Origin of the sequence: Lysobacter helvus (genome assembly GCF_018406645.1) — a bacterium.
In the GTDB taxonomy this organism is placed as follows: Bacteria; Pseudomonadota; Gammaproteobacteria; order Xanthomonadales; family Xanthomonadaceae; genus Noviluteimonas; species Noviluteimonas caseinilytica.
The window spans coordinates 57,672-112,157 of sequence record NZ_AP024546.1 but is presented as its reverse complement, the minus strand read 5'-3'; the positions used below and the strand labels follow the sequence as shown (position 1 = coordinate 112,157).

56 protein-coding genes and 1 tRNA gene (2 of these 57 running past the window's edge) are annotated in these 54,486 nt (G+C 68.6%); 32 read left to right on the top strand and 25 right to left on the bottom strand.

Annotated elements, in window-relative coordinates; translation table 11 throughout:
* On the top strand, positions 1–819 hold the 3' portion of the coding sequence (locus tag LYSHEL_RS00590; RefSeq protein WP_213435124.1) for a tetratricopeptide repeat protein. 513 nt of this gene lie to the left of the window's left edge; only the last 819 of its 1,332 coding nucleotides appear in the window; its start codon lies off the left edge, out of view; its stop codon occupies positions 817–819.
* 13 nt (positions 820–832) lie between these two features.
* Here the strand turns inward: LYSHEL_RS00590 and LYSHEL_RS00585 are convergent, their stop codons facing one another.
* Positions 833–1,699 (bottom strand): DUF5694 domain-containing protein, encoded by an 867-nt coding sequence (locus tag LYSHEL_RS00585; protein ID WP_213435123.1) that lies wholly within the window; start codon positions 1,697–1,699, stop codon positions 833–835.
* Between the two features lie 130 nt (positions 1,700–1,829).
* On the opposite strand from LYSHEL_RS00585, the gene LYSHEL_RS00580 reads away from it, so the two are divergent.
* Positions 1,830–3,191, top strand: a complete 1,362-nt coding sequence (locus LYSHEL_RS00580) for a tetratricopeptide repeat protein (RefSeq protein WP_213435122.1) — start codon at positions 1,830–1,832, stop codon at positions 3,189–3,191.
* 9 nt (positions 3,192–3,200) lie between these two features.
* On the opposite strand, the gene LYSHEL_RS00575 is transcribed toward LYSHEL_RS00580, so the two are convergent.
* Both LYSHEL_RS00575 and LYSHEL_RS00570 read right to left on the bottom strand, forming a co-directional pair.
* Positions 3,201–3,725, bottom strand: coding sequence for a hypothetical protein (locus tag LYSHEL_RS00575; protein WP_213435121.1), 525 nt, complete (start codon positions 3,723–3,725; stop codon positions 3,201–3,203).
* A gap of 154 nt (positions 3,726–3,879) precedes the next feature.
* Positions 3,880–3,956 (bottom strand) — tRNA-Pro (locus LYSHEL_RS00570).
* A gap of 175 nt (positions 3,957–4,131) precedes the next feature.
* Between LYSHEL_RS00570 and hisS the strand changes: the two genes are divergently transcribed.
* The 12 genes from hisS (at position 4,132) to LYSHEL_RS00510 (ending at position 16,446) form a co-directional block, all read left to right on the top strand.
* On the top strand, positions 4,132–5,499 hold the full coding sequence (hisS, locus tag LYSHEL_RS00565; RefSeq protein ID WP_213437457.1) for a histidine--tRNA ligase: 1,368 nt from the start codon (positions 4,132–4,134) through the stop codon (positions 5,497–5,499).
* Entirely contained in the window at positions 5,496–7,382 is a 1,887-nt protein-coding gene (locus tag LYSHEL_RS00560) for an HAL/PAL/TAL family ammonia-lyase (protein WP_213435120.1), read from the top strand. Before hisS ends, LYSHEL_RS00560 begins: the two co-directional genes overlap by 4 nt.
* A 74-nt stretch (positions 7,383–7,456) precedes the next feature.
* Positions 7,457–7,780, top strand: coding sequence for a YerC/YecD family TrpR-related protein (locus LYSHEL_RS00555; RefSeq protein WP_213435119.1), 324 nt, complete (start codon positions 7,457–7,459; stop codon positions 7,778–7,780).
* 10 nt (positions 7,781–7,790) lie between these two features.
* Positions 7,791–8,705 carry an ATP phosphoribosyltransferase gene (gene hisG, locus LYSHEL_RS00550; RefSeq protein WP_213435118.1) on the top strand — a complete coding sequence of 305 codons (915 nt, stop codon included), beginning with the start codon at positions 7,791–7,793 and terminating at the stop codon, positions 8,703–8,705.
* Positions 8,702–10,015 (top strand): histidinol dehydrogenase, encoded by a 1,314-nt coding sequence (gene hisD / locus LYSHEL_RS00545; protein ID WP_244858612.1) that lies wholly within the window; start codon positions 8,702–8,704, stop codon positions 10,013–10,015. Before hisG ends, hisD begins: the two co-directional genes overlap by 4 nt.
* A complete protein-coding gene (gene hisC, locus LYSHEL_RS00540) occupies positions 10,012–11,112 on the top strand; it encodes a histidinol-phosphate transaminase (protein ID WP_244858609.1) in 1,101 nt (366 codons plus the stop codon). The genes hisD and hisC overlap by 4 nt, the downstream gene beginning before the upstream one ends.
* Positions 11,109–12,185: a bifunctional histidinol-phosphatase/imidazoleglycerol-phosphate dehydratase HisB gene (gene hisB, locus LYSHEL_RS00535; RefSeq protein WP_213435115.1), complete on the top strand. Its 1,077-nt coding sequence runs from the start codon at positions 11,109–11,111 to the stop codon at positions 12,183–12,185. Before hisC ends, hisB begins: the two co-directional genes overlap by 4 nt.
* Positions 12,182–12,811, top strand: a complete 630-nt coding sequence (gene hisH / locus LYSHEL_RS00530; protein WP_213435114.1) for an imidazole glycerol phosphate synthase subunit HisH — start codon at positions 12,182–12,184, stop codon at positions 12,809–12,811. Before hisB ends, hisH begins: the two co-directional genes overlap by 4 nt.
* On the top strand, positions 12,808–13,542 hold the full coding sequence (locus tag LYSHEL_RS00525) for a 1-(5-phosphoribosyl)-5-[(5-phosphoribosylamino)methylideneamino]imidazole-4-carboxamide isomerase (RefSeq protein WP_213435113.1): 735 nt from the start codon (positions 12,808–12,810) through the stop codon (positions 13,540–13,542). The genes hisH and LYSHEL_RS00525 overlap by 4 nt, the downstream gene beginning before the upstream one ends.
* Positions 13,536–14,309: an imidazole glycerol phosphate synthase subunit HisF gene (hisF, locus tag LYSHEL_RS00520; RefSeq protein WP_213435112.1), complete on the top strand. Its 774-nt coding sequence runs from the start codon at positions 13,536–13,538 to the stop codon at positions 14,307–14,309. The genes LYSHEL_RS00525 and hisF overlap by 7 nt, the downstream gene beginning before the upstream one ends.
* Positions 14,306–14,908 carry a bifunctional phosphoribosyl-AMP cyclohydrolase/phosphoribosyl-ATP diphosphatase HisIE gene (gene hisIE / locus LYSHEL_RS00515; RefSeq protein WP_213435111.1) on the top strand — a complete coding sequence of 201 codons (603 nt, stop codon included), beginning with the start codon at positions 14,306–14,308 and terminating at the stop codon, positions 14,906–14,908. The genes hisF and hisIE overlap by 4 nt, the downstream gene beginning before the upstream one ends.
* Before the next feature lie 23 nt (positions 14,909–14,931).
* Positions 14,932–16,446, top strand: a complete 1,515-nt coding sequence (locus tag LYSHEL_RS00510) for a calcineurin-like phosphoesterase C-terminal domain-containing protein (protein ID WP_213435110.1) — start codon at positions 14,932–14,934, stop codon at positions 16,444–16,446.
* Here the strand turns inward: LYSHEL_RS00510 and mtnC are convergent.
* From mtnC to LYSHEL_RS00490, 4 genes are all read right to left on the bottom strand, one after another.
* Entirely contained in the window at positions 16,443–17,135 is a 693-nt protein-coding gene (gene mtnC / locus LYSHEL_RS00505; RefSeq protein WP_213435109.1) for an acireductone synthase, read from the bottom strand. The genes LYSHEL_RS00510 and mtnC overlap by 4 nt on opposite strands.
* A gap of 8 nt (positions 17,136–17,143) precedes the next feature.
* Entirely contained in the window at positions 17,144–17,704 is a 561-nt protein-coding gene (locus LYSHEL_RS00500; protein WP_213435108.1) for a 1,2-dihydroxy-3-keto-5-methylthiopentene dioxygenase, read from the bottom strand.
* Complete coding sequence (locus tag LYSHEL_RS00495; RefSeq protein ID WP_213435107.1) at positions 17,701–18,336, bottom strand: methylthioribulose 1-phosphate dehydratase; 636 nt, start codon at positions 18,334–18,336, stop codon at positions 17,701–17,703. Before LYSHEL_RS00495 ends, LYSHEL_RS00500 begins: the two co-directional genes overlap by 4 nt.
* A 102-nt stretch (positions 18,337–18,438) precedes the next feature.
* Complete coding sequence (locus LYSHEL_RS00490; RefSeq protein WP_213435106.1) at positions 18,439–19,956, bottom strand: amino acid permease; 1,518 nt, start codon at positions 19,954–19,956, stop codon at positions 18,439–18,441.
* Between the two features lie 152 nt (positions 19,957–20,108).
* On the opposite strand from LYSHEL_RS00490, the gene LYSHEL_RS00485 reads away from it, so the two are divergent.
* Positions 20,109–20,699, top strand: coding sequence for an NUDIX hydrolase (locus tag LYSHEL_RS00485; protein WP_213435105.1), 591 nt, complete (start codon positions 20,109–20,111; stop codon positions 20,697–20,699).
* Here the strand turns inward: LYSHEL_RS00485 and yeiP are convergent.
* The 8 genes from yeiP to LYSHEL_RS00445 are packed head-to-tail and all read right to left on the bottom strand — an operon-like array spanning position 20,696 to position 30,054.
* Positions 20,696–21,262: an elongation factor P-like protein YeiP gene (yeiP, locus tag LYSHEL_RS00480; RefSeq protein ID WP_213435104.1), complete on the bottom strand. Its 567-nt coding sequence runs from the start codon at positions 21,260–21,262 to the stop codon at positions 20,696–20,698. The two genes, LYSHEL_RS00485 and yeiP, sit on opposite strands and share 4 nt — an antisense overlap.
* A 4-nt stretch (positions 21,263–21,266) precedes the next feature.
* Positions 21,267–22,037 (bottom strand): SDR family NAD(P)-dependent oxidoreductase, encoded by a 771-nt coding sequence (locus LYSHEL_RS00475; RefSeq protein WP_213435103.1) that lies wholly within the window; start codon positions 22,035–22,037, stop codon positions 21,267–21,269.
* A gap of 40 nt (positions 22,038–22,077) precedes the next feature.
* A complete protein-coding gene (locus LYSHEL_RS00470; protein WP_213435102.1) occupies positions 22,078–23,376 on the bottom strand; it encodes a metal-dependent hydrolase family protein in 1,299 nt (432 codons plus the stop codon).
* Positions 23,377–23,378: 2 nt separating this feature from the next.
* A complete protein-coding gene (locus LYSHEL_RS00465; RefSeq protein WP_213435101.1) occupies positions 23,379–23,888 on the bottom strand; it encodes a GNAT family N-acetyltransferase in 510 nt (169 codons plus the stop codon).
* Positions 23,881–26,343, bottom strand: a complete 2,463-nt coding sequence (locus LYSHEL_RS00460; protein ID WP_244858607.1) for a sensor domain-containing protein — start codon at positions 26,341–26,343, stop codon at positions 23,881–23,883. Before LYSHEL_RS00460 ends, LYSHEL_RS00465 begins: the two co-directional genes overlap by 8 nt.
* Positions 26,340–27,239 (bottom strand): hydroxymethylglutaryl-CoA lyase, encoded by a 900-nt coding sequence (locus tag LYSHEL_RS00455; protein ID WP_213435100.1) that lies wholly within the window; start codon positions 27,237–27,239, stop codon positions 26,340–26,342. Before LYSHEL_RS00455 ends, LYSHEL_RS00460 begins: the two co-directional genes overlap by 4 nt.
* Before the next feature lie 2 nt (positions 27,240–27,241).
* Positions 27,242–29,251, bottom strand: coding sequence for an acetyl/propionyl/methylcrotonyl-CoA carboxylase subunit alpha (locus tag LYSHEL_RS00450; protein WP_213437453.1), 2,010 nt, complete (start codon positions 29,249–29,251; stop codon positions 27,242–27,244).
* An 11-nt stretch (positions 29,252–29,262) separates the two neighbouring features.
* Entirely contained in the window at positions 29,263–30,054 is a 792-nt protein-coding gene (locus LYSHEL_RS00445; protein WP_213435099.1) for an enoyl-CoA hydratase-related protein, read from the bottom strand.
* Positions 30,055–30,157: 103 nt separating this feature from the next.
* Here LYSHEL_RS00445 and LYSHEL_RS00440 point away from each other — a divergent pair, with 103 nt between their 5' ends.
* From LYSHEL_RS00440 to LYSHEL_RS00430, 3 genes are read left to right on the top strand one after another with little or no spacing between them, the layout of a single operon-like run.
* On the top strand, positions 30,158–30,403 hold the full coding sequence (locus LYSHEL_RS00440) for a FeoA family protein (RefSeq protein ID WP_213435098.1): 246 nt from the start codon (positions 30,158–30,160) through the stop codon (positions 30,401–30,403).
* Positions 30,400–32,241: a ferrous iron transport protein B gene (gene feoB / locus LYSHEL_RS00435; protein WP_213435097.1), complete on the top strand. Its 1,842-nt coding sequence runs from the start codon at positions 30,400–30,402 to the stop codon at positions 32,239–32,241. Before LYSHEL_RS00440 ends, feoB begins: the two co-directional genes overlap by 4 nt.
* Positions 32,241–32,477, top strand: a complete 237-nt coding sequence (locus tag LYSHEL_RS00430; protein WP_213435096.1) for a DUF6587 family protein — start codon at positions 32,241–32,243, stop codon at positions 32,475–32,477. The genes feoB and LYSHEL_RS00430 overlap by 1 nt, the downstream gene beginning before the upstream one ends.
* Before the next feature lie 4 nt (positions 32,478–32,481).
* Here the strand turns inward: LYSHEL_RS00430 and LYSHEL_RS00425 are convergent, their stop codons facing one another.
* The 8 genes from LYSHEL_RS00425 to LYSHEL_RS00390 form a co-directional block, all read right to left on the bottom strand.
* Entirely contained in the window at positions 32,482–32,841 is a 360-nt protein-coding gene (locus LYSHEL_RS00425) for a hypothetical protein (RefSeq protein WP_213435095.1), read from the bottom strand.
* 2 nt (positions 32,842–32,843) lie between these two features.
* On the bottom strand, positions 32,844–33,389 hold the full coding sequence (locus LYSHEL_RS00420) for a bactofilin family protein (protein WP_213435094.1): 546 nt from the start codon (positions 33,387–33,389) through the stop codon (positions 32,844–32,846).
* 178 nt (positions 33,390–33,567) lie between these two features.
* The gene (locus LYSHEL_RS00415) at positions 33,568–35,175 is read right to left on the bottom strand and encodes a carboxyl transferase domain-containing protein (protein WP_213435093.1); all 1,608 of its coding nucleotides are present in this window, start codon (positions 35,173–35,175) and stop codon (positions 33,568–33,570) included.
* Positions 35,176–35,310: 135 nt separating this feature from the next.
* Complete coding sequence (locus tag LYSHEL_RS00410) at positions 35,311–35,691, bottom strand: hypothetical protein (RefSeq protein ID WP_213435092.1); 381 nt, start codon at positions 35,689–35,691, stop codon at positions 35,311–35,313.
* Positions 35,692–35,885: 194 nt separating this feature from the next.
* Positions 35,886–36,278, bottom strand: a complete 393-nt coding sequence (locus tag LYSHEL_RS00405; protein WP_213435091.1) for a hypothetical protein — start codon at positions 36,276–36,278, stop codon at positions 35,886–35,888.
* A gap of 122 nt (positions 36,279–36,400) precedes the next feature.
* The gene (locus tag LYSHEL_RS00400) at positions 36,401–37,576 is read right to left on the bottom strand and encodes a thiolase family protein (RefSeq protein ID WP_213435090.1); all 1,176 of its coding nucleotides are present in this window, start codon (positions 37,574–37,576) and stop codon (positions 36,401–36,403) included.
* 135 nt (positions 37,577–37,711) lie between these two features.
* Positions 37,712–38,869: an isovaleryl-CoA dehydrogenase gene (locus tag LYSHEL_RS00395; protein ID WP_213435089.1), complete on the bottom strand. Its 1,158-nt coding sequence runs from the start codon at positions 38,867–38,869 to the stop codon at positions 37,712–37,714.
* Positions 38,870–38,942: 73 nt separating this feature from the next.
* Positions 38,943–40,043 (bottom strand): Glu/Leu/Phe/Val dehydrogenase dimerization domain-containing protein, encoded by a 1,101-nt coding sequence (locus LYSHEL_RS00390; RefSeq protein ID WP_213435088.1) that lies wholly within the window; start codon positions 40,041–40,043, stop codon positions 38,943–38,945.
* Positions 40,044–40,291: 248 nt separating this feature from the next.
* On the opposite strand from LYSHEL_RS00390, the gene LYSHEL_RS00385 reads away from it, so the two are divergent.
* The 3 genes from LYSHEL_RS00385 (at position 40,292) to LYSHEL_RS00375 (ending at position 42,992) form a co-directional block, all read left to right on the top strand.
* Complete coding sequence (locus tag LYSHEL_RS00385; RefSeq protein WP_213435087.1) at positions 40,292–41,878, top strand: tetratricopeptide repeat-containing sulfotransferase family protein; 1,587 nt, start codon at positions 40,292–40,294, stop codon at positions 41,876–41,878.
* A 65-nt stretch (positions 41,879–41,943) separates the two neighbouring features.
* Complete coding sequence (locus tag LYSHEL_RS00380; protein ID WP_213435086.1) at positions 41,944–42,357, top strand: hypothetical protein; 414 nt, start codon at positions 41,944–41,946, stop codon at positions 42,355–42,357.
* Positions 42,357–42,992, top strand: a complete 636-nt coding sequence (locus LYSHEL_RS00375) for a hypothetical protein (protein ID WP_213435085.1) — start codon at positions 42,357–42,359, stop codon at positions 42,990–42,992. Before LYSHEL_RS00380 ends, LYSHEL_RS00375 begins: the two co-directional genes overlap by 1 nt.
* Here LYSHEL_RS00375 and pdxR read toward each other — a convergent pair.
* Entirely contained in the window at positions 42,943–44,394 is a 1,452-nt protein-coding gene (gene pdxR / locus LYSHEL_RS00370) for a MocR-like pyridoxine biosynthesis transcription factor PdxR (RefSeq protein ID WP_213435084.1), read from the bottom strand. The genes LYSHEL_RS00375 and pdxR overlap by 50 nt on opposite strands.
* Positions 44,395–44,449: 55 nt before the next feature.
* On the opposite strand from pdxR, the gene LYSHEL_RS00365 reads away from it, so the two are divergent.
* From LYSHEL_RS00365 to LYSHEL_RS00340, 6 genes are all read left to right on the top strand, one after another.
* Complete coding sequence (locus LYSHEL_RS00365) at positions 44,450–45,160, top strand: glutathione binding-like protein (protein ID WP_244858605.1); 711 nt, start codon at positions 44,450–44,452, stop codon at positions 45,158–45,160.
* The gene (locus LYSHEL_RS00360) at positions 45,157–45,966 is read left to right on the top strand and encodes an MBL fold metallo-hydrolase (RefSeq protein WP_213435083.1); all 810 of its coding nucleotides are present in this window, start codon (positions 45,157–45,159) and stop codon (positions 45,964–45,966) included. The genes LYSHEL_RS00365 and LYSHEL_RS00360 overlap by 4 nt, the downstream gene beginning before the upstream one ends.
* Entirely contained in the window at positions 45,963–46,427 is a 465-nt protein-coding gene (locus tag LYSHEL_RS00355; RefSeq protein ID WP_213435082.1) for a cupin domain-containing protein, read from the top strand. Before LYSHEL_RS00360 ends, LYSHEL_RS00355 begins: the two co-directional genes overlap by 4 nt.
* A 38-nt stretch (positions 46,428–46,465) precedes the next feature.
* The gene (locus tag LYSHEL_RS00350) at positions 46,466–46,786 is read left to right on the top strand and encodes a hypothetical protein (protein WP_213435081.1); all 321 of its coding nucleotides are present in this window, start codon (positions 46,466–46,468) and stop codon (positions 46,784–46,786) included.
* Between the two features lie 3 nt (positions 46,787–46,789).
* Positions 46,790–47,245: a hypothetical protein gene (locus tag LYSHEL_RS00345; protein WP_213435080.1), complete on the top strand. Its 456-nt coding sequence runs from the start codon at positions 46,790–46,792 to the stop codon at positions 47,243–47,245.
* A 144-nt stretch (positions 47,246–47,389) separates the two neighbouring features.
* Positions 47,390–50,821, top strand: coding sequence for a methylmalonyl-CoA mutase family protein (locus LYSHEL_RS00340; protein ID WP_213435079.1), 3,432 nt, complete (start codon positions 47,390–47,392; stop codon positions 50,819–50,821).
* 50 nt (positions 50,822–50,871) lie between these two features.
* Here LYSHEL_RS00340 and LYSHEL_RS00335 read toward each other — a convergent pair whose 3' ends face one another.
* The gene (locus tag LYSHEL_RS00335) at positions 50,872–52,302 is read right to left on the bottom strand and encodes an aminotransferase-like domain-containing protein (RefSeq protein WP_244858603.1); all 1,431 of its coding nucleotides are present in this window, start codon (positions 52,300–52,302) and stop codon (positions 50,872–50,874) included.
* 90 nt (positions 52,303–52,392) lie between these two features.
* Here LYSHEL_RS00335 and LYSHEL_RS00330 point away from each other — a divergent pair, with 90 nt between their 5' ends.
* The 5 genes from LYSHEL_RS00330 to LYSHEL_RS00310 form a co-directional block, all read left to right on the top strand.
* Positions 52,393–52,743, top strand: coding sequence for a hypothetical protein (locus LYSHEL_RS00330; RefSeq protein WP_244858601.1), 351 nt, complete (start codon positions 52,393–52,395; stop codon positions 52,741–52,743).
* The gene (locus tag LYSHEL_RS00325; RefSeq protein ID WP_213435078.1) at positions 52,740–52,949 is read left to right on the top strand and encodes a twin transmembrane helix small protein; all 210 of its coding nucleotides are present in this window, start codon (positions 52,740–52,742) and stop codon (positions 52,947–52,949) included. Before LYSHEL_RS00330 ends, LYSHEL_RS00325 begins: the two co-directional genes overlap by 4 nt.
* A gap of 65 nt (positions 52,950–53,014) precedes the next feature.
* The gene (locus tag LYSHEL_RS00320) at positions 53,015–53,362 is read left to right on the top strand and encodes a nuclear transport factor 2 family protein (RefSeq protein WP_213435077.1); all 348 of its coding nucleotides are present in this window, start codon (positions 53,015–53,017) and stop codon (positions 53,360–53,362) included.
* Entirely contained in the window at positions 53,359–53,712 is a 354-nt protein-coding gene (locus LYSHEL_RS00315) for a nuclear transport factor 2 family protein (protein ID WP_213435076.1), read from the top strand. Before LYSHEL_RS00320 ends, LYSHEL_RS00315 begins: the two co-directional genes overlap by 4 nt.
* A 193-nt stretch (positions 53,713–53,905) precedes the next feature.
* Positions 53,906–54,486, top strand: the 5' portion of a protein-coding gene (locus LYSHEL_RS00310; protein ID WP_213435075.1) for a hypothetical protein. Its footprint extends 133 nt past the window's final position; 581 of the gene's 714 nt are visible here — the first part of the coding sequence; it begins with the start codon at positions 53,906–53,908; the stop codon falls past the right edge of the window.

Here is a 54,486-nt window from a genome sequence, read left to right as displayed (position 1 = left end):
AAGAACCTGAGCCCGCTGCAGCGCCTGGTCGCCGACGAATGCCGTCGCGATGCGTACTGGGCGCAAGGCGACCTGGCCATGACGGAGCACTTGTTCCGCCAGCAGCTCCTGTACGCCGACGATGACGCCTGGCTGCATGGCAACTTCGCGCAATTCCTGTTGTGCGAACGCGACGATCCGAAGTCGGCGCTGGTCGAAGTGCGGCGCGCACGCGCGCTGATGGACTACGGCATCGCGCGCAAGACGGAGGCAGCCGCGCAGGTGCGCGCGTGGTCGATGCAGCTCGCCGAGGGCGCAAGCACGGTCGCAGCGGCCACGTTCGATGCAGCGAGCAAGCTCTCGCCGCAACCGGTCGAAGCCTACCTGTCGGCCTGCTACGAAAGCCCGGCAACGCGCGACCTGGTGCGCAAGGCCATCAAGGCCGGCGTGTTGCCCGATGCGTCGGAGGTGGATGCGATCAGCGCCGCGATGTATGCCGAGGAGCACCGCGACAATTCGAACCTGCTCGGCGTCTACCGCATGCGCGTGCAGTCGCAGGCGCGCGAAGGCGATGTCCTGATGCTCGGCTCGGCGCCGGACGCACGCGGTGCCGACGGCCTGACGTTGTGGGTGACCGACGATGTGCAGGCCCAATGGCGCAAGACCTACGGCACCAGCGCGGACAAGGCGTTGATGGGCCAGGAGATCCGCGTCATCGGCGAACCGCACCGCATCCGGATCGACACGGGCGGCACGCCGGCCACCTACGCGACCCGCATGCGGGTGGATGCGCCGCAGTCGATCCTGTGGGCGGGCGACAAGCCGGAAGCGACACGCTGAGGCGCAGGCGACCTCACTGCGTCGGCGCGTCGTCCTTCAGCCAGCGCTGCGTGTCTTCCACGCGGTACTTGCCCGAATCGGTCGCCAGCTGGCGCAACCAGTTGCCGTGGCCCGCGCCGTAGAGCACCAGCACGCGGTCACCGGGTTCGGTGCGGCGCACGATGTTGTTGAAGATCGTGAGGTTGCGGCCGTACCAGAGCATGTCCCAGTTCCGGCCGATCGCATCTTCCTCGGTGCCGTAAAGGCCGATGCGGAAGTAGGCCTGCGCATTCGCGCGCAGCCATTCGGGTGAATTGAGCCGCAGCAGCATGTCGCCGATCGTGCCGGTGTCGAGCGTGTGCTGGTCCACGTCGTTCACAGCCTTGCCGATCGCCTTGTCGCGTTCGTATTGCGCCTGCTGGCCATGGCGCTCGATGGCGGCCGGGAAATCGACGCTCGCCTCGTCCTTGATCGGGCCCATGTCGTTCCAGTCGACGGCCACCACGCCCTTCAGTTTCTGGTCGCACGCAATGCGGAAGCCGAGTTGCTCGGTTTCGTTGCGCGTCAGCGGGCGCTTGCCTTGGCACGACTGCGCGAACGATTGATCCAGTTTCGCCTGCGACGTGGTGTCGGCTTCCACCATGATCTTCGTCGGCTTGAACCGCGCGATCAGGCGTGCGACCTCGGCGATCTCGCGTTGGCGCTTGGCACTGAGCACGTCGTCGGCGTGCGTGTTGTGCACGTCGCGGCCCGGGTTGTTCATGTGGAAGCTGCCGACGAACAGGAAATCCGCGTCGGGCTGCGGGTCCGTGGCCTGCGCGGGCGCCGCGATGCACGCGACGGAGGCCACCAGGGTCGCGGCGGCGAGCGCCAGCGCAAAACGTCCATTCACTCCACGCATCGATCGGTTTCCTTCCTTCGCCAGGGCGGACGGCCCGCAAGTCGGATGCAGGGGCGTGCGCCGGGGTTTAACGCCCCCCGGCAAAGCGGCATCATTCCCCCGTCCGCCGCAGGACGCAGGGGAATCGACGATGAAGCAAGGAATGCCATGGGTGCTGGGCGCGATGCTGTGCGCCTGTTCGGCGCAAGCCACGACCGAACCGCAGTCCCTCGAACGCATCACCGCGCGCCTGGACGAATCGGGCGGCATGGGCGGTTCGATCCAGGACGTGCCCGCCGCGCTCGATGCCTGGCTGGCGGCGCATCCCGATTCGTCGGACGCCTGGATCCAGTACGCGCGCTACTACCTCAAGGCCGGCTACATCAGTGGCGACACGTTCGCGCACGGCACCTTCGAACGCGCCGCGGACGCGCTGGACCGCGCCGGGAAACTCGCGCCGCAAGATCCGAACGTCGATGTGCTGCGCGGCCATCTCCTCACGAACATGGGGCGCCTGGACGACGCCGACGCCGCACTCGCGCGCGCGCAAGCGCGCGGCGGCGATGCCAATCCCTGGTTGCGCATCAACCGCGGCAACCTCCGCCTCGAACAGGACCGCTGGCAGGACGCGATGCAGGAGTGCGACATCGCCGCCACGCGCAAGGACCTCAGCGCGGGCCAACGGCTGGCCGCCGACCAATGCCGCATCCAGGCGTACCGTTGGAAGGGCGACGCGGACACCGCCGAGCGCATCTACCGCGACGCCATGGCCTACGCGGGCGACAACGCCTGGCACCACGGCAACTTCGCGCAGTTCCTGCTGTGTTCGCGCGACAACCCGAAGGCGGCCGTCGAGGAAGCCCGGCGCGCCCGCGCGCTGATGGATTACGGCATTGCGCAGGCGACCGAGGGCGCTGCGCTCACGCGCCTGTGGTCGATGCAGGTGAGCGCGGACGAACCGGACGCGGAAGCGACGTACGAAGCGGCGGCGAAGACGGTGCGCGACCCGGTCGACGCGTACATCGACATGTGCGGTCCATTTCCCTACGGGCAGGGCGTCGCGCGCGAGGCGTTCCTGACGGGCCGCATGGCGGCGCGCTCGGTGCCGGACGCGATCCAGCGCGCGGCCGAAGCGGGCGAACGCGGCGACCGCGACGGCCTGTTCGGCGTGTACCGCATGCAGGTGAAATCGCAGGGCCGCAGCGCGGGCATCCAGTACCTGAGTTCCGAGCTCGACTATCGCGACCCGCGCAACCTGTCGCTGTCGATCTCGCCGGAAGTGCAGGAAGACTGGCGCATCAACTTCGGCCCCGGGCCGGAACAGATCCTCCTCGGCAAGGAGATCTACGTGATCGGCGAACCGCGCCGCGTGCGCATCGATTTCATGGCCGACGGCAAGCCGACGGGGAAGTACTACTACCAGACGCAACTGGCGGTGGAATCGTCCTTCTCGATCATGTCGCCCGAGATTCCGCCGGCGCGGCCGCAGCATTTCGCGCATCCGGAGAAGTGAGGGAAGGCGTCAGTCGGGCACGTGCCGTATGGCGTCTGGTCTCGACTGTGCCGGCGGCGATGCGCTTCGCGTGTTGGCAGCGCGCGCGATGTCGGCGTCCATGTCGGCTTGGGTGTGGAGCGGGCGGATGCTGCCTTGCACGCAGTCTCCGAGGCGCGCGCACGCGGCGTCGATGTAGGCGATGAGTTCGTCGGGGACGAAGTAGGGGGGATGTTCCAGCCAATGCTGCTTCAGGCTGCGCAGGTCGCGGTCGCGGAGGCGGAAATAGACGTCGCTCGCGGGCATCACGGGCTCGGCCCAATGCATGAGGGCGAGGTGGCCGGGAAGGGTCGATTCCAGGTCCGAAAGCGCCTCGTCCAGTTTGCCCTCGCGAATCAGTTTCTGGACGTGGAGGTTCATCGCGATATTCGTGGCGGCACTGCGCCCCACGATCGGCGTGATCCCGGGTTCGGCCGCGGGCGGCGGCGCGGGCGCCGGGCCCGAACACCCCGCAAGCCAGACCGCCAGCACGCCAACGAACACGATGCGGTCCATGCAAGCGCTCCAGTCCGGAAGGCGGCGGGAAGCGCCGACGTCGCGCAGAGTGCCACGCCGCGCGGTCACTTGCTCCACGCAGGCTTGCAGACACGAAAAGGCCCGCGCGAGGCGGGCCTGGTCGGAACACTTGGATCGGCTTGCTTGAATCGATTGGTCGGGGAGACAGGATTTGAACCTGCGACTTCTACGTCCCGAACGTAGCGCTCTACCAGGCTGAGCTACACCCCGACGGCAGAGCCGCGAATTCTAGCCAGCCACGCGGGTGCGAGGCAAGCACTCCGTAGGCCCCGGGACGTGTGGCCGTTAGACTAGCGGCCTTCGCCGGCGCGGAACGGGGCCGGCCTCAGCCTTCCGGAGCCACGCATTGAGCACGCCGATCAAGCCCCGCACGCCGCCGGGGGTCATGGAACTGCTGCCGCGCGACCAGATCGCCTTCCAGCGCATGCTCGACACCATCCGCGGGACGTTCGAACAGTTCGGGTTCCTGCCGGTGGAGACGCCGGTGATGGAGCTGTCGGAGGTGCTGCTCACCAAGTCGGGCGGCGAAACCGAACGCCAGGTCTATTTCGTCCAGTCCACCGGCGCGCTGGAGAAGGCCGAGGCCGGGCGCCCGGAGCTGGCGCTGCGCTTCGACCTCACGGTGCCGCTGGCGCGCTACGTCGCCGAACATGAACACGACCTCGCGTTCCCGTTCCGCCGCTACCAGATGCAGCGCGTGTATCGCGGCGAGCGTGCGCAGCGCGGGCGCTTCCGCGAGTTCTACCAGTGCGACATCGACGTCATCGGCAAGGACACGCTGTCGCCGCGCTTCGATGCGGAAATCCCGGCGGTGATCGCGGCCGTGTTCGAGCGGCTGGCGATCGGCGACTTCACCATCCAGTTCAACCACCGCAAGTTGCTGCGCGGCTACTTCGAAGGCCTGGGCATCGACGGCGACCACCAGCTGGCCGTGTTGCGCGAACTCGACAAGCTCGACAAGCGCGGCGAAGCGGCCGTGCGCGCGACGCTGGCGGGCGAAGGCTTCGGCCTCGGCGACTCGGCGATCGATGCGCTGATGGCGTTCTCGCAGGTGCGTTCGCGCGGCCACGCCGATGCGCTGGCCAAGCTCGATGCGCTGGGCGCGGGCACGCCGTTGTTCGAGGAAGGCCGCGCGGAACTGCGCGCGGTGCTCGCGCAGCTGCAGGCGCTCGGCGTGCCGGAATCGCGTTACGCGTTGAACCTGTCGATCGCGCGCGGCCTGGATTACTACACCGGCATCGTCTACGAGACCACGTTGGATGCGCATCCGCAGATCGGCTCCATCTGTTCCGGCGGGCGCTACGACAATCTCGCGAGTCACTACACGAAGTCGAAGCTGCCGGGCGTCGGCATCTCGATCGGCTTGACGCGCCTGTTCTTCCAGTTGCAGGACGCGGGCCTGGTGTCCACGGCCGACAGCTCCGTCGATGTGCTCGTCGCGCTGATGGACGATGCGTTGCTGCCGGATGCGCTGGCGGTGTCGCAACGTTTGCGCGCGGCCGGGCTGAATGTCGAAACGCAACTGGAGCCGCGCAAGCTCGCCAAGCAGCTCCAGTACGCCGATCGCGCGGGCATCCGCTTCGTCGCGATCCGCGGCGAGGATGAAGTCGCGCGCGGCGTGGTGGCGGTGAAGGACCTGCGGCGCGGCGAACAGTTCGAAGTCGCCGAAGCCGACCTCGCGTCGGCCTTGCAGGTGGAACGCGAACAGTTGCGCGCGCTGCCTGCCCACGTGGTGCAGGAGACGACGCGATGAGGCCCGTTCGCCTGGATGGTCGCTCGCTCACGCAGCGCACGCTGGTGGAAGTCGCGCACGGCGCGCCCGTGGACCTGGACGCCGATGCGCTGAAGGCCGTGGCGCGCGCCGCGGATTTCCTCGCCGAACAGGTCGCGCGCGAAGAACCCATCTACGGCGTGTCGACCGGATTCGGCAGCAATGCCGACAAGCTGCTCGGCGGCCATCCGCTGCGCGCACCGAACGCATCGCATCGCTCGTTGCACCGCGAATTGCAGGACAACCTGATCGTGACGCACGCGGTGTGCGTCGGCGAACCGTTCGCACCGGAAGTGGTGCGCGCGATGCTGTGCATCCGCATCAACACGCTGCTGCGCGGGCACTCGGGCATCCGCGTCGAAACCTTGCAGGCGTTGACGGCGCTGCTCAACGCGGGCGTGGTGCCGATCGTGCCCCAGTTGGGCTCGGTGGGCGCGTCCGGGGATCTTGCCCCGCTGTCGCACCTGGCCATCGTCCTGCTGGGCGGCGGCGAAGCGTTCTACCAGGGCGAGCGCATGCCCGGCGGCGAAGCGCTGGCACGCGCCGGCTTGCAACCCGTGACGCTGTCCTACAAGGAAGGCCTCGCGCTCAACAACGGCACCGCGCAGATGCTCGCCACCGGCGTGCTCGCCGTGCATCGCCTCGAAGACCTGCTGGAGACGGCCGACATCGCCGCGGCGATGACGATCGATGCGTTCGCCGGCCGGCTGGGTGCGTTCGCCGAAGAAGTGCACGCGCTGCGCCCGCATCCGGGCCAGGTGCGTGCCGCCACGCACCTGCGCGCACTGCTCGCCGGGTCCACGCTCGCCGACATTCCCTACCACCTCGTGCCGCGCTTCCGTGGCTGGACGCCCGGTGCGTGGGCGGGCGCCGAAGCCGATGCGCACAACTTCGACATCGCCTGGGATTGGGTGCCGACGTCGCAGCGCCACGGCCGAGAGAAGTTCTACGCGCGCTTCCGCCCGTTCCGCGGCGGCAAGAAGCACCAGCCGCAAGACAGCTACTCGCTGCGCTGCGTGCCGCAGGTGCACGGCGCGGTGCGCGATGCACTGGACCAGGCGCGCCGCGTGCTCGATGTCGAACTCAACTCGGTGACGGACAACCCGCTCGTGTTCCCCGACGCGCAGGCCGAGCACGTCGAACAGCAGGTGATTTCCGCGGGCCACTTCCACGGCATGCCGCTCGCGCTGGCGATGAGCTACGTGAAAGCCGCGATCCCGGTGCTGGCGTCCATCAGCGAGCGCCGCCTCAACAAGCTGGTGGATCCCGCCACGAACGATGGCTTGCCGGCGTTCCTGATCGGCAACGAAGACGGCACCGAATCCGGCCTGATGATCGTGCAGTACACCGCCGCGGCGATCGTCAACGACCTCACCAGCCGTGCGATGCCGGCGTCGGTGTATTCGATCCCGACCAGCGCCAACGCCGAAGACCACGTGTCGATGGGCGCCAACGAAGCACGCCACGTGCTCGCGATGGCGGACGACCTGGGCAAGGTGCTCGCGCTGGAACTGATGACCGCCGCGCAGGCACTGGACCTTCGCCGCGACATGATCAACGCGGCGCGCGCGCTCGCCGACCACGGCGACGTCGCGGTCTTCGCGGGGAAAGTGCAGGGCGGGCCGGCGCTGGACGCTGACGACCGCGCGACCTTCCTGTCGGAAGTCGAGGGCCTGCGTACTGAGCTCGCGAACGCTGCGGATTTCGCCCCGGGTCGTGCGGTGGCGGCGGCGCATGCGGCAATCCGCGCGCGCGTGCCGTTCCTTGCGCGCGATCGTGCGCTCGACGGCGATGTGCAGGCCGCGGTGCGCCTGGTCGAGGACAACCTGGTCCTCGATGCGGCCCGCGGCGCGCTGAATCCCTGAAATTTTTTTCGCGGGCGGGGTTGACCCGGGGGTTCGCGTTGCGTACTGTGCCAACGCGTTAATACATTAATACGATGAAACAACGACCCGATCCCCTGCCGGACACCGAAGCCGACGCCGCCCTCGACGGGCTGGCGCGCGCGCTCGCGAGCCTGTCCAGGCCGGAGGACGTGCGTGCGTTCCTCATCGACCTGTGCACGCCGGCCGAGCTGGAATCCATGGCCGATCGCTGGAAAGTCGTGCCCTTGCTGCTGCAGGGCGTCCCGTACCGCGAGATCCACGACCGCACGCGCGTCAGCGTCACCACCGTCGGCCGCGTGGCCCGCACGCTCGAGCACGGCACCGGTGGCTACCACGCCGCCATCCGCCGCCAGCGCCGCACCGCCGCCTCCCACTGAAGGTCCCGCCATGTCCCCGTCCGCCGTCCCGGCGGTGCGCGACCGTCTGCGCATTGCCATCCAGAAATCCGGTCGCCTCGGCGAGCCTGCGCGCGCGCTGCTCGCGTCCTGCGGACTGGCGTGGCGCGAAAGCCGCGACCGCCTGTTCTGCTACGGCGAAACGTTGCCCATCGACTTGCTGCTCGTGCGCGACGACGACATCCCCGGCCTCATCGCCGACGGCACGTGCGACCTCGGCATCGTCGGCCGCAACGTCCTGCTGGAACAGGCCGGCGAGCGCGCACGCACGGGCGCCGCCGCGACGTATCGCGAATGGCGTGCGCTCGGATTCGGCGGATGTCGCCTCGCGATCGCGGTGCCGGACGAGTGGCGCTGGGACGCCGCGGGCGATTTGGCAGGCAAGCGCATCGCCACGAGCTACCCCGCGTTGCTGTCGCAGTGGCTGGCCGCGCAGGGCATCGACGCGGAGGTCGTGACGTTGTCGGGTTCCGTGGAAATCGCGCCGCGCCTGGGCAAGGCCGACGCGATCTGCGACCTGGTGTCCAGCGGCGCCACGCTCGCCGCCAACCACCTCAAGGCGACCGAAACGCTGTTGCAGAGCGAAGCGGTGCTCGCCGGACCGATCGCGCCCTTCGGCGACGTGCGCGCGGAACTCGCCGCGTTGTTGCTGCGGCGCCTGGACGCGGTGCTCGGCCTGAAGGACAGCAAGCTGCTGATGTTCCAGGCCGATTCCATCGACGTGCCGGCGCTGATGCAGTTGTTGCCCGACGCCGAACGCCCGACGGTCCTGCGCGTGGACGGCAGCGATCGCGTCGCGTTGCAGGCGCTGTGCCGCGGCGCGATGACATGGCAACGCCTGGAAGACCTCAAGCGCGCAGGCGCCGACGCGTTGCTGGTGCTGCCGGTCGAGAGGATGCTGGCGTGAGCGGGGCAGGGTGGCAGCGCATCGACTGGAACACGCTGGATGCGCGCGCGCGTGCGGACGTGCTGCGCAGGCCCGCGCAGTCGGCTTGCGTTGAAGTGCACGCGTCGGTGGAGCGCATCCTCGCCGATGTTCGCGCCCGGGGCGACGCGGCGCTGCGCGCGCTGACGTTGCAGTTCGACGACGTGACGATCGACGACTTCGCCGTGGGCGAGGCCGAATTCGCGCGTGCGATGGGCGATGTCGACGCGGACGTGCAAGCGGCCATCGACGATGCCGCGCGTCGCATCGAAACCTTCCACCGCGCCGGCATGGCAGCGCCTTACGCCGTCGACACCGCACCGGGCGTGCGCTGCGAACGCGTGTTGCGTCCGATCGGGCGCGTCGGCTTGTACGCCCCCGCGGGGAGTGCACCCCTGCCTTCGACGGTGCTGATGCTCGGCATTCCCGCGCAGCTCGCCGGTTGCACCGACACGATCCTGTGCACGCCACCGGGCAAGGACGGCGCGGTCGACCCCGTGCTGCTGGTCGCCGCGCAACGCTGCGGCATCGCGCGCGTGTTCAAGGTCGGGGGCGCGCAGGCGATCGCGGCGATGGCCTTCGGCACCGAATCGATTCCGCGCTGCGACAAGGTGTTCGGGCCAGGTAACGCGTATGTCACCGAAGCCAAGCGCATCGTGTCGATGCAGGGCGATGGTCCGGCGATCGACATGCCCGCCGGTCCATCGGAAGTGCTGGTCATCGCCGACGGCGGCGCCGATCCGCGCTTCGTGGCCGCCGACCTGTTGTCGCAGGCCGAACACGGCCGCGATTCGCAGGTGCTGCTGGTGAGCGACGACGGGGCCCTGATCGAGGCGGTCGAAGCGGCGCTGCAGGCGCAACTGGCCACCTTGCCGCGACGTGCGATCGCGCGCGCGGCGTTGGCGCAGTCGCGCGCCATCCAGGTGCAGGCGCTCGCCGATGCCTTCGACGTCAGCAACGCCTATGCCCCCGAACACCTCATCCTCGCGGTGCGCACGCCGCGCGCCTGGTTACCGCGCGTGCGGGCCGCGGGCTCGGTCTTCCTCGGCGACTTCTCGCCCGAGGCGATCGGCGATTACTGCAGCGGCACCAACCACGTGCTGCCCACGGGCGGTGCCGCGCGTGCGATCAGCGGGTTGTCGGTCGCCAGTTTCCAGACCGCGATCACCGTGCAATGCGTCGATCCCGCGGGCCTGTCGGCCATCGGCGGCACCGCGATGATCCTCGCGCGCGCCGAAGGGCTCGAAGCGCATGCGCGTGCGGTCGGCGTGCGCCTGGAGGCGACCGCGTGAGCCGCGTCGAGCGCGACGACCCCGTGCTGCTGCTGCGTGAAGACCTGCGCGGCTTCGCGGGCTATCGCTCGGCGCGGATGGAAGCGTCGCAGGGACAGGTGTGGCTCAACGCGAACGAGGCCTGCACGCGCGCGGACGAAGACGACGACGATGCCTTGCGTCGTTACCCCGCGCCGCAGGCGGAAGCCCTGGTCGATGCGCTCGCGGCGCTGTATGCCTGCGCACCGTCGCAACTGCTCGTGGGCCGCGGCAGCGACGAGGCGATCGACTTGCTGGTGCGCGCCTTCTGCGTGCCGGGCCGCGACGCCGTGCTCGCCACGCCGCCCGTGTTCGGCATGTACGCGGTCTGCGCGCGCTTGCAGGGCGCGCGCCTGGTTGACGTGCCATTGCTTGAGGAGGCCGACGATTTCCGCGTCGACTTCGCAGCCGTGGGCGATGCGGCCATCGCGCAACGCGCCAAGCTCGTCTTCCTGTGCTCGCCCGGCAATCCCGCGGGTGGCCCCCTGCCGGCGGGCGAGGTGCTCGCGCTCGCGCAGCGCCTGGCGGGCCGCGCCATCGTCGTGGTCGACGAGGCCTACATCGAATACGCCGACCAGCTTTCGCTCACCGGCGAAGTGCAGGGCAGGCGCAACCTCGCGGTCCTGCGCACGCTGTCGAAAGCGCACGCGCTCGCAGGGGCGCGCATCGGCTGCGTGATCGGCGATCCGCAGCTGGTCGCGGCGTTGCGGCGGTGCCAGGCGCCGTATCCGGTGTCCGCGCCAAGTGCGGCGTGCGCATTGGCGGCGCTGCGTCCGAATGCACTGGCGGCCACCCGCGCGAGGATCGTCGCGACGCGCCATGCGCGCGATGCCTTGCGCAGCGCGTTGTCCACGGTCCCCGGCGTGCGTCGCGTGCATCCGTCGCAAGCGAACTTCCTGCTCGTGCGCTTCGACACGCCCGACGCCGCGGGCGCCGCCTTCCACCGCCTGCTCGATGCCGGCATCGTCGTGCGCGACATGCGCGCGCAACCGCGACTGGACGATGCGTTGCGCATCACCGTCGGCACCGGCGCGGACAACGCGCGCCTGCTCCTTGCGCTGCGCGGAGGCGCCGCATGACGCCGATCCTGTTCATCGACCGCGACGGCACGCTGATCGAGGAGCCCGCCGATTTCCAGGTGGACGCCTTCGAGAAGCTGCGGCTGGTCGCCGGTTGCATCCCCGCGCTCCTGCGCCTGCGCGAGGCCGGCTACGCGTTCGTCATGGTCACCAACCAGGACGGCCTGGGCACCGATGCGTTCCCGGAAGCGGCGTTCGCAGGTCCGCACGCATTGCTGCTGCAAGTCCTGGCGAGCCAGGGGATCGTGTTCCGCGATGTCCTGATCGATCGCAGTTTCCCCGCGGACAACGCACCGACGCGCAAGCCTGCCCTCGGGTTGGTCACGCCGCTGTTGCGCGATCGCTCGATCGACTGGGCGCGTTCGGCCGTCGTCGGGGATCGCGACACAGATGTGCAATTCGCGAAGAACCTCGGCGTGCGCGGCTTCCAGTTGCGGACCGCGCAATTCGGCGGCGATGCAACGTGGGCCGGCGTGGCCGATGCCCTGTTGGCGTCGGCGCGCACGGCCCGCGTCGAACGCCACACGCGCGAAACCCGCATCACCGTCGACGTGGACCTCGACGCGCCGCGCGACCCCATCGTCGCTACCGGCTTGGGCTTCTTCGACCACATGCTCGAGCAACTGGGGAAGCACGGTGGGTTCGGCCTGACGCTGCGGTGCGACGGCGACCTGCGTGTCGACGAACACCACACGGTGGAGGACACCGCGCTCGCCTTGGGCCAGGCCTTGCGCGAGGCGGTGGGCGACAAGCGCGGCCTCGCACGCTACGGGTTCATGCTGCCGATGGACGAGGCGCTGGCGATGGCCGCGCTGGATTGGTCGGGCCGCGCCGTGTTCGTGTTCGACGGCGCGTTCGCGCGCGAACGGGTGGGCGATCTTCCGACCGAGCTCGTCCCGCACTTCTTCCGTTCGTTGTGCGAAGGCGCGGGCCTCAACCTGCACCTGCAACTGCTGCGCGGCGAGAACGACCACCACAAGGTGGAAGCCTGCTTCAAGGTCGTCGGTCGCGCGTTACGGCAAGCGTTGCGTCGCGAAGGCGTGGCGTTGCCGACGACGAAGGGCGTGCTGTGAGCGGGGTCGTCGCACTGATCGATGCGGGCGGCGCGAACCTGGGGTCGGTGTCGTATGCCCTGGAGCGCCTGGGTGCGCAGGTGCGCATCGCGCGCGATGCCGATGCCCTGCGTGGCGCGGCGCGCGTGATCCTGCCCGGCGTGGGCGCGGCCGGACCGGCGATGCGCTTGCTGGCGCAGCGCGGGTTCGTGCCTGCATTGAACGCGATCGACGTGCCCTTGTTCGGCATCTGCCTCGGCATGCAGTTGTTGTTCGAGGCGTCCGATGAAAGCGGCGAGGCATGCCTGGGCCTGTTGCCCGGGCGCGTGCGCGCATTGCGTGGCGCGCCCGGCGTGCGCGTGCCGCACATGGGCTGGAATCGCGTGGACGCCCGCAGCGCCGATCCGTTGCTGGACGAGGCCGTGCCCGGCGCACAGGCCTACTTCGTGCATGGCTTCGCCGCGCCCGTGACGGAGGATTGCATCGCCACGGCCACGCATGGCGACACGTTCGCCGCGATGGTGCGGCGCGGGCACGTCTGCGGCGCGCAGTTCCATCCGGAGCGGTCCGCGACGTTCGGTGCGCAGGTGCTCCGCAATTTTCTTTCCCTCCGCGCGGGCTCTGCCATCGCCAAGGAGGTCGCATGAGTTTCACCTGCTATCCCGCGATCGACGTGCGTGGCGGGCGCGTCGTCCGCCTGCGCCAGGGCGACTACGCACGGGAAACCCGCTACGACGAGGATCCCTTCGCGCGCGCGATGGCCTTCGCCGATGCGGGCGCGCGCTGGTTGCACCTGGTCGACCTGGATGCCGCACGCATCGGCGGGTACACGTTGCTGCCGCTGCTCGCGCGCATCGTCGCCGACGGCCGCCTGCAGGTGCAGACCGGGGGCGGCGTGCGCACGCGGCAGGACGTGGCCCGCATGCGCGACGCCGGTGCGGCGCGCGTCGTGGTGGGATCGCTGGCGGTGGAGGAGCCGGCATGCGTGGGCGAATGGCTGGCGGAATTCGGCGCCGACGCGATCACGATTGCATTGGACGTGCGCCTCGACGACCAGGGGCGTTGGCGGCCGGCCGTGCGCGGCTGGACGGCCGACGCGGCGCAGGGCCTCGACGCGTGCGTCGACGATTTCATCGCGCGCGGCCTGCGCCATCTGCTGTGCACGGACATCGCCCGCGACGGCATGCTGTCCGGGCCCAACACGGCGCTCTATGCCGAATTGCGCGCGCGCGCCCCCGGGGTTGCGCTGCAGGCCTCCGGCGGTGTGCGCGACCTCGCCGACCTGCGCGCTGCACGCGCCGCCGGTTGCGCGGGCGCAGTGCTCGGACGCGCGTTGCTGGAAGGTCGCCTCGACCTGGCGCAGGCCCTCGCATGCTGAGCCGTCGCATCATCCCGTGCCTGGACGTGCGCGACGGGCGCGTCGTGAAAGGCGTGCGCTTCCGCGACCATGTCGACGTGGGCGACGTGGTCACCCTGGCCCGGCGCTACCGCGATGCGGGCGCGGACGAACTGGTGTTCTACGACATCGGCGCCAGCCCGCGCGGTCGCAGTGTCTGCCCTACGTGGGTCGAACGCGTGGCGCGCGAGCTCGACATCCCTTTTTGCGTGGCGGGCGGCGTGCGTGACGTGGCCACTGCACGCGGCCTGTTGCATGCCGGCGCGGACAAGATCTCGGTGAACACGCCGGCGCTCGAACGCCCCGCGCTGATCGGCGAACTGGCGGAAGCCTTCGGAACGCAATGCGTCGTCGTCGGAATCGACAGCACGCGCGAGGCCGACGGGCAGTGGCGCGTGCGCAGCCACGCGGGCGATCCTGCGGCGATGCGCGCCCCGGGCCGGCGCACGCTGGACTGGATCGTGGCAGCGCAGGCGCTCGGCGCGGGCGAGATCGTCCTCAACTGCATGGGCCACGACGGCACGCGCGATGGCTACGATCTGGCGCAATTGCGCGCGGCGCGGGCGGTGTGCGACGTCCCGATGATCGCGTCGGGGGGCGCGGGCAGCGATGCGCATTTCCTGGCCGCCTTCCGCGAGGCCGATGTCGATGGCGCGCTGGCGGCGAGCGTGTTCCATTCCGGCGCGATCGACATCGCCGTCCTCAAGCGCAGCCTGGAGGCGCAAGGCATCCCGGTGCGCGTCGCATGAGCACGATCGACTTCGACCGCCTGTCCGCGGACAAGCAGGGCGGCCTGGTCCCCGCGATCGTGCAGGACGCCGATACCCTGCGCGTGCTGATGCTCGGCTACATGGACCGCACCGCGCTGGCCACGACGCAGGCGACGGGGCAGGTCACCTTCTTCAGCCGCAGCCGCGGGACGCAATGGACGAAAGGCGAGACGTCCGGCCACACGCTGGCGCTGGTGTCGATCCAGGCCGATTGCGACAGCGACACGCTGCTGGTGCTCGCACGACCGCAGGGGCCCACCTGCCATCTCGGGCGCGCCAGTTGTTTCCCGTCGGCGCCTGCGGACACGATCGCGGCGCTCGATGCGCGCGTCGCCGCCCGCGAACGCGAACGCCCGGCGGACAGCTACACCACGCGCCTGTTCGAGGGCGGCGTGCGCGGCATCGCGCAGAAGGTGGGCGAGGAGGGCGTGGAGACGGCGCTCGCGGGCGTGGTCCAGGACGATGCGGCGTTGCTGGGCGAATCCGCGGACCTGGTCTTCCACTTGCTGGTGCTGCTGCGGGCGCGCGGACTGGGCTGGGCCGACGTCGCGCGAACGCTGGCGATGCGCGCGCGCTAGCGGCGGGGCTTCATAATCCGCGCATGACCCGATTCCGATTGCATGTTGCGTGCTTCGCCGTCCTTGCCATCCCCGGTTTCGCCGGCGCCGCCGAGCGCTGTACGGGCCGGGTCCAGGACGCCACCACCCACGCCGGCATCGCCGGCGTGCACGTCTCCGACGGGACGCAGGTCGTCGCGACCGACGCGTCCGGACGTTACGCGATGGCCCGCACGCCCGGCCGCGAGGTCTTCGTCATCAAGCCCGCGGAGTACGCGGTACCGATGCGCGCGAACGGGATGCCGGACTTCTGGCGCAGCGGCTGCGGCGACTTCGCGTTGCATCGCAAGGCGCCCGGCGGCGACACGCTGCACGCGGTGCTGTTCGGCGACCCGCAGCCGAAGACGATGACCGACGTCGACTATTACGCCCGCGACATCGTGGCGTCCGCCAGGCCGCGCGCGCAGGGCGCGACCTTCGGCCTCACGCTCGGCGACATCGTCGACAACAACACCGCGCTGTATCCAGCCGTGCAGGCCGCCACCGCGCAGCTCGGCGTGCCGTGGCTGCATGCGCCGGGCAACCACGACATCGATGCGAAGCCCGCGGACGACGTGCGCTCGCTGCAGGCGTTCCACCAGGCGTTCGGGCCGGATACGTTCGCGTGGGAAGAGGCGCAGGCGAATGTCGTGGTGCTCGACGATGTGATCGCATTGCCGGGGCAGTCGCCTGCGTACGTCGGCGGGCTGCGGGAGGAGCAGTTCGCGTTCCTGCAGGCGTGGCTCGCGACGGCGTCGCGCGATCGCTTGCTGATCGTCGCGGCGCACATCCCGTTCTTCCAGACCGACGATGCGCATGGCGCCGAAACCTTCCGGGCCGCGGACCGCGAACGCCTGTTCGGGCTGCTGCAGCCGTTCCCGCACGTGCTGCTGCTCAGCGCGCACACGCACGAGCAGCGCCAGTTCGTGCACACGGCCGCCGACGGCTGGCATGGCACGCAGCCGCTGCACGAATACAACGTGGGCGCGGCGTGCGGGGCGTACTGGTCTGGGGTGAAGGATGCGGCGGGGATTCCCGACGCGACGATGAGCGACGGCACGCCGAACGGCTTCGCGACGCTCGAGGTGAAACGCGGCGGTGACTACGCGCTGGCGTGGCATCCCGCGCGCGATCCGGCCGACAGCGCGATGGCGCTGCATGCGCCGAAGGTGCTGCGTCGCGGCGCGTATCCCGCGTGGGGCGTGTACGCGAACGTGTTCATGGGACAAAGCGACACGCGCGTGGAATTCCGTGTGGATGGTGGCGCGTGGAAGCCGATGGTGCGCGTGGCGCAGCCGGATCCGCGGCTCGTCGAAGAGAACGTGCGGGACGACCAGGCGACGTCGCTGCGCGGGTTCGACCGCTCGCCGGAGGCGACGCCGTCGACGCACCTGTGGCGCGGCGCGCTGCCGACGAAGCTGGACGCCGGCGAACATCGCGTGGAAGTGCGCGCGTTCGATCCGTGGCGGGGCGAGGTGACGGCGACGACGTCCTACCGCCTGGACGACGTCGCGAACTAGGGCGTGATGTCCGCGAAGGAGTCCACGCGCTGGTGCCCATTCGTCGCGTCGCCGGTGCGCGGCGTGTCGTAATCCTCGCGGCGATCGACCAGCACCGTGCGCAGGCCCGCGTCGCGAGCGGCGTCGAGTTCTTCGACCACGTCCGACAGGAACACGATGTCGCCGGGCGCGCGCTGCACCTCCGCCGCGATCCGCCGGTAACTCTCCGCATCGCGCTTGTGCCCGACGGCCGTGTCGAACCAGCCTTCAAACACCCCGGTCATGTCGCCCGCATCGGTATGCCCGAACAACAGCTTCTGCGCCGGCACCGACCCGGACGAATACACCGCGAGCGGAAACCCCGCTGCATGCCAGGCGCGCAACTGCTTCGCCGCATCCGGATACACCGGCGCGGTGAAGTCCGCATTCTCGTAACCCGCTTCCCACACCAGGCCTTGCAGCGCCTTGAGCGCGGTGTGCTTGCGGTCCTGGTCGATCCAGCCCTGCAGCATCTCCACGATCATGTCGTCGCTGCACACGCCGCCGTTCTCGGTGGCCACCTGGTCGAGCCAGCGGCGCACGTGGGGATCGCGGCCGTGTTGTCGCACGAAGCCCGGCAACGCGCGCCGCGCATACGGGAACAGCACGTCGCGCACGAAGGAAATGCTGCTGGTCGTGCCTTCGATGTCCGTCAGGATCAGCGGCTTCATGGCCTGGCTCATTCGCGCGCTTGCCCGGTTTCGTAGCGCGGGAACTTCTGCGCGATGTCCTTGCCGGTGAAATGCCCGACCCAGCCATCCGGCTCGGTGAAGAAGCGGATCGCCACGAAGCTCGGCTCCGGCCCCATGTCGAACCAGTGCGTCATGCCATCCGGCACCGCGACGAGGTCGCCGGATTCGCACAGCAGTTCGTAGACGCGCCCTTCGACGTGCAGCGTGAACAGGCCCGAGCCCGCCACGAAGAACCGCACTTCGTCTTCCTTGTGGAAGTGTTCCTCGAGGAACTTGGTGCGCATTTCCTCGCGCTTCGGGTTGTCCGGCGCGATGCTCACCACGTCGACGGTCTTGAAGCCGCGCTCGGCGACGAGGCGATCGATGTCGGCCTTGTACGCGGCGAAGATCTTCTCGTGCGGGTCGCCCGGCGCGATTGGCTGCGCGGCTTCCCATTGTTCGAAGCCCACGTGGATCGGCGCGAGTTCGCGCGCGATGTCGGCGTGCGTGCGCGCGACGACGACGGGCTGGTCGGGGTGGTCTTCCTCGAAGATGCGCAGGCGGCTCATCGTTGCAGCTTCCTCAGTTCCAGTTCGCAGCCCAGCAGGAATTCGAAGGCTTCCAGGTGGCGGCGCGCTTCGGGCATGTCGCGGCCCCAGGCGTACATGCCGTGGCCGTCGATCAGGTATCCCCACATCGGCTGGCGGTCGAGCAGGGCATCGACCTGCGCGGCCAGCGTGTGCATGTCCTGCGAGTTGGGCAGCACGGGCACGAGCACTTCGGTCTCGTGCGTTTCGTTGCCGCGGAAGGCCTTGAGCAATTCGTAGCCGTCCAGCTTGACCACGCCCTTGCCCGAATACAGGCGCGAAGCGATGGTCTGGTTCTGCGAATGCGTGTGCAGCACGCAGCCGATGTCGGGATAGCGCGCGTAGAGCTGCGTGTGCAGCAAGGTTTCCGCGGACGGGCGGTGGTCGCTGCCGACGGCCTTTCCGTCCCAGTCCACGACCATGATGTCGTTCTCGGTCAGCTTGCCCTTGTCGCGGCCGGACACGGTGATCGCCGCGTGGCGTTCGTCGAGGCGGCGCGAGAAGTTGCTGCTGGTGGCCGGCGTCCAGCCCGCGGCGGCGAGTTCGCGCACGTTGGTGATGATCTCGCCGGCCGCGTGGCGGAGGGCGTTCACGTCGTAGGGGGAAGCGCTCATGCGGCGCAGTTTACCCGGAGCGTGTTCAGGGCCTGCAAACGCGGGCCCAAAAGGAAACGGCGCGGAGGTCCGCGCCGTTTCGTGTCATCGACCGCGTGTCCGTTACGGACCCGGATCCGGACCCTCGTGCACCAGCGGGTCGGGGCCGAGCGGCGACGGGGCCGGATGCAGCAGCTGCTCGTTGCCCGGCGCCAGGTGGCTGCGCTGGCGCGCATAGCCGAAGTACACAACCAGGCCGATCGCTGCCCAGATCAGGAAGTACTTGATCGTCGGGTTCCAGCCCAGGCTGAAGAACAGCAGCACGCAGCCGCCCATGGCGAGCGGGCCGACGATCCAGATCAGCGGGGTGCGGAACGGGCGGTGGCGTTCCGGCTCCGTGCGACGCAGCACCATCACGCCGGCGGCGACCATGAAGAACGCGAACAGCGTGCCGGAGTTGGAGATGTCGGCGAGCATGCCCACCGGGAACATCGCCGCGAACAGCGACACCGCCACGCCGGTGATCCACGTCACCACGTGCGGCGTGTGGAAGCGCGGATGCACGCGCGAGAGCACTTCCGGCAGCAGGCCGTCGCGCGCCATCGTGAACAGGATGCGGGTCTGGCCGAAGATCATCATCAGCACGACCGACGGCAGCGCGATGATGGCCGCGATGGCGACCGCGTTGCCGATGTGCGGCCAGCCGATCGTGCGTAGCACGAACGCCAGCGGTTCCTTGCTCTGCGACAGCGGGCCGCCGGGCTGCGCGCCCATCGAGCCGACCGCGGTGTAGGCCACCAGCAGGTAGAACACGGTGCAGATCGCGAGCGAGCCGATGAGGCCGATCGGGATGTTGCGGTTCGGGTTCTTGGTTTCCTCGGCGGCGGTGGACACCGCGTCGAAGCCGACGTACGCGAAGAAGATCGACGCCGCGGCGCCCAGGACGCCCACGCCCGACAGCGGCGTGCCCCAGCCGTTCGGCAGCATCGGCACGAAGTTGGCGTGCTTGACGGCCGGGAAGGCGAGGATGACGAACGCGGTCAGCGCCACGATCTTCACGATCACGAGCATCGCGGTGAACTTCGCCGACTTGGACGTGCCCAGCACGAGCAGCCAGGTGATCAGCAGCGAGAGCAGGAAGGCGATGAGGTTGAACGAGCCGCGCGCGGTGGTGCCGTCGGCGAGCGTGATCGTGTCACCCGGGCCTGCGGTGAGCGCGATGGGCAATGCGTGCCCGATGCTCGCCAGGAAGCCGTTGGCGTACCCCGACCAGCCCACGGCGACCGCGCCCGCGGCGACCGCGTACTCCAGGATCAGCGCCCAGCCGACCATCCACGCGATGAGTTCGCCAAGGACGGCGTAGGAATAGGTGTAGGCGGAGCCCGAGACCGGCACCATCGCCGCGATCTCGGAGTAGATCAGGGCCGTCAGCGCGCAGACGAAGCCGGCGATGAGGAACGAATACATCATGCCGGGGCCGGCCTTGTTGGCGGCCACCGCGGTGAGGACGAAGATGCCGGTGCCGATGACCGCGCCGATGCCGAGCATCGTCAGGTCGAAGGCGTTGAGCTGTCGCGACAACGATCGCTTGGCGGCGGTCGCCAGGATCAGGTCTAGCGGTTTCCTGCGTTCGAAAAACATTGCAATCTCCCCGGAGGCGATGCGGTTGGGCCCAGCCGGTGGAGTGGGGCCACCCGCGAACCGGCTGACCTTACATTGGCGCGAGTCGGGCGCACAAGTTCCGCATGTCCGGCAAGCCGGATAATGCCCGTCCCCCTGTGAGGAACGTCCCAATGAATGGCCCAGGATCCGCCGCGACGGACTCGCGCGACGCGCACGACGCCCTCCTTTCCGACTACCGGTCGCGCTGGCCGGCCGAGGCCGCGACGGTGGATCGGTTCTCCGCGCTGCTCTCCGACGCCGAGGATCCCTTCCGCCGCGAACGCCTGGCGGGGCACTTCACCGCGTCGGCCTGGCTGGTCGACGCCACGGGCACGCGGGTGCTGCTGACGCACCACCGCAAGCTGGATCGCTGGCTGCAGCTGGGGGGCCACGCGGACGGCGTGCGCGACTTCGCGCGCGTGGCGCTGACCGAAGCCGAAGAGGAGTCGGGGCTCGCCGACCTGTCGGTCGAACCGGACATCTTCGACCTCGATGCGCACGACATCCCCGAACACAAGGGCGTGCCGGCGCACGTGCATTACGACGTGCGCTTCGTCGTGCGCGCGGGGGGAAGCGAAGCCTTCGTCGTCAGCGACGAATCGCATGCGCTCGCGTGGCGCGAGATCGATGCGCTGGTGGACGACGCCGACGCCGATCCGTCGTTGCGACGGATGGCGTCGAAGTGGTTGGACGCCCGCCTGCGCGGGCGTGACGAACGTTAGTCGGCGCGGCCGCCGAACTCGCCGGTGGTGGTGTTGACCCACACCTTCTCGCCGTTGCCGATGTACTCCGGGACCATGATCTCCAGGCCCGTCGACAGCTTCGCCGGCTTCGGGCGCTTGGTCGCGGTGCCGCCCTTGAGTTCGGGCGGGGTTTCGATGACTTCCATCGCCACGCTCTGCGGCAGCTGGATGGCCACCGGTGCGTCGTCGATCAGCTGCACGTAAATGCCCGTGAGGTCGTCGACGATGTAGCCGGCGGCATCGCCGATCGCATCGGCGTCGAGCGTGTAGGGCGTGTAGTCCTCGTCGTCGAGGAACACGAACGCATCGCCGTCCTTGTACGAATACGTGGCCTGGCGGCGGCTCATGTCGACTTCGCGCAGGTCGTCGTCGCCGTCGAAGCTGGCATCGAGCTTGATCGCGCCCGGGATGCTGTACATGGTGAAGCGATAGCGCACGTTGCCGCCGCGGCCCTGCGGGGAGCTGCGTTCGATGTCGCGCACCTGGTAGGTGCCGCCGTTGTGTTCGACGACGTTGCCTTTCTTGATGTCGTAAGCCTTCATGGGATCACTTCGGTGCGAGGCGCGTGGCGCCGTCGAGTCGGATGGTTTCGCCGTTCAAGTACGTGTTGCCGAGGATGTACGCGACCAGGTCCGCGAATTCCTCCGGCTTGCCCAGGCGCGACGGGAACGGGATGGAGGCGGCCAGCGACTGCTGCACCGCTTCGGGCATGCCGTCGACCATCGGCGTCCAGAAGATGCCGGGGGCGATCGTCATGACGCGGATGCCGAAGCGCGCGAGTTCGCGCGCCATGGGCAGCGTCATGGCGACCACGCCGCCCTTCGACGCGGAGTAAGCGGCCTGGCCGATCTGGCCTTCGTAGGCGGCGACCGAGGCGGTGTTGATGATCACGCCGCGCTCGCCGTCGGTGCCGGCTTCGTTGGACTGCATGAGCTGCGCGGCCGCCTTGGCGACGTTGAAGCTGCCGATGAGGTTGACCATCACGGTGGTCTGGAACTGCGACAGCGGCATCGGGCCTTCCTTGCCGAGCACGCGGCCCGCGCCGAGGATGCCGGCGCAGTTGATCGCGACGTTGAGCCCGCCGAGGAAGTCCTTCGCGGCGGCGACGTTGGCGACCACGCCGGCTTCGTCGCTCACGTCGGTCTTGAAGAAGCGGGCCTTGCCTTCGCCCAGCTGCGCGACGGCGGCCGCGCCTTTCTCGTCGTTGACGTCGAACAACGCGACCTTCGCGCCCTGGGCGACGAGGTGCTGGGCGACGGCGAAGCCGAGGCCGGAAACGCCACCGGTGACGATGGCGCGGGTTGCGGAAAGCTGCATGGGAGGATCCCGGGGGCGGAAAGGCCGCGATTTTAGCCCGTCACGGGGCCGGGGCGGTTCCCGGGGAGCGTGCCACCACGCCATCCTTCATCACGAACACCGGGTGCTTGAGCGCCGTGATGTCCTGCGTGGGGTCGCCGGTGAAGGCGGCCAGGTCCGCGCGCAGGCCGGGGGCGATGGTGCCGAAGCGGCCGTCCTGCTTCAGCACCCTGGCGGCCACGCGCGTGCAGGCGGCCAGCGCTTCGACGGGCGTCATGCCCACGCGCACCAGCCATTCGGGTTCGCGCGCGTTGTCGCCGTGGGGGAACACGCCCACGTCGCTGCCGCAGGCGATCGTGGTGCCGGCCTTGCGCGCGCGGGCGAAGGCGGCCGCGACATCGCGCATCGATTCCGTCGGCGGCGAGGTGCCGGGCACGTAGTGTTCGAAGTACACGCCGTAGGCCTCGGCCGCGGTGAGCGTGGGCAACCAGGCGATGCCGCGTTCGCGCATGCGGCGGAACGTGGCATCCGAGCCCTGGTAGCCGTGTTCGATCGTGTCCACGCCCGCATCGATCGCCATGCGCATGCCGGCATCGCTCATCGCATGCGCGGCGACGGGGCGGCCGGACAGGTGCGCGGCGTCCACCATCGCCTTGAGTTCGGCGGCGGTGAACGTGGGTTGCGTGCTGCCGTCCGCGCCGATGCGGTAGTCGGTGTACAGCTTGATCCAGTCCGCGCCGTGGCCGGCCTGTTCGCGCACCGCGCGGATGCCGGCGTCGACGCCGCTGACTTCCTGCGCGCCGCTGGGCAGGTCCAGGTCGGAACGGAAACCGCGCGGGCCGGGGCCGTAACTCGCGGTGGCGACGATCGCCTTCGTCGCGACGAACAGGCGCGGGCCATCGATGAGGCCCGTTTCGATCGCGTGCTTGATCGCGACGTCGTCGAAGTTCGCGCCTTCGGTGCCGAGGTCGCGCAGCGTGGTGAAGCCGGCCTGCAATGTGTCGTGCGCATGGCGCGCGGCGCGCAACGTGCGTTCGGCTTCGGGTTCCTTGAGGACCTGGTCGTTCCACGAGGTTTCGTTGTACGGATGCAGGAACAGGTGCGAATGCAGGTCGATCAGGCCGGGCACGAGCGTGGTGCCGGGCAGGGCGATGCGTTGGGCGTCGGCGGGCATCGCCGCGGTGTCGGGGCCGACGCTGACGATCGCGCCGTCCCGCACCACGACCACCCAGCCCGCATGCGCCGCGCCTTCGCCGGTCCACACGCGATCGGGTTGCAGCACGTACGCCGGCTTCGGCGCCTCCGCCGCATTCGCGGCAAAGGCCAGCAACGCAAGGCAGGCACCGAGCAGGCGACGCATCGTCAGAGCTCCAGCAGGTAGAACGTGTTGCAACCGCCGTGGCCCGTCGCGCCCATCGGCGCGTCGATGCGGCGGAAGCCGGTGCGTTCGTACAGGCGCATCGCCGCGTCCATGCCGGTGAGCGTTTCGAGGTAGCAGCGCTTGAAGCCGAACTCGCGCGCGGCGGCGAGCGCGCGTTCCATCACCATTGCGCCGGCGCCCAAGCCGCGCATCGACGACAGAAAATACATCTTGCGCAACTCGCACACGTCCGCCTCCGCGCCTTCGAGCGGCGCGACGCCCCCGCCGCCTTCGACGACCCCGTTGCGTTCGACCACCCAGTACGCGCAACGCGGCGCCGCGTAGGCGCGCGTCATGTAATCGACTTCCGGATCGTTGATCGCGAAGCCATCGCCGCACGCGCCGAACTCCGGCATCACGGTGCGGATGATCTGTGCCATGCGCGCGTCGTCGCGCGCCTCGATGGGGCGGATGGACACGATGGGCGTGGCGTGCGGGGCGGCTTCAGGCATGTGCGGTGGACTCGTGTTCGCGTTGGATGCGCAGGGCGAGTTCTTCCGGGGCCAGGCCCGGTGCGAACAGGAAGCCCTGGCCGATGTGGACGCCCAGCCGGATGAGGAACTGGCGCTGCGCTTCGTTCTCGATGCCTTCGGCGACGAGGCCCAGGCCGAGGCTCTGCGCGATGCCGGCCACGGCCTGGCAGATCGCGACGTCCGAGCCGTTGTGCGGCACGCCCTGCAGGAACAACTGGCTCAGCTTCAAGCCGTGGATCGGCAGGCGGCGCAAATAGTTGAGCGCGCTGTAGCCTTCGCCGAAGTCGTCGATGCTCAGCACCACGCCGAGCATGCGCAACGCGGCGAACGTGGACAGCGTGTCGGGCGCGTCCTCGATCAGCACGCGTTCGGTGAATTCCAGTTCCAGCGCATCGCCCGGCAGGCCGGCGCTCGCGAGCGCTTCGGCCACGGTTTCCGACAAATCTTCGGCCAGGAACTGGCGATACGAGACGTTGACCGCGATGCGCACGATCGGCAGGCCGTCGTCACGCCAGCGCCGCATCTGCTGGCACGCTTCGCGCAGCACCCAGCCGCCGATGCGCACGATGTCGCCGGTGTTTTCCGCGTGCCCGATGAAATGGTCCGGGCGCATTTCGCCCAGCGTGTCGTTGCGCCAGCGGATCAGCGCTTCGGCGCCGACGGTGCGGCCCGACACCAGGTCCACCTGCGGCTGGTAGACCAGCTTGAACTCGCGGTTGTCCACCGCGCGGCGCAGGTGCGTTTCCATCTGCAGGCGGTGCTGCTGCTGTTCGGCGAGCGCCTGGCTGAAATCCTGCCAGCCGTTGCGCGCGCGGCGCTTGCTGTCGTACATCGCCACGTCAGCGTTCTGGATCAGCGCCTGCGGGCGATCGCCGTGTTCGGGCGCGCGCGCGATGCCGATGCTCGCGGTGATGCTGAATTCCTCGCCGGCCATGCGGAAGCTTTCGCCGAACGCGCCGAGGATCGCGGCGGCCAGGCGTTGCGGGCGCCCGATGTCGTCGCCGGTGGCGCAGACCACGAGGAATTCGTCGCCGCCGAAGCGCGCGATCAGCCCTTCGGTGGACACGGCCTGCTGGATGCGGCGCGCGGCGTTGGCGATCACCTGGTCGCCGGCCGCGTGGCCCAGCACGTCGTTGACCACCTTGAAGCGGTCGAGGTCGATGTACAGCACCGCCACGCCGGACTGCGCGGGATCGGACAGGCGCGCTTCCAGTTCTTCCAGCACCGCGTCGCGGTTGAGCAGCATCGTCAGCGGATCGGTGCGCGCCTGCACGCGCAGCGTTTCTTCCGCCTGCCGGTGTTCGGTGATGTCCTGCAGCGTGCCGCTGACGCGCGTGCCGGTGGGATCGTGGCGCTCGCTCTCGCCGATGATGCGCACCCACAACGTGTGGCCGTCGGCGCGGATGCCCTGCAGGTCGAGCTCGAAGCTTTCGCCGTGCTCCACCGCGCGCGCCAGCGCTTCCTGGAAGCGCTTGCGTTCGGGATCGCGCAGGCGCGATTGCAGCTGCACCATGTTGCCGGTGGCGCGATCCAGGCCGAGCACGCGCTGCGCTTCGTTGGTGAGGTAGACGTGGTCGCTGACGGCATCCCATTCCCAGCCGCCGATGTGCGCCAGGTCCTGCACGCGGTCGAACAGCGTGACGTCGCGCTTGAAGCCGGTGACATCGGAGAACAGCGAGAGCACCTGGTGCGGGCGATCGGCGCCCGGCGCGAACTGCGGCACGGAGGTGATCGACAGCCACGCCAACCGGCGCGTTTCGAGATTGAGGAAGCCGCACACGCGACTCGGCGAGAGCTGGCCGGTGCGCAATGCGCGGAACGACGGCAGTTCCTGGTCCGCCAACGGCACGCCGTGTTCGTCGAACACGCGCCAGCGCTCGGGGCGCATTTCGCCGTCGATGCTCGCGCCGGCCGGGATCTTCAGGATCCGCATCGCGGCGGGGTTGGCGTAAGTGACGTGGCCTTCGGCGTTGCGCACCAGAATGCCCTTGTCGATCACTTCCATCAGTTCGCGGTAACGCAGTTCCGCTTCATGGCGGCCGCTGAGGTCGCGGGCGACCGCGACGATGCGCTGCTGGCCTTCGTCGACGTAACCCGCCGAGTGCACTTCCACCGGGAAGCGGGTGCCGTCGGCGCGCATGTTGGTGACTTCCACCACGTACGTGCCGCCGCGGCTCAGCGTTTCGAGCACGGGCGCGAGGTGGTCGCGCGGGAGATCGGGGTTCAGCGTCTCGATCGGCTGGCCGATGATGTCTTCGCGCGGGCGCTTGTACGCGGCGATGCCGGCCTTGTTGAGGTCGAGCACGGTGCCGTCGTAGCCGATGATGCTGACCGGATCGGGGACGGCGTCGAACAGGGCGCGGAAGCGGTCGCGCTCGGCCTCCAGCGCGGCCTGCGCTTCGGCGAGCTGGCGGCGGAGGTGGGCGTCGCTCACGCCGCGGCCGAAGCCTGCGTGACCTTGCTGCCGGTCGCGCGGCCGAGAAGTGCGGCGAGCCAGCGGCCCGTGTCGACGAGCTTGTCGAGGTCCACGCCCGTGCGCAGGCCCATGCCGTGCAGCATGTACACGACGTCTTCGGTGGCGACGTTGCCGCTGGCGCCCTTTGCGTAGGGACACCCGCCGGTGCCGGAGACCGACGCATCGGCGACGCGCACGCCTTCTTCCAGGCACGCGAGCAGGTTGGGCAGCGCCTGGCCGTAGGTGTCGTGGAAATGCACGGCGAGCGCGGCCATCGGCACTTCGCTCGCGACGGCGCGCAACATCGCGCGCGCCTTCGCCGGCGTGCCGACGCCGATGGTGTCGCCCAGCGAGATCTCGTAGCAGCCCAGCGCGTGCATGCGTTGCGCCACGCGCACGACGTCCGCGACCGGCACCTCGCCCTGGTACGGGCAACCGAGCACGGTGGACACGTAGCCGCGCACTTTCACGCCGTCGGCGTTGGCGCGTTCGACGACGGGGCGGAAGCGTTCGATCGATTCGTCGATCGTGGCGTTGATGTTCTTCTTGTTGAAGGCTTCGGAGGCGGCGGTGAACACCGCGACTTCCGCCGCACCGACGGCGCGCGCGCGGTCGTAGCCTTGTTCGTTCGGCACGAGCACGGGGTAGTGCACGCCCGGCTTGCGATGGATGCCGGCGAACACCTCGGCGGCATCGGCGAGCTGCGGCACCCACCTGGGGCTGACGAAGCTGGTGGCTTCGATGCTGGACAGGCCGGTCGCGGTGAGGCGATCGATCAGTTCGATCTTCGCGGGCGTGGGGACGAGCGTCTTTTCGTTCTGCAGGCCGTCGCGCGGCCCGACTTCCACGATGCGCACGAAATCGTCGGCGGCCATGGTCAGGCTTCCAGCGTCACGAGCACCGCATCGGCATCGACGAACTCGCCCGCGGTCGCGCGCACTTCGGCGATGCGGCCGTCGCGCGGGGCCTTGAGGCTGAGCTCCATCTTCATCGCTTCGATCACCACGACCTCCTCGCCGGCCCGCACGTCGGCCCCGGGCTTCGCCTTCACGACGACGACGCGGCCGGGCATCGGCGCGGTCACGCGGTGGCCGCCCGCGGTGTCGGCGGCCGCCTCCGGACGATACACCGCGACGGGCGCCAGGCGCAGGCGGCGGGCGCCGTCGTGGACGACGGTGCGGTGCGGATCGAAGTCGACGAGGAAGCGGCGGCCATCGCCATCGAAACGCGCACTCAGGGCGCCGTCGGCCAGGCGCGCGCCGGTGACCTCCATCGTGGCGCCGTCGTGTTCGAGGCGGTAGTCGCCGCCGCTGCCGTGCGCGGCCAGCAGCACGCGTTCGCCGCGATGCAGGAAGGCGAGGTCGCGCTTGCCGGCATGGCCCAGGCGCCAGCCATCGGCGATGGCCCACGGCGAGGTGGGATCGGTGGACGCGGCGGCCGCGTCGCGCGCGGCCTGTTCCTGCGCGAGCAGTTGCGCGATCGCGGCGGCGGCCAGCGCGGTGCGGTCGAGTTCTGGTGCGGGCAGGAATTCGTCGAGGTGGCGATCCAGGTACGCGGTGTCGATCGTGCCGCCCGTGATCGCCGGGTGGCGCGCGAGGCGTTCGAGGAATTCGATGTTCGACTTCGGGCCGGCGATCTCGCATTGCGCGAGGGCTTCGCGCAGGCGGGCGAGGGCGGACGGGCGATCGGCGTCGTGCACGATGAGCTTGGCGATCATCGGGTCGTAGAAGATCGTCACGGTGTCGCCGGCGACCACGCCTGAATCGATGCGCACGTGCGCGTCCTGCGCGGGCAAGCGGAGGCGTTCGAGCTTGCCCGAGCCCGGGAGGAAACCGGCTTCCGGGTCTTCGGCGTACAGGCGCACTTCGATCGCGTGGCCGTCCTGGCGGATCGCGTCCTGCGCGAGCGGCAGGGGCTCGCCGGCGGCGACGCGCAATTGCCATTCGACGAGGTCGAGGCCCGTGACCATCTCCGTGACGGGATGTTCGACCTGCAGGCGCGTGTTGATCTCCATGAAATAGAAGCCGGTGGGCTTGCCGTCGCCGTCGGACTCGACGATGAACTCGACGGTGCCGGCGTTGACGTAGTCGATCGCGCGCGCGGCGGCCACGGCGGCGTCGCCCATCTGCTTGCGCAGCTCCGGCGTGAGCAGCGGCGACGGGGATTCCTCGAGCACCTTCTGGTAGCGGCGCTGCGCGGAGCATTCGCGTTCGTTGAGGTGGATCGCGTGGCCGTGCGTGTCGCCGAACACCTGGATCTCGATGTGGCGCGGATGGCCGATGTAGCGCTCCAGCAGCACGCGGTCGCGGCCGAAGGCGTTCTTCGCTTCGCGCTGGCACGACTCGAGGCTGGCCATGAATTCGTCGAGCGCGCGCACGATGCGCATGCCCTTGCCGCCGCCGCCGTGCGCGGCCTTGATCATCATCGGGAACCCGATGCGCGCCGCTTCGCGCGCGAGCACGTCGGGCGACTGGTCGGCGCCGGTGTAACCCGGCACGACGGGCACGCCGGCTGCGTGCATCAGGTCCTTCGCGCCCGCCTTGCTGCCCATCTTGCGCATCGACGCCGCGCGCGGGCCGATGAAGGCGAGGCCCGCGGCTTCCACCGCATCGGCGAAATCGGCGTTCTCGCTGAGGAAGCCGTAGCCGGGGTGGATCGCCTGCGCGCCGGATTGATTCGCCACTTCGAGGATCGCATCGCCGCGCAGGTAGCTGTCCTGCGGGCGCGGGCCGCCGATCGGATACGCCACGTCGGCCAGGCGCACGTGCTGCGCATCGGCGTCGGCTTCGGAGAACACGGCGACCGTGCGGATGCCCAGGCGCCGGCACGTGCGGATCACGCGGCAGGCGATCTCGCCGCGGTTGGCGATGAGGACGGTGTCGAACAGCTTGCGATCGGTCATCGGGTTTCCGTCCAGGCGGGGCGGCGCTTGTCGAGGAATGCGGCGAGGCCTTCCTGGCCTTCGGGCGAAACGCGCAACGCGGCGATCAGGCGGGCGTTGTCGGCGTCGAGGGTGTCGGCGTCGTGGTGGTGCGCGACGCGTTGCACGAGGGCTTTCGCGGTCGCGGCGGCGATCGGGCCGGCCTGCAGCAGCAGGTCGACTTGTTGCTTCACGGCGTTGTCGAGCGCGGTCTGATCGTCGACGAGCTGGTGCAGCAGGCCGATGCGATGCGCTTCGGCGGCGTCGAAGCGTTCGGCGGTGGCGAACCAGCGCCGCGCCTGGCGCGCGCCGATTGCATTGATGACGTAGGGCGAGATCACCGCGGGCAACAGGCCCAGGCGGGCTTCGGTGAGACCGAAGGTCGCGTTGCGCGTGCCGATGGCGATGTCGCAGCAGGCGACCAGGCCGACGCCGCCGCCGAAGGCCGCGCCCTGCACGCGGGCGATCGTGGGTTTCGGGAGGGTGTCGAGCGTGCGCATGAGCTGCGCGAGGCGGAGCGAGTCTTCGCGGTTTTCGTCTTCGCCCGCGGCGGCCATGCCGCGCATCCAGTTCAGGTCCGCACCCGCGGAGAAGGATGGGCCTTCGCCTTCCAGCACGACGACGCGGGTGGCGGGGTCGCGGCCGAGCGCTTCGAACGCCGCCGTCAGGGCCGCGATCAGGTCCGCATCGAAGGCGTTGTGGAGCTGGGGCCGGGCCAGGCGCACGCGGGCGAGGGGCCCTTCGTGGAGGACCTGCAGGGAATCGGCCATCGCGCCACCAGGAATAGGGAAGGCCCGAATGATAGCCGGCCGCCACGGTGCTATTCTTGAGAACGATTCGTATTTGCCCGTCCGGACCCAGGAACCCCCTCCCGTGAGGCTCACCGACCTTCCGCGCCGCATCGCCGCCGCCGTCGAGCGCGTCGAAGACCACATGCCCAACGACGCCATCGCGCGCCGCTTGCGCGAACTCGGCTTCGTCGCGGGCGAAGCGGTGGAAGTGATCGCTGCCGGTCCCGTCGGTGCGGAACCGCTGCTGGTGCAGATCGGCTTCACGCGCTTCGCGTTGCGCCGCACCGAAGCCGATCGCGTGCTCATCCGTCGCGAAGCGATCGCATGAGCGCCACGGAGACCCTGCGCGTCGCGCTGGTCGGCAATCCCAACTGCGGGAAGACGGCGCTGTTCAACCTGCTGACGGGCAGCCGGCAGAAGGTGGCCAACTACGCGGGCGTGACGGTGGAACGCAAGGAAGGGCGCTTCCTCGCGCCGTCCGGCCGCCATTACGCGCTGCTGGATCTGCCGGGCGCGTACAGCCTGCATGCGGCGAGCCTGGACGAAGCGATCACGCGCGACCTGTGCCGCGGCTTCTATCCGGGCGAAGCGGCGCCGGACGTCATCGTGTGCGTCGTCGATGCGACCAACCTGCGATTGCACCTGCGCTTCGCGCTGGAAGTGCGCGCGCTCGGCCGGCCGATGGTGCTCGCGGTCAACATGATGGATGCGGCCAGGCGTCGCGGCATCGAAGTGGATTTGGGCGCGCTGGAGCGCGAACTCGGCGTGCCGGTGGTGCCGACGATCGCCGTGCGCCGCGATGGCGCGCGCGAACTGGTCGCGAGCCTGGACCGCATGTCGCCGGCGGCGCAGGCGCCGCACGCGGCGCAACTTGCCGATCCCGAGGCGCTGCACGCAGAAACCCGTCGCCTGCTGGCGCTCGCGGTGACGATGCCGCGGCGCACGGCGGAGATCGACGACGCGCTGGATCGCTGGCTGCTGCATCCCGTGTTCGGCTTGCTCGCGCTGGGCGTGGTGATGTTCCTGATCTTCCAGGCCGTGTATGCGTGGGCCAAGCCGGTGATGGACCTCATCGATGCCGGCTCGTCGGCGTTGGGGGCATGGACCGCGGCCGCGTTGCCGCCGGGGCCGCTCAACAGCCTGCTCGTGGACGGCATCATTTCCGGTGTCGGCGGCGTGATCGTGTTCCTGCCGCAGATCCTGGTGCTGTTCGCCTTCATCCTCGCGCTGGAGGAATCGGGTTACCTGCCGCGCGCGGCGTTCCTGCTGGATCGCATGATGGCGTCGGCGGGCTTGTCGGGGCGCTCGTTCATTCCGTTGCTGTCGTCGTTCGCGTGCGCGATCCCCGGGATCATGGCGACGCGTTCGATCCAGGATCCGCGCGACCGCCTGGCGACGATCATCGTCGCGCCGCTGATGACGTGTTCGGCGCGCTTGCCGGTGTATGCGCTGCTGATCGGCGCCTTCATTCCTGCGCAGAAGGTGGGCTGGTTCAACTTGCAGGGGCTGGTGTTGTTCGCGCTGTACGCGGCGGGCATCGTCAGTGCGCTGGCGGTGGCGTGGGTGATGAAGAAGTGGCGCCGCGACAAGTCCGAACATCCCTTGCTGCTCGAACTGCCGTCGTACCGCATGCCGCATCCGCGCGACCTGGCGCTGGGCCTGTGGGAGCGCGCGATGATCTTCCTCAAGCGCGTGGGCGGGATCATCCTCGCGCTGACGATCCTGCTGTGGGTGCTGCTGTATTTCCCGAACGGCGGCGGTGACGTCACGCAGAGTTTCGCGGGGCGCATCGGGCACGCGATGACGTTCGTGTTCGCGCCGGTGGGCTTCAACTGGCAGATCTGCATCGCGCTGATCCCGGGCATGGCGGCGCGCGAAGTCGCGGTGTCGTCGCTCGCCACGGTCTATGCGCTGTCCTCGGTGGATGATGCGGCCGCGGCGCATGCGTTGTCGCCGCTGATCCAGAGCGGGTGGTCGATCGCCACCGGCCTGTCCTTGCTCGTCTGGTACATCTACGCGCCGCAGTGCCTGTCCACGCTCGCGACGATCAAGCGCGAAACCGGATCCTGGAAGCACGTGGCGATCAGCGCGGGCTATCTGTTCGCGCTGGCGTACGTCGCGTCGCTGGTCACCTACCAGGTGGCCGTGGCGATGGGAGCCGGCTGATGGCGCTGGTGCTGCAATACGTCGTGATCGCGCTGGCGTGCCTCGCCAGTGCGGCGTTCGTGCTGCAGAAACAATGGCCGCAGGGCGTGCGCCGCATGCGCATCGCGTGCGCGTTGCCGCTGCTGCGCGACACGCGCCCGGCGTGGTTGCGGAAAGTGGGGAAGTGGATCGCGCCGGCTGCGATGGCAGGCGGCGCGGGGTGCGACACGGGCTGCGACGGGTGTTCGTCGCACTAGCGGTTCAGTGCTTGCGGCGGGCCTTCGCGCCGGTCGCTTCGGTCATTTCCACCTGCACCGAAAACGTGCGCTGCTCGTCGGGCTGCAGCGCACCCACGCCGACCACCTGGCGCACGACTTCTTCGCCGCGCGCGTTGCGGATCGACAACACCATCGAATACTCGAAGATCGCGTCGCCGGGCGGCGGCGTGATCGTGCCTTCGATCTGCAACGGCTGGATGGCGGTCTTCGCGCGCGCGACGGCCGCATCGTCGTAACGCAGGTGGCCCCGGCAGGCGGGGCACACGCTGGCGCTGTCGAGGATGGTCGCCTTGCAGTGGGGGCACGTGCGCGTGGCCCCCGGCGTGCCCGGGCGGGCGCTCATGCTCAGGCGTTGTCGGTGGAGCTGCTGCGCGTCGTGCTGCTGCCGGCCTTCTCGTCCCAGCCGAACTCGACCTGGCCGCGCATGCGCGAACCGGCGGCCACGGTGAACGAAGCGGCCTTGACGTCGCCGGTGAGCACGCCGGATTCGAGCAGGTCGACGCGCTGCGCGGATTCGATGTTGCCTTCCAGTTCGCCCGCGATGGTGATCTTCTGCGCGCGCACGCCACCGGTCAGCTTGGCGCCCTTCTCGATGGTGAGGTCGCCTTCGACATTGACGTCGCCCTTGAACTGGCCCGCGATGCGGACATGGCCGGTGCCGTGGATCTTGCCTTCGATGGTCAGGTCGGCGGCGATCAGCGATTCGTTGACCTGGCGCGCGGCCGGACGCGGCGGGGCGGCGGTCGGGACGGCGGTGGGAGCGGAGGATGCGGGGGCAGTGGACGGCGGCATGGTGGTCTCGGGTTGGAAGCGCGCGGCCTCGGTGGACGCGGCGGGCGACGGGGCAGGCTTGTTGGCGGCCGGGGCGGGCTGATCTTTCCAGAGGGCCATGGGGGAATGTCCTGCTTGCTTGAGGGAAGCCGGAGGCTAGCACTCGTCACACGCCATTGACGCCGTCCCCGCGGGCAAACGCTTCAGGGTTCGGACAGGAACCGACGCGCGGTCGCCCATTCATCGGTGCGCGCGATCACATTGCGTGCGATCGCATACGCACGCGCATGCGCACTGATTACATGCGGAAGATGCCGAAGCGGCCTTTCTCGATCGGTGCATTCAACGCAGCGGCGAGGCCCAGGCCGAGCACGCGACGCGTGTCCGCGGGATCGATGATGCCGTCGTCCCACAAACGCGCGCTCGCGTAATACGGATTGCCCTGCGATTCGTACTGGTCGCGGATCGGCGACTTGAATGCATCTTCTTCGTCCGCCGACCACGTCTTGCCCGCGCCTTCGATCGCATCGCGCTTGATCGTCGACAACACCGACGCCGCCTGCTCGCCGCCCATCACGCTGATGCGCGCGTTCGGCCACATCCACAGGAAGCGCCCGCCGTACGCGCGGCCGCACATCGCATAGTTGCCTGCGCCGAAGCTGCCGCCGATCACCACGGTGAACTTCGGCACGTGCGAGCACGCCACCGCGGTCACCATCTTCGCGCCGTCCTTCGCGATGCCCGCGTTCTCGTACTTGCGGCCGACCATGAAGCCGGTGATGTTCTGCAGGAACACGAGCGGGATGTCGCGCTGGTTGCACAGCTCGATGAAGTGCGCGCCCTTAAGCGCGCTCTCGGAAAACAAAATGCCGTTGTTGGCGATGATGCCGACCGGATACCCGTGGATGTGCGCGAAGCCGCACACGAGCGTCTTGCCGTAGCGCGCCTTGAACTCCTGGAAGTCGCTGCCGTCGACGATGCGCGCGATCACCTCGCGGATGTCGAACGGGCGGCGCGTGTCCTTCGGCACGATGCCGTACAGCTCCTCGGCGGCGAACAGCGGCTCGCGCGCGGGCTGCGTGGTCACCGGCAGCGTCTTGCTGCGGTTGAGGTGCGCGACGAGGTTGCGCGCGATCTGCAGCGCATCGCGATCGTCTTCGGCGAAATGATCCGCCACGCCCGACACCGACGTATGCACGTCCGCACCGCCGAGCGATTCGGCATCGACGACTTCGCCGGTGGCGGCCTTCACCAGCGGCGGGCCGCCGAGGAAGATCGTGCCTTGCTCCTTGACGATGATCGACTCGTCGCACATCGCCGGCACGTACGCGCCGCCCGCGGTGCACGAGCCCATGACGACGGCGATCTGCGGGAGGTTCTCCGCGCTCAGCCGCGCCTGGTTGTAGAAGATGCGGCCGAAGTGTTCCTTGTCCGGGAAGACTTCGTCCTGCAACGGGAGGAACGCGCCGCCGGAATCGACGAGGTACACGCAGGGCAGGCGGTTCTCGCGCGCGATTTCCTGTGCGCGCAGATGCTTCTTCACCGTCATCGGGAAGTACGTGCCGCCTTTCACCGTGGCGTCGTTCGCGACGATCACGATTTCCTGCCCGTGCACGCGGCCGATGCCCGCGACGATGCCGGCGCCGGGCGCGGCGTCGTCGTACATGCCTTCGGCGGCGAGCGGTGCGATCTCGAGGAACGGCGAGCCCGGATCCAGCAGCGCGGTGATGCGATCGCGGACCAGCAGCTTGCCGCGTTCGGTGTGCTTGTCGCGGGCCTTCTGTCCGCCGCCTTCGGCGGCGCGCGCCAGGCGGGCGTCGAGTTCGGCGACCAGGGCGCGGTGGTAGGCGACGTTGTCCTGGAAATCCTGCGAGCGGGGATCGAGGCTGGAGGCGAGGGCGGGCATGGACGTCCGGCGCGGCGAAAGAGCGGAGAGGATAAGCGGCCCGCGGCACTGCGCCCAAAAGCCGCCACAAAAAAGAAGACCCGCCGAGGCGGGTCTTCTGGTGCTACGTGAAGCAGAAGCTAGCGCAGGGCGCTATTACTTCTTGGCTTCGGCGGCAGCGGCGTCGGCCTTGTCGGCGGTGGCCTTGGCAGCGTCGGCGGTCTTCTGCGCAGCGTCGGCGGTCGCGTTGGCGGCGTCGGCGGTCACTTCGGTGGCGGCGGCAGCGGCGGTGCTGGCGGCGTCGGCCACGGCAGCGCCCGTCTCGGCAGCGGCTTCGCCCGTCGCGGCGGCGGCGGCGTCGACGCCTTCGGCGGCGGCGGTGCCGGCAGCGTCAGCGGCGGCGGCAGCCTGGTCGCCGGCAGCGGCGGTGGCGTCGGCAGCCTGGGCGGCTTCGGCCTGGGCGGTCGGGGTGTCGTTCTTGCAGGCCGACAGAGCGAGGACGCCGGCGGCGAGGAGGACGTAGAGCTTGGTGTTCATGAATCTCTCCAAAGGAGTTGTCTGAAGGGTAAGAAACGGGTCAGGCAACGCCAGTGCGCGCGGCAGTCCGGCACGGGGCCGGCTTCATTCGTTCACTGACTACGGACTGCTAAAACAAGAAAAGCCGCCGGCGTGAACCGGCGGCCGCGCATTGTAACCACAATTCAGCGCCGTGAAGAGCGCCGACCCGTGGGTTACTTCTTCGCCGGGGTGGTGCCGTCGTTGTTGGTCTTGGCGTCGGCCGAGGCAGCAGCCTCTTCGGCGGCGTCCTGCGCCTGGCCAGCGGCGTCGGCTGCGTTCTCGGCAGCGTCGGCAGCGTCGTCGGCGTCGGTGGTGCCGGCCTTGGCGGCAGCGGCGTCGGCCGAGGTGGAAGCGGCGTCGGCAGCGGCGGCGGCCGTGTCGGCAGCAGCCTGGGCGGCGTCGGCAGCGGCGGCGTCACCGGTGGCGGCGGCGTTGTCGGCAGCCTGCTGCGCTTCGCCGGCGGCGGCGCTGGCTTCGGCGGCGGAGTCGGCAGCCTGGTCCTTGTTCGTGCAAGCGGTCAGGGCGAAGCCCAGAGCGATGGCAATCAGAGCCTTGTTGATGGACATGTTGGTCATTCCTCGTCGTTGGATTGGCAACGCGCAACTGCGCGCCAATACCAATCTCAACCGGCGGTTGTCGCGTGTCAAGGGGTTTGGCCGGAAAATTTCTCCGACCACGTTTTCAGATTTCACGCGACGTCGACAGCCACTGCGGTGGCCTCGCCGCCGCCGATGCACAGCGCGGCCACGCCACGCTTGGCGCCGCGGGCCTGCATCGCGTGCAGCAGCGTGACCAGCAAACGCGCGCCGCTCGCACCGATCGGATGGCCGAGCGCGACGGCGCCGCCGTTGACGTTGAGCTTGTCGTGCGCGATGCCGAGCTCGCGCATCGGCGCCATCGCCACGCACGCGAACGCTTCGTTGACTTCGAACAGATCGACGTCGCCGATGTTCCATCCGGCCTTCTTCAACACGTTGGTGATCGCGGTGACTGGCGCGGTGGTGAACCACTCCGGCGCCTGCGAATGCGTGGCGTGCGCGACGATCTTCGCCAGCGGCTTGAGCCCGCGCTTGCGCGCTTCCTCGGCCGACATCAGCACCGTGGCGGCCGCGCCGTCGTTGATGCTCGACGAACTCGCCGCGGTGATCGTGCCGTCCTTCTTGAACGCAGGCTTGAGCGACGGGATCTTCGCGATGTCGCACTTGCCGGGCTGCTCGTCGGTGTCGATCACCACGTCGCCCTTGCGACCGGCGACGGTGACCGGAACGATTTCAGCCTTGAACGCGCCCGACTGCACGGAACCCTGCGCACGGCGAACGCTTTCCGCCGCGTACGCATCCTGCTCTTCGCGCGTGAACGAATACTTGGCGACGCACTGTTCGCCGAACACGCCCATCGCCTGCTTGTCGTAGGGATTGACCAGGCCGTCCCACGCCATGTGGTCGAGCATTTCGATGCTGCCGAACTTCGTGCCGACGCGCGAGTTGGGCAACAGGTGCGGCGCGTTGGTCATCGACTCCATGCCGCCGGCGACGACGACGTTCGCCGAGCCCGCCTTGATCAGGTCGTGGCCGAGCATCACGGCCTTCATGCCGGAGCCGCACACCTTGTTGATGGTGGTGCATCCCGCGCTGGCGGGAATGCCTGCGCCGAGCGAGGCCTGGCGCGCCGGCGCCTGGCCGAGGCCGGCCGGCAACACGCAGCCCATGAGGACTTCGTCGACCTGGTCGGCCGCGATGCCCGCGTGCTCGAGCGCGCCCGTGATCGCCGCCGTACCGAGGGCGGTGGCGGGGACGCCGGTGAACTGGCCCAGCAGGGCCCCGATGGCGGTGCGCTTGGCACCGACGATGACGATGTCGGACATGGTGACTCCAGGAGACGGGCCGGCGGTTCGCCGGGACGGTCCGATTCTAGAGCCGCATGCTGCAGTGCGGCAAACGGGTGGGGTGCGGCCTTCAGGAACGTGTCGTTCCGCGAAACGTGAGGCCCCGGATCGGCCTCAATCCCGCCCGTCGAAGAGCTCCCGCCCGATCAGCATCCGCCGGATCTCGTTGGTCCCGGCGCCGATCGCGTAGAGCTTGGCGTCGCGCAGGATCCGGCCGGTCGGGTATTCGTTGATGTAGCCGTTGCCGCCGAGCGCCTGGATGGCTTCCAGGGCCACGTCGACCGCGGCTTCCGTCGCATGCAGCAGGCACGAGGCCGCATCCACGCGCGACTTGCGCCCGGCGTCGTAATCGCGGGCCACCTGGTAGGCGAACGCGCGCGAGGACTGCAGCGACGTGTACATGTCGGCGATCTTGGCCTGCATGATCCCGAAGGTCCCGATCGGCGCGTCGAACTGCTTGCGTTCGCGCACGTAGGGCAGGGCGACGTCCATCGCCGCCTGCATCAGGCCGATCGGCCCGCCGGACAACACGAGGCGTTCGGTGTTCAGGCCCGACATCAGCACCTTGACGCCCTTGTGCACTTCGCCGAGCACGTTGGCGGCGGGGATCTCGCAATCGCGGAACACCAGCTCGCACGTGTTCGACCCGCGCATGCCGAACTTGTCGAGCTTCTGCGCGGTGGTGAAGCCCGGCATGCCCTTCTCGACGAGGAAGGCGGTCATGCAACTGCTGCCCGATTCCTTGCCGGCGGTGCGCATGTACACGATCAGCACGTCGGCCTCGGGGCCGTTGGTGATCCACATCTTGTTGCCGTTGGCGACCCACGTATCGCCGCGCAGTTCCGCGCGGCACTGCATGGAACCGACGACGTCCGAACCCGCACCGGGTTCGCTCATCGCCAGCGCGCCCTTCCATTCGCCCGAGCACAGCTTCGGCAGGTACTTCGCGCGCTGCGCATCGGTGCCGTTGGCGTAGAGGTTGTTGACGCACAGGTTGGAATGCGCGCCGTACGACAGGCCGACCGAACCCGACGCGCGCGAGATCTCTTCCATCGCGACGAGGTGCGCGAGGTAGCCCATGTCGGTGCCACCGAACTGTTCCGGCACCGTCAGCCCGAGCAGGCCCATCTCGCCGAGCTTCGGCCACAGGTCGGCGGGGAAGAGGTTGTCGTGGTCGATCTGCGCCGCGCGGGGCGCGATTTCCGCATCGCAGAAACGGCGGACCGTCTCGCGCAGTGCATCGATGTCTTCACCCAGCGGAAAAGCGCGCATTGCAGACTCCGGACGAAACTTTCAGGTGACGGAAACGCAGGACGGGGCCGAAGCCCCGTCCCTGGGTGGTGCATCAGTGACCGCGGATGCGGCCTTGGAAACGCGGCTGTGCGCGGCCCAGCGGGAGCTTCAGCTTGCCGATCGCGCTGATGCGCTCTTCGGCGAGGCGGTCGGCGGCCTTGTAGGTCGGGATCGCGTCGCGCTCGCTGATTTCATAGATGCGCGCGAGGTTGTGGTAGATCGTGCGCATCATGCGCATCGCGCGTTCGCGGTTGTAGCCGTCGATCTCGAGCGACACGTTCATCACGCCGCCCGCGTTGACCGCATAGTCCGGCGCGTAGAGGATGCCGCGCTTCTCGACTTCGTCGCCGATCTGCGTGTTGGCCAGCTGGTTGTTCGCCGCGCCGCAGATGACCTTCGCCTTGAGGCGGGGCAGGGTCTGTTCGTTGACGGTGGCGCCCAGCGCGCACGGCGAGTACACGTCGGCCGGCACGTCGTAGATCTCGTCCAGGCCCACGGCTTCGGCGCCGTATTCGTTGACGGCCTTGTCGACCAGTTGCTTGTTGATGTCGGTGACGAAGATCTTCGCGCCGCGCTCCTTGAGCAGCTTCACGAATTCCATGCCGACGTGGCCCAGGCCCTGCACCGCGTAGGAATACTTGCCGACTTCCTCGTCGCCGTACTTCTTGTTGAGCGTGGCCATCAGGCCCTGCAGCGTGCCGTAGGCGGTGAACGGCGAGGGATCGCCCGAACCACCGTGCACCTGGTGCACGCCGGTCACGTACTCGGTCTCGCGGTACACGTATTCCATGTCGTTGACGTCGATGCCGACGTCCTCGGCCGTGATGTAGCGGCCGCCCAGCGATTCGACGAACTGGCCGAACGCGCGGAACAGCGCCTCGCTCTTGTCCTTCGCCGGGTCGCCGATGATGACGGCCTTGCCGCCGCCGATGTTCAGGCCGGCCACCGCGTTCTTGTACGTCATGCCGCGCGAGAGGCGCAGCACGTCGTTGAGCGCGTCGGCCTCGGTCTTGTACGGCCACATGCGCGTGCCGCCGAGGGCGGGGCCGAGCACCGTGTTGTGGATGGCGATGATGGCCTTCAGGCCCGCATCCTTGTTGTGGCAGAACACGACCTGTTCGTGGCCGTAGGTGTCGAGGGTTTCGAAAAGCATCGGAAGCTCCGGCGGCCTGCGTCGCCGTGCGCGTGATCGCGCGTGGCAAGCGGGCCAACAAGTCGAGATAAGTCGTTGAGATTGCTGGGGACTGCGGACGAAAATCCAGGCGCTCAGGCCACCGCAGGCGGCGCAGTCTACTCCGAAGCCAAGCCTGAGTCGTGTGTACGCGGGCGTAGGGACGCCCGTGGCGCGGGCCGCCTACAATCGCGGCCCTGTCGATTCACTCCTTACAAGAAAGCCGCCGAATGCAGACCCCCGCCCTGGACACCTGGCAAACCGCCGAACGCCTGCTCGGCGAACGCCGCCAGGACGACGCCCGCGCCGCCTACCTCACGCTCGTCGACGATCCGGATTTCGCCGTGCTGGCCAACCTGCGCCTGTCGCTGCTGGCGTCGGGCGAGGGCCGCTACCGCGACGCGATCGCGCACGCGCTGGCCGCGGGCGTGGCCCACACGGATGACGCGGATGTCATCGAAATGGTCTGCAAGCGCCTGCTCACCCTGGGCGAAACCGAGCCGGCCGTGATCGCCGCCGGCCGCCCCGAGATGCTGGAAGCGCAGCGCCCGGCCGCGCTGGCCCAGCTCGGCAAGGTGATGACGGATTACATGCAGCCCGACATGGCGCTGCGCCTGCTGGATGCCGCGCGCAAGCTCGGCTGGGATTCGCCGGCCATCCGCTACCTCATCGGTTTGGCCGAGATGCACCGCGGCGACGACGTGGAAGCGCAGGCCGCCTTCGACGCCGCGCTGGCCGCCGATCCGGATTTCGCCCGCGCCGCGCGCTCGCTGTCGAAGCTGCACACGCAGACGCGCGACGACAACCACGTCGACGCGTTGCGCGCCTCGCTCGCGCGCCTGGGCGACGCGCATGCCGACGCGCCGATGCTGTACTACGCGCTGTTCAAGGAACTCGACGACCTCGGCGATGCGGAGGCCGCATGGCAGGCGCTCGACACCGGCATGCGCCTGCGTCGCGCGCAGGTGCAGTACGACACCGCCACCGACACCGCGCTGTTCGAACACCTGCAATCACTGAAGATCACGCCCGGCGAGCACCACGATTCCGAGGGCGCCACGCCGATCTTCATCGTCGGCCTGCCGCGCTCGGGCACCACGCTGCTCGAACGCATCCTCGGCGGGCACGCGCGCCTGCGCGATGCCGGCGAGCTGCGCGATTTCGTGTTCCAGATGCGCTGGATGTGCGACTTCGCCGGCGGCCCCAACCTCGACCTCGCCCTGGCCAAGCGCGCCGAATCGATCACCGACTGGGCGCAGCTCGGCGAGCGTTACCTGGCGCACACCCGCTGGCGCGCGCGCCGCCCCGACGGTACGCATGCGGCGTACTACACCGACAAGCTGCCGCCGAACTTCCTCAACCTCGGCTACATCGCGCGCGCGTTGCCGAGCGCGAAGATCGTGCACATGGTGCGCGACCCGATGGACACGTGCTTCTCGAACCTCAAGGAACTGTTCGCCGCCGCGTACCCGCACAGCTACGACCAGCTGGAGATGGCGGACTACTACAAGCGCTACCGCCAGTTGATGGCGCACTGGACTGCGCAGCTGCCGGGCCGCATCCACACCGTGCGCTACTCGGAACTGGTGTCGGAACCGGAAGGCACCACGCGCGAACTGCTCGACTACATCGGCCTGCCGTGGCAGACCGGCCTGACCGACATCGCCAAGCGCGCCGGCACCGTGGCCACCGCGAGCGCGATGCAGGTGCGCGAAGGCATCCATGCGAAGACGCTGGGGCAGTGGCGGCGTTACGAGGAACAGCTGGCGCCGATGAAGGAGCGGTTGGGGTCGTACGCGTATTCGGCGCGGAGCTGACGGCGGACGTTGACGCAGCCACGCGGCAACCGGTGTAGCCTCCCGCGAAAGCCGAGGGGGTCGCCATGCGGAAGGCATCGTGGGGTTGGGCGGCCATCCTGCTCTGCACGTCCGCGTCGGTGGGCGCGCAAGACAAGTCGCCGCGTCCAGCGTTCGAAGCCTTCCAGGTCACCGAGCACGGTGTTCCCGATCCGCCGACCTTCGCGTTCTCGAGCGCGCGCGCGACGAGCGACGATCCCGTCGTCATCACGATCCCCGGGCGGAAGCTGACGAACGCGGACCGCGAATTCCGCGTCAGCCTGCAGAAGCACTGGCTGTCCGTGAACGTGCCCGAGGCCTGGGACTTCCAGATGCGTGCGCTCGTCGAATGCGGGCGCAAGCGGAAGGGCGAGTTCCCGGTGTGCGACGAGTACGATTTCATCGATCCGAAGAGCGGGCAGCGGCACGCGATCTTCCTCTACGTGGGCAACTGGCCGTGATGCGCCCGGGGACGCTGCGCTGGCTGTTCGCCGTGTCACTGGCAGCGTGCGCCAGTGCGCCCGCCGTCGCCTTCGATCCGCTGGCCCCCATCCTGGCGATGCGAGCGGATTTCGGCGAAATGCATGCAGGGCATACGAAGGTCGAAGTCGGCGTGAGCGGCGTGTACTTCGATGACGGCACCATCGACCCGGGCATCCTCATCGACTTCGATTTTCCGGGGCCATGCCCGGGCGAGCCGAGGTGCGTATCGGCGTCGTACTCCCGGACCTTCCACGACATCGATCCCCTGGTCGATGCGCTGCGGGACGCGAAAACGCACCTCGCCGCAGGCACCGCCTACGCGCGGTCGCTGGCGCCGCCGCGCGAACCTTGCGCCGCAACGTCGGACCTGAAAGGCGAAGTGACGGTCAAGCCGAAGGGCGACAAGGTCTACGTGGCGTTGGGCAGCAGCCCGCCGGCGGCATTCGACGCGGACGAAGTCGACTATTTCCTCGGGATGTTGGTGCCCGCCCGCGACATGGTGCGACGCCTGCAACCGCAGATCGCGGCGTTCAATGCGGCGGCGCCTGCGAAGCACGCCACCGTCATGCCGGCCGTTGCAACGCCTTGCGCAGGGAAGCGAGCGAGGCCGTGATCGCGTCGGCATCGATCACGCCGTAACCGAACGTCACGGCCGGCACCGCCGGCGGCGCGATCGAATACTCCGCGATCGATTGCGCGCCCGGCGTGTGCTCTCGCACCGCCGCCATCACGCGCCCCATCTGCGACGCATCCCGCACGCGCGCCGCGAGATGCATCCCCGCTTCCGATGGAATGACATCGAACCACGCGGGCATCGCGCGCAGCCCCGCCAGCAACGCCTCTCGCCGCGGCGCATACACCGCGCGCATCTTCCGCACGTGGCGTGCCATGTGCCCGTCGGCGATGAATGTGGCGAGCACCGATTGCGTGACGACGTCGCTGTGCGAATCCGCGCAGTGCTTCACCGCCGCCAGCGCGTCGTGCGCCCACGCCGGCGCGACGATGAAGCCCTTGCGCACGGCCGGGAACAGGCTTTTCGTGAACGTGCCGACGTAGAACACCACGCCTTCGCGATCCAGCGTCTGCAGCGCATCGAGCGGCCGCCCGCCGAAGCGGAACTCACCGTCGTAATCGTCCTCGATCACCACCGCGCCGTTGCGTCGCGCGAAATCCAGCAACGCCATCCGTCGCCGCAGCGACAACGCCACGCCGGTGGGGGATTGATGCGACGGCGTCACGCTCACCACGCGCACGTCGTCGGGCAACTCGTCGACGCACAGGCCCTCGTCGTCCACGCGCATCGGCACCAGGCGCGCGCCCGCCGCGACGAAGGCACCGCGCAACGGCGGATAGCCGGGTTCCTCCACCGCCACGCGCGTTTCGCCCGGCGTGACCAGCAAGCGCGCGAGCAAATCGAACGCCTGCTGCGCGCCATTCGTCACGATGATGTCGTCGCCCGTGCACGCCACCGCACGTGCGAACGCCACGTGCTTCGCAATGGCCGCGCGCAATGCAGGAATGCCTTCCGACGGCGGATAGGCGAACGGTTGCTTCGACCACTGCTGCAACACCTGCGCAGTCAATTTCCGCCACAGCGCATGCGGGAAATGCCGATGGTCGGGCATGCCCAAACGGAAACTCCGCTCGGGCAGCACGCGTGCGGGTTCGCGCGCGAGATAGGGCGTGCGCCACATCGGCGCGAGGCGCACGTCCTCCACCGGCAGCGGCGACACCGGGCGCCGCGCCACCGCCTGGCGCGTATGCAGGTCCGCGATCACCGCCTTCGCGCCCGGGCGCGGCAGCACGTAGCCCTCCGCCACCAGCAGGTCGTACGCGCCCATCACCGTATTGCGCGAAATGCCGAGTTCCTCCGCCAATCGCCGGGACGAAGGCAACTGCGTCCCGGCCGCCAGGCGCCCATCGAGGATCGCCCCCCGCAACTGCTGGTGCAGCGATCCCGCCAGGTGGCCCGCGGACCCCGACAGGTCCAGCGCGAACGGCAAGACTGGTTCCATGGAATCTCCGCGAACTGGCCCACGCAGGGAGCCAGATTACGCCCACCATCGCCCCATGCCCACCGTCGCAGGACCGCTCCCGATGATCGACGTGCATTACGCCCGCAGCCCCAACGGGATGAAGCTGCCGCTGTTCCTGGAAGAACTGGCCGAGCAGGGCCTGCCGCTCGAACATCGGCTGATCCCCGTGCGCTTGTCCGCCGGCGAACAGTTCCACCCCGAGTTCCTCGCGATCTCGCCGAACAACAAGATCCCCGCGATCGTCGACCACGCGCCGCTCGGCGGGGGCGCGCCGCTGGCGTTGTTCGAATCCGCCGCGATCCTGCAATACCTCGCCGAGAAGAGCGGCAGGCTGCTCGCGTTCGATGCGCGCACGCGCTACCAGACGCTGCAGTGGCTGACGTGGCAGGTCGCGGGCCTGGGACCGATGGCGGGGCAGAGCGGCTGGTTCCGCAAGCATGCGAAGCAGCGCGACGACTACGCGCTGGATCGCTACACGCGCGAAACGCATCGCCTCTACGGCGTGCTCGATCGGCACCTGGCGGGACGCGACTTCATCGCAGGCGATGCGCTGTCGATCGCCGACATCGCGATCTGGCCGTGGATCGTCTCGCACGCCGGGCATGGCATGTCGCTGGAGGATTTCCCGGATATCGCGCGCTGGTTCGATGCGATCGGCGCACGGCCCGCGACGCAGCGCGTGTTCGCCGGCTACGAAGATCCCTACGCCCATCCGAAATTCGACCTGCAGGAGGCCCTCGCATGAGCACCGCCTGGATCTGCGCGACCTGCGCCACGCAGTACGCACCGTCGGACGCGCCGCCCGCGTCGTGCCCGGTGTGCGAAGACGATCGCCAGTACGTCGAGTGGAGCGGCCAGCAATGGCTGACGCACGACGAACTGCAACGTCGCTACACCCTGCGCATCGGCGAGGACGATGGCCTGCTCGCGATCGCCGTCGACGGCGCGTTCGCGATCCCGCAGCGCTTGCTGCACCTGCCGACCGACGGCGGCAACATCCTCTGGGAAAGCCTCGGCCTGGTGACGGACGCCGCGGTCGACGCCTTGAACGGCGCCGGCGGCGTGGATCGCATCGTGGTCTCGCATCCGCACTTCTATTCGTCGATGGTCGAATGGAGCGAGGCGCTGGGCGGCGTGGAAATCCTGCTGCACGAAGCGGACAAAAGCTGGGTGCGCCGATCCTCGCCGCACATCCGCCATTGGCGCGGCGACACGCTGGCGTTGTCCGACGACGTCACGCTGATCAACACCGCCGGCCACTTCCCGGGCAGCACGGCATTGCATTGGCGCAAGGGGCCGTTCGGCCGGCCCGCGTTGCTCTCCGGTGATTCGCCGCACGTCGCGCAGGACCGCAAGCAGGTCACCTTCATGCACAGCGTGCCGAACTTCACGCCGATGGCGCCGTCGTACGTGCGCCGCATGCAGCAGGTGCTGGCGCCGTTCGACTACGACGACGTGTACGGCTTCTCGTGGGGCCGCAACATCCTCGGCAACGGTCGCGCGGTCGTCGATGCGTCCTTCGCACGCTATCTGCAAGTGGTGGCCGCATGAACGCCTTCGTCCACGATGCGCTGCAAGGCTTGTTGCCCGCGAACCTCACCGCGACGTCGGCGTTGCCGTGGATTCCCGCGGCCACGCCCGGCAAGTGGGCGAAGCCGCTGCGTTTCCTCGGCGACCGCGGCTTCGTCGAACTGCTGCGCATGACGCCCGGCACCGTCATGCCGCTGCATCGCCACACCGGCGACGTGCACGTGTACACGCTGGTCGGCCAGCGCCAGTTGTGCACGGGCGAGATCGTCGGGGCAGGGGATTACGCGTTCGAACCGGCGGGCCACATCGATTGGTGGAAGGTGGTGGGCGAGGAAGACATGCTTGCGTTCGCGGTCGTGATGGGAGACGTGGAATTCCTGGGCCCGGGGGGTGACGTGATCCTGCGGGCGAACGTGGAATCCCAGCGTGCTGCCTACCAGCAGCACTGCCGGGACCACAGGCTGGTGGCCCGGGACCTTTGATCGGGGCACACTCCGCCCACCTACCGGAGCATCGGCCCATGAAACTCCACCTCGCAATCGCATGCCTGCTGCTGTGCACGTCGTTCCACGCTTCAGCGCAGGAGGCCGCGCCGCCGTCCCTCGTCAAGCACGCGCCGAAGTCCGAGTATCCGAAGGACGCCAGCGAAGTGGCCGCGCGCAAGTCGGGCTGCCTGCACTGGTCGCGCGCCGACACCTACGGCCAGCGCGGGCAGGAAGCCCAGCAAGCCATGCAGGACCTGCAATGCAGCACGATCGACCAGGACTTCGCCGCCGTGCGCGCCAAGTACGCGGACAACCCGAAGGTCGCGAAGATGCTGGACGGCGTGGAAGGCTGGTGAGGCGTGCGCCAATGGACGGCCGATGACTTCGATGCGTTGTCGTGGCACGACGTCCACGTCCACGGGTTCCGGATCGAATCGGCAGACCAGGAGACGGGCACGGCCGAACTGATCCTCGACATCGACTTCCTGCTGGAATGGCGGCGCGTCGATGACGGGTCGTTCGAGTTCGACATCGCCCCGGCGACACTGCAATTCCACGACGTCTTCGGCCTGCGGTTCCAGCTCGATTTCACGAATCCCGGCGCGGGGATGGGCGCGTTCTCGATCGAGCGCATCGAGCGCGAGCAATTCGAATATCCGAACGGCCACACCGGCTGGCGTTGGACGCTGCCGATCAATTGGCCATCCGGGCGGATCACGTTCGAAGCCAGCGGTTTCACGCAGCGACTGACCAGGGCACCGATCGTCTCGCAGGGCTTGTGGCTGGATGACGCGCAAAGGCACCCAGCGCGCTGAAAAGCCTGCGCCCGAACCGCGGAGATGTCGGCGCCGCGTGACGCTGCTCCGCCATGCGCCGGCGCACGGCAGGTCGGCAACAGCCGCTTTCCGCCCCCGGCGCTACAATTCGCCCCTTCGCTGTCGCCCCCGGATCGCCGCCCCATGAGCACCACCGCCGCCCAGGTTCCGTCCCCGCTGCCGGAAAACAGCCCGCTGCGCTTCGTCACCGCCGCCTCGTTGTTCGACGGCCACGACGCGGCGATCAACATCATGCGGCGCCTCATCCAGGCCCAGGGCGCGGAAGTCATCCACCTCGGCCACAACCGGTCGGTCGAGGACGTCGTGCGCGCGGCGCTGCAGGAAGACGCCGACGCGATCGCGCTGTCGTCCTACCAGGGCGGCCACGTCGAGTACTTCAAGTACATGGTCGACATGCTGCGCGAGCGCGGCGCGTCGCACATCAAGGTGTTCGGCGGCGGTGGCGGCACGATCACGCCGGAAGAAATCCGCGAGCTGCAGGCCTACGGCGTCGAGCGCATCTACCATCCCAACGACGGCATGCACATGGGCCTCGTCGCGATGATCGAGGACGTGGTGCGCCGCGCGAACGAAGGGCGCCTGGGCGTCGAGAAGCCGCACCAGGTGGACCTCACCGACGAGATCGCCATCGGCCGCATGCTCAGCGCGGTGGAAGAGGGCGCGCTGGACGAAGCCGAACTCGCGCACCTGCGCAAGCAGTGGCAGCTGGCCGGCGGCAAGACGCCCGTCATCGGCATCACCGGCACCGGTGGCGCAGGCAAGTCGTCGGTCACCGACGAACTGCTCAACCGCTTCCTCGCTTCGTTCCCGGACATGCGCCTGGCCGTGATCTCCGTCGATCCCACGCGGCGCCGCACCGGCGGGGCGCTGCTCGGCGACCGCATCCGCATGAACTCGCTGCGTTCCAAGCGCGTCTTCATGCGCTCGATGGCCACGCGCCGCCAGCACGCGGCCACCAACGTCGTGCTGCGCGACTGCATCGCGTTCCTGAAGTCGCTGGGCTACGACATGGTGATCGTCGAGACCGCGGGCATCGGGCAGAGCGATTCGGAGATCGTGGACCTCGTCGATTTCCCGATGTACGTGATGACCAGCGACTTCGGTGCGCCGAGCCAGCTGGAAAAGATCGACATGCTCGACTACGCCGAGCTGGTGGTGCTGAACAAGTTCGACAAGCGCGGCGCCGAAGACGCGTTGCGCGACGTGCGCAAGCAGTGGAAGCGCAACCGCGTGGCGTTCCAGACCAAGGACGAGGATGTCCCCGTCTATCCGACGATCGCCTCGCAGTTCAACGACCCCGGCATCAGCTGGATGTTCTCCAACCTCACGCGCCTGCTGCGCGAGAAGCTGCAGCTGCCGGCCGACAAGTGGACGCCGGATCTCGACACCACGCTGAAGGAACCGCGCGCCACCGTGCTGATCCCCGGCGCGCGCGTGCGTTACCTCGCCGAGATCGCCGAACAGGGCCGCGGCATCAACACGCGCATCGAAGCGCAGAGCGAAGTCGCCGATCGCGCGCAGTCCTACTGGCAGTCGCTGCGCGACCTGGACGACGCCGCGTTGCCGAAGGCGCTGTCGCTGTACGACATCGACGCGCTGAAGCACGACGACCGCACGCTCGCCACGCTGCGCCAGCGTTACAACGACGCGATCCATTCGCTCGACAGCGAAGCCCTCAAGCTCCTGCGCGAATGGCCCGCCCGCCTCAAGTCGATCACCGACGAGGTCACCGAATACAAGGTTCGCGACAAGACCATCCGCGTGGAGAACTACCGCGAGTCGCTGAGCCACCAGAAGATCCCGAAGATCGCCGCCCCCACGTACCGCAGCTGGGGCGAACTGCTCACGTTCCTGCAGAAGGAAAACCTGCCGGGCGATTACCCGTACACCGGCGGCGTGTATCCGTATCGCCGCACGGGCGAGGATCCGATCCGCATGTTCGCCGGCGAAGGCACGCCCGAGCGCACCAATCGCCGCTTCCATTACCTCAGCGTCGGCCAGCCCGCCGCGCGCCTGTCCACCGCCTTCGACAGCGTCACGCTGTACGGCGAAGACCCGGCGGTGCGCCCGGACATCTACGGCAAGATCGGCAACTCCGGCGTCAACATCGCCACGCTCGACGACATGAAGAAGCTGTACTCCGGCTTCGACCTGTGCGCGCCCAGCACCTCGGTGTCGATGACGATCAACGGCCCGGCGCCGATCATCCTGGCGATGTTCATGAACACCGCGATCGACCAGCAGGTCGAGAAATACCTGCGCGCCGACCAGGCGCGCTGGGATGCGGCGCACGAGCAGATCGAGAAGATGTTCGAAGGCCGCAAACGCCCCGAATACGGCGGCATGCTGCCGGAAACCAACGACGGCCTCGGCCTCGGCTTGCTCGGCGTCACCGGCGACCAGGTGGTCGATGCCGAAACCTACGAGCGCATCAAGGCTGAAACGCTCAAGACCGTGCGCGGTACCGTGCAGGCCGACATCCTCAAGGAAGACCAGGCGCAGAACACCTGCATCTTCAGCACCGAGTTCGCCCTGCGCATGATGGGCGACATCCAGCAGTACTTCGTGGACCGCAGCGTCCGCAACTTCTACTCGGTGTCGATCAGCGGTTACCACATCGCCGAAGCGGGCGCGAACCCGATCAGCCAGCTCGCCTTCACGCTGAGCAACGGCTTCACGATCGTGGAGTACTACCTCGCGCGCGGCATGAAGATCGACGACTTCGCGCCCAACCTGTCGTTCTTCTTCAGCAACGGCATGGATCCGGAGTACACCGTGATCGGCCGCGTGGCGCGCCGCATCTGGGCGCGCGCGATGCGCGAGCGCTACGGCGCCGGCCCGCGCAGCCAGATGATGAAGTACCACATCCAGACGAGCGGCCGCTCGCTGCATGCGCAGGAAATCCAGTTCAACGACATCCGCACCACGCTGCAGGCGCTGTACGCGCTGTTCGACAACTGCAACTCGCTGCACACCAACGCGTACGACGAGGCGATCACCACGCCGACGGAAGAAAGCGTGCGCCGCGCGGTGGCGATCCAGATGATCATCAACAAGGAACTGGGCCTCAACTTCAACGAGAACCCGTGGCAGGGCAGCTTCATCGTGGACAAGCTCACCGACATCGTCGAAGAGGCGGTGTACAAGGAGTTCGAGGCGATCAGCGACCGCGGCGGCGTGCTCGGCGCGATGGACACGATGTACCAGCGCGGCAAGATCCAGGAAGAGAGCCTGTACTACGAGCACAAGAAGCACGACGGCTCGCTGCCGCTGATCGGCGTCAACACCTTCCTGCCGAAGGACCACGCCGGCGACATCGTCACCGAGATCGAGCTGATCCGTTCGACCGAAAGCGAGAAGGGCCAGCAGATCCAGAACGTCGCCAACTTCCAGCACCTGCGTAATGCCGAGAAGGGCCTGGCGTACCTGCAGAAGACCGCGCGCGATCGCCAGAACGTGTTCGCATCGCTGATGGAAGCGGTGAAGACGCACAGCCTGGGCCAGATCAGCCACGCGCTGTACGACGTGGGTGGCGAGTACCGCCGCAACATGTAAATCGCTTTTATTCTCCCTCCCCCTCCGGGGGAGGGCCGGGGAGGGGCGCCTCAGCCGCCCGCCATCTCCCCAACCCGCGTCAACGCCGCCTCCACCCGCGCATCCAGCGGATGCCCGAAGTTGATCCGCACGCAGTTCCGGAACGCCCCCGCCGGCGAAAAGATCGGCCCCGGCGACACGCTGATCCCTTCGGCCAGCGCGCGCTGCGCCAACGCGAGTGCATCGCAGCCTTCCGGCAGTTCCACCCAGAGGAAGTAACCGCCGTCCGGATGCGCCACGCGCGTGCCGGCCGGAAACACGTCGCCGATGAACGCGGCATACACATCGCGCTGCGTGCGCAATCGCGCGCGCAAACCGCGCAGGTGCCGGTCGTAGCTCCCGCGTTCCAGGTAACTCGCCAGCGCCAGCTGCACGGGAATCGACGTCGCCAGCGACGCGCCCAGCTTCTGCTGCGCCACTTCGCGCGCGAAGCGCCCCGCATTCGCCCAGCCGATGCGATACCCCGGCGCCAGCGTCTTCGAAAACGAACTGCAGTGCAGAACCCACCCGTCGCGATCGAACGCCTTCGTCGACGCCGGCCGCTGCGGATCGAAATACAACTCGTGGTAGACGTCGTCCTCGATCAGCGGCACGCGATGCCGGTGCACGAGGTCCACGAGCGCCTGCTTCTTCTCCGCCGGCATCGAACCCCCGAGCGGATTCTGGAAATTCGTCATCACCCACACCGCGCCGGGGCGATCGCGCACGAGGATGGTGTCGAGTGCTTCCAGGTCCACGCCCGTGCGCGGATCGGTCGCCACTTCGATCGCGCGCAAGCCTTGCCGCTCCAGCGCCTGCAGGCACGCATAGAAACACGGTGACTCCACCACGACCGCGCTGCCCGGCTTGCACGTCGCCGCGAGGCACAGGTTCAGCGCTTCCATCGCGCCGTTGGTCACCACGATCTCGTCGACGTCCGCGCGCACGCCATCCAGCAGATACCGCTGCGCGATCTGCCGCCGCAGTTCGAGGCTGCCGGGCGTGAGGTGCTCGACCGTGCTCCACGGATCCAGGTGCGTCGCACTCGCCGCCAGCGCGCGCCCCAGCCGCGGCAACGGGAAGAACAACGGGCTCGGGAACGCCGACCCCAGCGGCACCACCTCGCGCCGCGTGGCCGCCTGCAACATGTCGAAGATGAGATCGGTGATCTTCACCTCGCGCGCCTGGCCATCGGGTTGCGATGGCGCCGTGGGCACCGCGGCCCGCGCCTTCGTCGGCGGCGCCGCCACGTAATAGCCCGAGCGCGGCCGCGACTGGATCAGCCCGCGCGACTCCAGCAGGTAGTACGCCTCGAACACCGTCGCCGCGCTGACGTTGCGGCTGGCGCGCGCCTGCCGCACCGACGGCAACCGGTCGCCCGGCTTCAGCGTGCCGCGCGCGATCGATGCCGCGATGTCATCCGCCAGGGTTTCGTACCGCTTGGCCGCCATGCCCAGGTCCATCCGACTGATCCGGTGATTCTCGCCGCAACTGCCCCTGCCGCGCGCGCCGGCCGCGCCTTACCGTGCGCACATCCCGCCCCGGGCCGCCCCATGAATCCCGAAGTCGAACTCAACCTCGCCCTCATCCTGTTCCTGCCGTGGTTCCTGATCCTCGGCGCGCTGTACTGGATCTACCCGCGCGCCCCGCGCACGCCCGCACGGCGCAGCTTCGACATGGCCGCGCTTGCGCTGGCCACGGCCGCCGCCGCGCTCGGCATGTACTGGAGCATGTTCAACGCCGACCGCCAGTTCGGCGGCATGTGGAAGCAGGTGCTCGCAACGTCCGTGTCGTACGGCCTGTTCCTCGGCGTGATGACGCTGGCCCTGTGGGCGCGCCACGCCTGGATCACCGGCCCGCGCGCGCGCGGCAAATCCTTTCCCGCATCGAGCAAGCCCGCATGAAAACCCTCGTGATCGTCGCCTTCCTCGGACTCATCCTCTACAACCTCGGCAGTGGGCTGTATTTCATGCTGGTCGACGACAGCACCAGCAAGCGCACCGTCAACGCGCTGACCAAGCGCATCGCGCTGTCGGTGGGGTTGATCGTGCTGGTCATCATCGGCATGGCCACCGGGTTCATCGAAGCGCACGGGGTGCAGGCGGGTTGATCGCCCCCACGATTCGTCATCGCTGCTACACGCGGTCGTCTGTGGCCTGCATTCATAATGCGCGGATGGAATTCCGCGCACCGCCCGCCTCGCTGCCTCCCGTGCTGCTGATGTACCTCGCCGCGCGCACGCGCGATGCCACCTTCATGTCGTATTGCTTCACCGAAGACGCGTACGTGCTCGATCGCGGCAAGCTGTACAAGGGCCTGGACTCGATGGTCGCCTGGCAGGCCGAACTGGCCCGCCACTTTCCCGAGCGCCGCTTCGAAGTGTTGAAGGCCACGCAGCACGCGGACGACGAGTACCACGTGCGCGTGCGGGTGACCGGGCCGTTCACCGAGGGCAGGCTGGTGCGCTGGTTGTTCCGGTTCAAGCTGCGCGGCGATCGCATCGCCGTGCTGGAGATCGCGTGAGCCGGATCGCGCCAGTGCCGAATGCGTTGCCCGCCGTGATCGTGCAGTACCTGGGCGCGCCGCGGCGCGATGCAGCGTTGCTCGACTGCTGTTTCACCGAAGACGCGGTGATCATGGATCGCGGCACCTTGTACAAGGGCCGCGACTCGATGCTCGCGTGGCAGGACGAACTTGCGCAGCACTACCCCGGGCGGAAGTTCGAGATCCTCAAGGTGCTGAAGGGCAAGGTGGCCGACGAATACAACGTTCGGGTGCGCGTGACCGGGCCATTCCCGGGCGGGTCGTCGATGTTGTTCGTGTTCAAGTTCCGGCTGCGGGGGGAGCGGATTGCGGCGTTGGAGATTGCCTAGTCGTCGCCGTGGCGCATCGCGCGCGCCAGACTGTTTCGACGCGCTGATTGATGGGCTGTTGTGTAACAGCCAGCAGTCATCCGAGAATTATTCTCTGACGCGTTGCAACACGCTGGTTCTTGTAAAACAGTCTTTGACTTATTGATTGTGCCTTGTTCTTCTTCCCGGACGAATACCTGGGGGTGGAGTACAGATGGCAAGTCGCGTCGCGAACATCGAGATCGTACAGACCAAACGCGTTCTCAACGGACTGCAGCCATTGCTGCATGGTTGGCTCAAGGTCGTCCACGACTTCTGTGCTGCCGACCAGTTCGAAGACAATCCCTGGTGGTACAACGAGCGAGCAAGCCTGAGCACGCTTGCCGGCGCGGCTTGGCGCCTGCCGAGATGGAATGCGCTCGAAGAATTCAGCACTACCAAGCGTGGCGTCCTGCCGGACGGCGATGTCGATCGGCGCGAGAATGTCCGGGGTCGTTGCGATCTCTACGTGGCGCACGCAACCACGAGCTTTGCGATCGAGGCAAAGCAGGCGTGGCAGCCGATCGGAAGCCGCGCGAGGAAGAACTACCTTGCTCCCGCAATGCAGGCCGCCAAGCGTGACGCCGGTAACCTGACTTCCGATCAGGCCGACCATCGATTGGCTGTGGTGTTTGTTGCGCCGCACATACCTTTGGCCGCAGTCTCGCAAGAAGGTAAGCGCGGAAAGCGCATTGTCGATGCGGGCATGGCCAAGGAGGCGTTCGCTGGGTGGTTAGGGCGTCTCGATACCGGTGC

Excerpts from the sequence above, each read along its gene's own strand:
- LYSHEL_RS00385 (WP_213435087.1), top strand. The coding sequence starts at position 40,292 with ATGCAGACCCCCGCCCTGGACACCTGGCAAACCGCCGAACGCCTGCTC.
- pdxR (WP_213435084.1), bottom strand. The coding sequence starts at position 44,394 with ATGGAACCAGTCTTGCCGTTCGCGCTGGACCTGTCGGGGTCCGCGGGC.
- hisIE (WP_213435111.1), top strand. The coding sequence starts at position 14,306 with ATGAGCACGATCGACTTCGACCGCCTGTCCGCGGACAAGCAGGGCGGC.
- hisB (WP_213435115.1), top strand. The coding sequence starts at position 11,109 with ATGACGCCGATCCTGTTCATCGACCGCGACGGCACGCTGATCGAGGAG.
- LYSHEL_RS00475 (WP_213435103.1), bottom strand. The coding sequence starts at position 22,037 with ATGCAGCTTTCCGCAACCCGCGCCATCGTCACCGGTGGCGTTTCCGGC.
- LYSHEL_RS00355 (WP_213435082.1), top strand. The coding sequence starts at position 45,963 with ATGAACGCCTTCGTCCACGATGCGCTGCAAGGCTTGTTGCCCGCGAAC.
- LYSHEL_RS00335 (WP_244858603.1), bottom strand. The coding sequence starts at position 52,302 with ATGGACCTGGGCATGGCGGCCAAGCGGTACGAAACCCTGGCGGATGAC.
- LYSHEL_RS00325 (WP_213435078.1), top strand. The coding sequence starts at position 52,740 with ATGAAAACCCTCGTGATCGTCGCCTTCCTCGGACTCATCCTCTACAAC.
- LYSHEL_RS00340 (WP_213435079.1), top strand. The coding sequence starts at position 47,390 with ATGAGCACCACCGCCGCCCAGGTTCCGTCCCCGCTGCCGGAAAACAGC.
- LYSHEL_RS00390 (WP_213435088.1), bottom strand. The coding sequence starts at position 40,043 with ATGCTTTTCGAAACCCTCGACACCTACGGCCACGAACAGGTCGTGTTC.
- feoB (WP_213435097.1), top strand. The coding sequence starts at position 30,400 with ATGAGCGCCACGGAGACCCTGCGCGTCGCGCTGGTCGGCAATCCCAAC.
- LYSHEL_RS00445 (WP_213435099.1), bottom strand. The coding sequence starts at position 30,054 with ATGGCCGATTCCCTGCAGGTCCTCCACGAAGGGCCCCTCGCCCGCGTG.
- LYSHEL_RS00490 (WP_213435106.1), bottom strand. The coding sequence starts at position 19,956 with ATGTTTTTCGAACGCAGGAAACCGCTAGACCTGATCCTGGCGACCGCC.
- LYSHEL_RS00465 (WP_213435101.1), bottom strand. The coding sequence starts at position 23,888 with ATGCCTGAAGCCGCCCCGCACGCCACGCCCATCGTGTCCATCCGCCCC.
- mtnC (WP_213435109.1), bottom strand. The coding sequence starts at position 17,135 with ATGAAGCCGCTGATCCTGACGGACATCGAAGGCACGACCAGCAGCATT.
- hisG (WP_213435118.1), top strand. The coding sequence starts at position 7,791 with ATGTCCCCGTCCGCCGTCCCGGCGGTGCGCGACCGTCTGCGCATTGCC.
- LYSHEL_RS00430 (WP_213435096.1), top strand. The coding sequence starts at position 32,241 with ATGGCGCTGGTGCTGCAATACGTCGTGATCGCGCTGGCGTGCCTCGCC.
- LYSHEL_RS00510 (WP_213435110.1), top strand. The coding sequence starts at position 14,932 with ATGACCCGATTCCGATTGCATGTTGCGTGCTTCGCCGTCCTTGCCATC.
- LYSHEL_RS00400 (WP_213435090.1), bottom strand. The coding sequence starts at position 37,576 with ATGTCCGACATCGTCATCGTCGGTGCCAAGCGCACCGCCATCGGGGCC.
- LYSHEL_RS00500 (WP_213435108.1), bottom strand. The coding sequence starts at position 17,704 with ATGAGCCGCCTGCGCATCTTCGAGGAAGACCACCCCGACCAGCCCGTC.
- LYSHEL_RS00380 (WP_213435086.1), top strand. The coding sequence starts at position 41,944 with ATGCGGAAGGCATCGTGGGGTTGGGCGGCCATCCTGCTCTGCACGTCC.
- LYSHEL_RS00575 (WP_213435121.1), bottom strand. The coding sequence starts at position 3,725 with ATGGACCGCATCGTGTTCGTTGGCGTGCTGGCGGTCTGGCTTGCGGGG.
- LYSHEL_RS00320 (WP_213435077.1), top strand. The coding sequence starts at position 53,015 with ATGGAATTCCGCGCACCGCCCGCCTCGCTGCCTCCCGTGCTGCTGATG.
- LYSHEL_RS00525 (WP_213435113.1), top strand. The coding sequence starts at position 12,808 with ATGAGTTTCACCTGCTATCCCGCGATCGACGTGCGTGGCGGGCGCGTC.
- LYSHEL_RS00375 (WP_213435085.1), top strand. The coding sequence starts at position 42,357 with ATGCGCCCGGGGACGCTGCGCTGGCTGTTCGCCGTGTCACTGGCAGCG.
- LYSHEL_RS00560 (WP_213435120.1), top strand. The coding sequence starts at position 5,496 with ATGAGGCCCGTTCGCCTGGATGGTCGCTCGCTCACGCAGCGCACGCTG.
- LYSHEL_RS00420 (WP_213435094.1), bottom strand. The coding sequence starts at position 33,389 with ATGGCCCTCTGGAAAGATCAGCCCGCCCCGGCCGCCAACAAGCCTGCC.
- LYSHEL_RS00485 (WP_213435105.1), top strand. The coding sequence starts at position 20,109 with ATGAATGGCCCAGGATCCGCCGCGACGGACTCGCGCGACGCGCACGAC.
- LYSHEL_RS00415 (WP_213435093.1), bottom strand. The coding sequence starts at position 35,175 with ATGCCCGCCCTCGCCTCCAGCCTCGATCCCCGCTCGCAGGATTTCCAG.
- LYSHEL_RS00425 (WP_213435095.1), bottom strand. The coding sequence starts at position 32,841 with ATGAGCGCCCGCCCGGGCACGCCGGGGGCCACGCGCACGTGCCCCCAC.
- LYSHEL_RS00395 (WP_213435089.1), bottom strand. The coding sequence starts at position 38,869 with ATGCGCGCTTTTCCGCTGGGTGAAGACATCGATGCACTGCGCGAGACG.
- yeiP (WP_213435104.1), bottom strand. The coding sequence starts at position 21,262 with ATGAAGGCTTACGACATCAAGAAAGGCAACGTCGTCGAACACAACGGC.
- LYSHEL_RS00555 (WP_213435119.1), top strand. The coding sequence starts at position 7,457 with ATGAAACAACGACCCGATCCCCTGCCGGACACCGAAGCCGACGCCGCC.
- LYSHEL_RS00455 (WP_213435100.1), bottom strand. The coding sequence starts at position 27,239 with ATGGCCGCCGACGATTTCGTGCGCATCGTGGAAGTCGGGCCGCGCGAC.
- hisS (WP_213437457.1), top strand. The coding sequence starts at position 4,132 with ATGGAACTGCTGCCGCGCGACCAGATCGCCTTCCAGCGCATGCTCGAC.
- LYSHEL_RS00350 (WP_213435081.1), top strand. The coding sequence starts at position 46,466 with ATGAAACTCCACCTCGCAATCGCATGCCTGCTGCTGTGCACGTCGTTC.
- LYSHEL_RS00585 (WP_213435123.1), bottom strand. The coding sequence starts at position 1,699 with ATGCGTGGAGTGAATGGACGTTTTGCGCTGGCGCTCGCCGCCGCGACC.
- LYSHEL_RS00580 (WP_213435122.1), top strand. The coding sequence starts at position 1,830 with ATGAAGCAAGGAATGCCATGGGTGCTGGGCGCGATGCTGTGCGCCTGT.
- hisF (WP_213435112.1), top strand. The coding sequence starts at position 13,536 with ATGCTGAGCCGTCGCATCATCCCGTGCCTGGACGTGCGCGACGGGCGC.
- LYSHEL_RS00365 (WP_244858605.1), top strand. The coding sequence starts at position 44,450 with ATGCCCACCGTCGCAGGACCGCTCCCGATGATCGACGTGCATTACGCC.
- LYSHEL_RS00405 (WP_213435091.1), bottom strand. The coding sequence starts at position 36,278 with ATGTCCATCAACAAGGCTCTGATTGCCATCGCTCTGGGCTTCGCCCTG.
- LYSHEL_RS00410 (WP_213435092.1), bottom strand. The coding sequence starts at position 35,691 with ATGAACACCAAGCTCTACGTCCTCCTCGCCGCCGGCGTCCTCGCTCTG.
- LYSHEL_RS00495 (WP_213435107.1), bottom strand. The coding sequence starts at position 18,336 with ATGAGCGCTTCCCCCTACGACGTGAACGCCCTCCGCCACGCGGCCGGC.
- LYSHEL_RS00470 (WP_213435102.1), bottom strand. The coding sequence starts at position 23,376 with ATGCGTCGCCTGCTCGGTGCCTGCCTTGCGTTGCTGGCCTTTGCCGCG.
- LYSHEL_RS00360 (WP_213435083.1), top strand. The coding sequence starts at position 45,157 with ATGAGCACCGCCTGGATCTGCGCGACCTGCGCCACGCAGTACGCACCG.
- LYSHEL_RS00330 (WP_244858601.1), top strand. The coding sequence starts at position 52,393 with ATGAATCCCGAAGTCGAACTCAACCTCGCCCTCATCCTGTTCCTGCCG.